Genomic DNA, 54,173 nt, shown 5'->3' with positions numbered 1-54,173 from the left:
CTCCAGGAATGGACCGAACAGGCCACCCGTGCCGGGCACACCGCCCGCACCGCGGCCGGATTCTGCTGGAAATGGACCCGCACCCGCCCCACGGGTGCCACCACCCTGCCCCTCGACGTCACCATCGACGCCCCCTCCCCCACACCAGGCGGCCCCACCCGCACCTGGAAAGCCGCCTGGAACGCCGCGACCGCCCTCACCGACCCCGACGGAAACCCCCTCGCCCCCCACAGCCAGCTCTGGGCCACCCACACCGGCGGCCACCAGCAGATCGGCTGCATCTACACCGCCCAAGGCCTCGAATACCACCACGCTGGCACCATCATCGGCCCCGACCTCACCTGGGAAAACGGCCACTGGACCGCCCACCCCGAAAAAAGCCACGACGACGCACTCCGCAACCTGCCCCCGCAGGAATACCTCCGCTACGCCCTCAACACCTACCGCGTCCTGCTCACCCGCGGCACCCACCACACCCGCATCCACTCCACCGACCCCACTACCCACCAGTTCCTCACCCACCTCATCCCCACACCGCCAGAAAACGAGCCAGCTGCACGAGCACACCTCCTGCGTTGATCCTGCGCAACTGTTCCCACCACTCCCGGAAAAGACCTGCGGACTCACCCCACATCACCTGCCCTGCCGCCAAAGTGCGGAGCTTCACCCCAAACGACAAGCACCACCTGACAATCGAAGGAGCCCCGTGAAACTCCGCAAGACCAGCCCCGCCCTTGTTCTGCTCACCACACTCATACTGAGCACCGCCGCGTGCAGTGCCGAAGAGACCACGGCAAACGCTCCCCTCCCCACCATCACCGTCACCACAACGGCCACCGCAACCACCACAGCCCCGGCCCCGGATCCCACCCGATCTCCCCGGACGGACGACAACGCTGAAAACTCCGCCAGAGACCCCAGCGCAAGCGCAGCGGGCAACACCCCTGCCCGTCCGCAAGCCACGAGACCAGCGGGCAACGCCCCCAGGAAAGAGGCGACTGCCGCCTCCACTCCCGTGGATTCACCGGGCCGTCATGACGGCAGCAACTACGACAACCTGTCACCCGAAGGCAAAGAGGCACACGACACGTTGAACTGCGCGGACGTGCCAGGCCACAAAAAGGGAAGCTGCAACGAACCCGGACGCAAGTGCAACCTCAAAGGAGCAAAAGTGACTTCGTCAGCAGGAATACGCCTCACCTGCCAGAACACCCCCAGCAAAGGCCTGCGATGGCTGGCCTAATGAGCTCGTGCACGGTAAGCGGTGAGAGGTCGAGGTTGTTCATGTCGCACCATGGAGGGGTGGTGGGGAACATGGCTGGTGCAGCGATCGTCAACAACCGTGGGATCACCGGTCTGAGGTCTGGCGGCCGATGTGATCGGTGAACTCGTCGTCAAAATCGGCACGTTGTGACATGCCAGCCATCAGGCCAGGCTTGTCTCACGACCGTGGAAGCAAGCCGTGGGGGCCGAGGTGAAGCACCGGTTGATGTTCGTCGACCGGCTGCTGGCCACCCTGGTCCAACCGAGGGCTTCTGGACGAGTGTCGGGAGCTCGTTATCGCGATGGCCGCCGCGTGGCGTTGGGAGCTTGGCGACCAGTTTCCGAATGGGAGGCGATTCGGGAGGAATTCCTGCGCTTGCTGCGAGAGGGTCCTCTTTGGCCGACATTTCGACACAGTTACTAGGCGACTGGATGGTCTTCGGCAGGGACAGCTATCGGGCTTCGGCTCATCCGCCGAGTTCTACTCGGCGGGCCAAAGGGCTGCCAGGTGAGATGTGCGTGTGGACACCGACACCCTCCCCAAAACTGGGCCTGGCATGAGTTCAACAGGGCATCTGCGGACGTGGGGAAAGGTGATGGGGTCGATGTCTGCTTCGGCGATCAGTCTGACCAAGGTGGAGGCTGCTGCTCCGGGGCTGGTGAGTCTGTACAAGAGTGCGGCCGTGAGCCTGCAGAAGCGTGGTCTGGAGGGTGTACGGGCGGCGGTGTATCTGGTCTTGGACCGGTCGGGTTCGATGCGCCCGTACTACCGGGACGGAACGGTGCAACACCTCGCTGAACAGGTTCTCGGGCTGTCCGCGCACCTAGACGACGACGGGGTCGTCCCGGTGGTGTTCTTCTCGACCGATGTCGATGGCATCAGTGAGGTGAGCCTGGAGCGGTACGAGGGCCGGATCGAGAAGCTCCATCAGAACCTGGGGCACATGGGGCGCACGAACTACCACTGGGCGATGGACGAGGTCATCGACCACTACCAGGCATCGGGCAGCCGCGTCCCGGCACTGGTCATCTTCCAGACTGACGGCGGCCCCACCAGCAAGCTCGCGGCCGAACGTTACCTCTGCAAGGCAGCAAAGCTCCCGCTGTTTTGGCAGTTCGTCGCGTTCGGCGACCCGGACGACAACGAGTTCGCCTTCCTGCACAAACTGGATGACCTCGCAGTCCCTACCAAGCGCGTGGTCGACAACGCAGGATTCTTCCATGCAGGACGCGACCCGCGCGCGCACTCCGACATGGCCCTCTACGACCAGCTACTGGGTGAATTCCCCCAATGGCTGGCTGCCGCCCGCACCGCAGCCGTTCTGCAGAACTCCGAAGGGACGTGAGCCATAAGTAACTTCGAGTTCGCCACGACGGGCAAAGAGGTCCAGTTCTGGCTGGAGATGGGGATGGGCGACAGGGGCGGTGACCACGATGCCCGGCGGTGCGGCCAGTCTCCCGGTTCGTACGCGAGCGCCGCGGGCGGACCTCGAGGCGCCGGGCACGGCGACGGTGTGTGGGCGGGTGCGGGAGCCCAGACGCTCTGAGAGGCGCACCGCGTGAACCCGGACGGAGAAGGCTCCGGCGGCGAGCCGGGCTCGCACGTAAGGGGGAAGCATCCGGTTGCGGGTCAGCGGGCGCAGCACGGCCTGGTCGTCGGTGTCGTGCGGGTACAAGGCGTGGTGGTCTGCGGTCATGGTGAGGCCCCGGCCGACGGGGTGGGTGTAGTCGTCGACGGCCACCTGCACGATCTGTTCGTCTAGACCCGGTTCACGGGGGCGGCCGCGTCGTACGTAGGCGAGGTGGCGGCGTGCTTCGGCGAGCAGGTGGTGGCGCTTGAACGCGCCGCGCATCACGTACACCACGGCAACGGTGTCGACGGCCGCCAGCACGGTGTCGACGACCGGCCGCACCCGCGCCCATACCGCCGCGGCCGCCGCCCGCGCCCGCTGTGCGAGCCGGTAGACGGTGCAGGCGTCGAATGCCCGGATCACCGAGGCCCGCCATCGCATCCGCAGCTCAGTCAGCGACAACAGCTCCGTGCGCTTCGGCGAGCGGGTCTGGCCGGCGGCCTGACAGGCCAGCGCGTAGGAGGCCCGCTCCCCCGGTGCGTGCCCCTGCTTCTCCTCGTACCGGGCGGTCAGGACGGGCAGCGCGTCCTCGATCTGCCGGCGGCAGGTCGACTGCCAGCCGATCAGCCGCCGGTCGATCCCGGCGATGTCCATTACGGGCCGACGGCCGGGCGTCACCTCGCGCGGCTCCCACGCCCACCCGAGCCGGGCGGACACCTCCTCCATGAAGTGGAGGGTGTAAAGGGTGCCGGCCGCGACGATGCGAGGCATCAGCGAGTCCGCCGACAGGTTGCACCTGCAGGTCCTCATTTGGAATGTCCCATTCCGTAGCAGGGACCTGGGCCGTTCCCGGTCGTCTCGTTCAGGGGCCGCGCCATTCCGGCTCACGATCTTGTCCTCAGGCGGTGCGATGTCCGAGAGACCTGCGACGCACACCGGGTAACTGAGCCCGGTGCGTGGCAACCGCTGGCAGTCAGGTGCTGATGGTGGCAGCGGGGTCGACGTGGTAGTTGCGGGCATAGCCGTTCTCGGTACCGACGAGGATGTCGACCACCTCGAAGTAGCGGTCCCAGAAAGGGGTTTCGCGGAGGGCGTCGATAAGGAGCTGGTAGGCGTGGTGGTCGTCCGCTTCCCAGACCCAGACGTCGGTGACGCGCGCGGAGTAGAACTCGGTGTCGTAGAAGCGTGACCGGACGCCGGTGGCCCTGGCCTCGATCGTGGGAAGGACCTGGGTGGTGAAGGCGTCGATCCGCTCCGGGACGGTCAGTGCGAGCCACTCGGGCGTGGTCTTGACGAGCATGAACGCGGTGACCGGCGGTTCGGTTTCCTCAACGGGCATGGTGGTGTCTCCCAGGTGGTGGGTCGGCTGACGCCATGGGCGCCAATTGCGATGGCGTAGAGACTGGTGGCTTTCAGGAGAGGACGGCGGGCTTGAGGGTTTGGGCGCACCAGTGCTCGAAGGCGCTGGGACCGGCGGTGTCCGGGGTGCGGGGGACGCCGGCATCGAGGCCCTCGTCCTTGGCCCGCTTCATGTCGATCACGCCCTGTGCGAATGCCTCGTTGAGGCCGTAGCCGACGAGGGTGGCGTATAGCTCGTCGAGCGGCTGGCGTTCATAGCGGACGGGGCGGCCGAGCTGCTCGGTCATGATGCGGGCCAGGTCATTGGGTGACAGGTCCTGCGGCCCGAGGACCGGGACGCTGCCGGTGCCAGTCCATGAGCGGTCCAGCAGCAGGCTGGCGGCGACGGCCGCGATGTCGGCGACGGCGACCAGAGGCGCCTTGCGGTCGGCATCGACGGTGTCGGTGAAGACGCCCTGCTCGCGGATCGAGGCGGCCTCCTCCAGGAGGTTCTCGAAGAAGGACGGGTTGGCCAGGGCCCGGTAGGCGACGCCGCTGCCGGCCAGAAGGTCGTCCATGGCCAATTAGGCGGTGACGAGTCCGGCGCGGCCAGCGAGCGGAGTGCCGCGGCCGAGCGCGGAAACGCCGACGACGTGGCCGACCCCGTGGGCGGCGAGCGCCTTCGCGGCGGGGCGGGTGAAGCCGGACCAGGCGTCCTCCGGGGCCAGGGAGGCGTCCGGGGGGACGAGCCAGAAGACGGCGTCCGCGCCCTGGAAAGCCCTGTCGACCACCTCGGCGTCGCCGTGCGAGCCGGTGATCACCTCGACGCGTCCGCGTGCCGCGTCCGGCAGCCGTGCCGGGTCACGCACGATCACGCGCAGTTCCTCACCGGCGGCGGGAGCGGACTCAAGAAGCCGGGTGAGCAGGTGGCGGCCGATGTTCCCGGTGGGGGCAGTGATGACGATCATGAAAACTCCAAGAGTCCGTGTCGGATCGGTACGCCCATCCTGGGGACCGCCACGGTGATGCCACAATGGGAACTTCAGCAAAGAGGTATTGCCTGAAATGGAATTACGCTGGTGAACAGCCCACATTCGGCCCTTGACGCCAACCTCGCCGTCGCACTGGACGCCCTGCTGACCGAGCAGAGTGTCACCCGCGCCGCCGCTCGCCTGCATACCTCCCCCGCCGCCATGAGCCGCACCCTCGGCCGCCTGCGCCGCACCCTCCAGGACCCGCTCCTCGTACGGGCCGGACAGAGCATGGTTCCCACCCCTCGAGCCCTGGCTCTGCGCGACGAAACCGCCGCAGTGGTGCGCCGTCTGGAATCGCTGCTCAGCCCCGGCGAAGGCGCCGACCCCACCACCCTGAGCAGCACCTTCACCCTCCAGACCGCTGACCTGGTCGGTGCGGCGCTGGCCCCTGGACTGCTGCACCTGGCCCGGCAGGAGGCGCCGGGCGTCTCGTTCCGACTCCGGGCCGAGGAGTTGGAGGCCGGTCCGGCCCTCCGCGACGGCCGGATCGATCTGGAGATCGGATCCATCGACCACGTGGACCCGGAGACCCAGGTCGAAGAACTGGCCACGCTTCGGATGGTGGCGGCCGTCCGCCCGGGGCACCCCCTCGCCGAAGAAGCCCTGGACCCGGCGCGGCTCGCTGCCGCCGAACATGTCGTGGTCAGCCGACGAGGCCGGTTCAGCGGCCCTCTCGACAGCGCCCTGGCCGAACGCAACCTCCACCGGCGCGTCACTGCCGTCCTTCCCAGCCACCTGGCGGCGATGGTCCTCGCGGCCCGCAGCGACGTCGTATGCCTCGTCCCCGCCGCACTCCCCGGCAACCCCGAATCACCACTCACCCACACCGCCACCGCCCTCGGCCTGCGCCTCCTCGACGTACCCCTGCCGCTGCCGCCCCTGGCCATCGGCATGGCCTGGCACCCCCGCCACACAGCCGACGGAGCCCACCGCTGGCTCCGCAACGCTGTTCGCCGCATACTGCGGGCACCCGGGACGGCCTGACGTGATCTCAGAGGTGCGGCATCGGCTGACAACGGCCGGTAGCGGGGCGACGGGCGCCGCATAGACCGAGACCAGGATCAGCACTGCGACGGGTGAACGATCAGACGCGAGTGCGTCTCACCACACTGTCCCTTGGGTCGGACAAAGGCCACGGTCAATGAGAAAGGGACACGCGAAATGCGGGCCTGCAGCCCCACTTCCCGTCGTGCGGCCGCCGGGCCCGGAACGACACGACCGCGTGGTCGTGCAACAGCGGCCGCGAATCGACGGCGCGGGACTCGTAGTGCCGGAACACCGCGACGATCAACCCGTCCTTCACCGGCCGGCGGTGTCTGCCGCCGCTCCCCCACCGGATCTGTGCGACCGACTCCTCCAGCCACGCCAGCGTCCTGTCCCGGGCGATGTCCTGGCACGACTCCAGTACGAGACGGGCCTCGTCATCGGTGAGCGCCCACGCGATGTGGGCCGTCGACGGGGCCCGGAAGACCAAGTCCATCGCCAGCCACGGCGTGCGCTCCTTCGCCTTCTCCGTCTTCGGCGAGGCGTTGCACTCGATAGGCCTGCCCAGCACGGTCGCCCGGCGTGCCGGTGCCGGGCTCTTGCCCTGCGCCAGGAGTTCGTACTCGATCCGGTCGGCGTCCGGGTGCCGGCCCTCCCCCAGGAGGAGTTCGGCCTGCCGCTCGGTCACCACGTCTCCGGCCGTCAGGCCGAGCACGGCAAGTCCCCGGCCCTTCCACACGCCGGGCGGGACACCGGCTTCGTCCTGGGCAGTGCGCAGCGGCGTACCCGCCCGGCGGTGGCCGTCGCCGACTATCACGCCACGGAAGAGGTAGCGCACTCCGGCCCCCGGGCGAACTGGCGGCATGCTGATCATCGGCCCATGGAACCCCGGTACTGACCTGCACAGAGGCGCGATCCGGGGTCGGTCCCGCCGGGCGGGAAGCCATCACCGGCATCTTTGCCGCAGCGCCCGCCAGGCGAGCCACTGGGCCAGCCCGAGACGGTAAGCCACCGACCTGTGCACTCTCCCGCGCATGGAAATCACTCGAGCCGCAATCCCCTGTCCCCTCTGCTCCGCGATCACCGAGGAGCGGGTGTACCTGGTCCTGAGTGCCCAGTCGCCCTTTCCCCAGCGAGAGGTCGTCAAGGCCTGCTGGTGCCCCGCCGGCTGCCACCTGCTCCACCCCGGCCGCTGGAGGAAGGAGATGCCGCCGCTCCCCGGCCATGAGGGCGCCTGACAACTCCGTGCGAATACTGCGCCGCAACCACACGAGCCCCACCAGCCCCGGAATCGTCATGCAACCGACTCCACCGTCATCGAGCGCGCACCAGCACACCACTGCCTCGACAACCCGCCACGACTGAGCACCACGTCACCGACGCCCTTCCACACGACCAGCCACCACCGCCCCCGGCCCACCGGCCGGGGGCTTCGTGCGTCCTGGAGGAGTTCGCCGTGCCCACGTACGAGACCACCCCCCGCTTCACCACCGACCTGGACCGTCTCACCCCCGAACAGCGTCGCCGATTCCTCCAGACCGTGACGGCCTTCGTCGAGGACCTGCGCACCGGAGGACGATTCCGTCCCGGCCTGCGCGTCAAGCGCGTCCAGCGCGCACCCGGCGTCTACGAGCTGACCTGGTCCATGGGCACCGGGCCCGCCGGACGTGCCACATGGAGTTACGGTGCGGCGCTCCGTCCCGGCACACCGCACGTGATCTGGCGCCGCATCGGCACCCACGGCATCCTCACCCGTCCGTGATATGCGGGCATGAGGTGGTCACGTTCCTGATCCGCTCTGACTTGGTTTCTGTCTGACCTTAAAGGTGACCGCACTTCATGGCGGGGTACAACGGATTCCGGTAGAGCAGGACCCCGGAGCTCCCAATCATCTGACTTGGTTCGTGACCGACTTTAAAGCTAGCGGCGTGTCCGACCCCCTCCAGCCTGGCCGACCCGGGATGATCAACGCATGAACGTGGAGTTGCCCGGGGGGCAGTGGGACGAGTTGTGGCTGCCATTGCGGCCGTACGCGACGAACCGGCTGCATGAGGGGATCCGTCGGGAGCGGCGGCCGGTGGCGATGACGCGTCGTTACGTGGAGGCGAACCCGTCGGCGGTGAGCAATCTTCTCGTTGTGGACGTGGATCACGCCGATGCGGTGCTGCGGGCGGTGTCGTCGGTGGGATCGCATCCGCTACCCAATGCGGTGGTGGAGAACCCGGTGAACGGGCATGCGCATGCGGTGTGGGCTCTGGCGGAGGCGGTGACGCGGACCGAGTACGCCCGGCGCAAGCCGTTGGCCTACGCTGCCGCTGTCACCGAGGGGCTGCGTCGGGCGATGGATGGGGATGCGGCCTACTCGGGGCTGATGACGAAAAATCCGCTGCACGCGGACTGGAGCACGGAGTGGCTCCATGGCGGTCTCCACACGCTCGGAGGACTGGAGGAGGCACTGGGCGGCCATATGCCGCCGACGCGCTGGCGGGAGACCAAAAGGTTCCGTACCAACATCACGGGGCTGGGGCGTAACTGCTCGATCTTCGAGACGGCCCGGACCTGGGCGTACCGCGAAGTCCGCCACCACTTCGGCAGCTCCGAGACTCTCCGCAGCGCCATCCACGCGGAAGTGCACACCCGCAACGCCGAGTTCGCCGAGCCGCTGCCGGCTGTGGAGGCCCGCGGGATCGCCAACAGCATCCACCGGTGGATCACGACACGATCGCGGATGTGGAAGGACGGCCCGGCCGTGTACGAGGCCACCTTCGTCGCCATCCAGTCCGCCCGCGGCAAGAAGAGCGGCACCGCACGCGCTGCGCGCCGGGACGAGCGCGCCGCAGCCATGCTGGAGTACATGAAGGGGACGTCATGACACGGGAGCCCACGCGTGAGCGCCGCACCGTGACGGCCCGCGAGCTCGCGGACCGGTTCGGGGTGTCCCCCCGGACGGTGGTGCGCATGGTCGCCGAGGAACGCGCGGCGTACGAGGACCGGTCCCGGCAACGACGGGACCAGATCGTCGAACTCCACCGCCAGGGACTCAAGGGATACGAGATCGCGCGCGAGCTGTCTGTCTCCGCCGGCCTGGTGTCCATCCGGCTCAAGGAAGCCCGCGCAGCCGGCGTCGACCTCACCCGCCGCGCCGCTGCCAGTAAAGGAGAGTAGCGCTCAACTTCGGCTGCTCAGTACAGCGCGACGGCGTCGATGACGAGCTGCGCGAGTCGGCCGAGGAGGTGGCCGGCACAAATCTGCTCGATGAGTACGCGGAGGAGGCCGAACCGGGGCACAGCCCTCACCTCGTTTTCCGCGGCGTTCTGTCAGCGCGGTGGACCAGGTCCGCGCCCTTCAGCTGCTGGGCCGAAGCGCAGTGCGCAGCGGTGGGTGCGTTGCTGCGCCGGGGCCCGCTTCCCGCACCAACTCACGCACGCGTGCCAGGGCTTCGTGGTAATCGGTGAGTTGCTTGCGCGTCACGATCATCTTCCTACCGGATCCGCCCCCAGGCGGATCCGGATCGACAAGCTGTCAGGACAGTACGGCGGGGCAGTTGGTGCCCCGGGGCGGGACTACAAGGTCGATGAGGTAGCTGTCCACCGCATCCTCCATACACGGGCCGCTGGTGACGCTGCCGTGGCCGTGACCCTCGTAGGTGAGGAGCACTCCGCTGCGGCCGAGCTGCCGGGCCACCGAGACCGCCCACGGGTAGCCGGTGGCGGGGTCGTGCAGCGCATTGGAGACCAGGATCGGCGGGGCGCCGTGTGCGTCCAAGCGGTGCTGCGGGTTGGCGGTCGGGGCGCCCAGGCACGCCGCTGCCATGTGGATCGGCAGCAGGTAAGGCAGGTCAGGCGCGGTCGTGTTCATCATGGCGACGAGCGAGGCGTACTCCTGGTAGTCGCGCACCGGCAGGTGCCAGTCCGAGCAGAAGACCGGGGTGGCCGAAGGTAGCGGTGCTATCGAGGTGGGCGACGCGGGCAGCGGCTTGCTCGCTTCCATCCCCGCGATCGCCGTGGCCAGGCCCGCGTAGTCGGCCTGGTAGAACTTCCGAAACGCGATCTTGTTGACCAGATCCGAAGTCGACAGCGAGGTGCCTGGCCTCGCGGGGTCCTCCAGCTCGCCGCGCCCGGCCCGGGCCAACAGGCCCTGCCAGACGGCGCGGACATCGCGGGCGTGCAGCGCGCAATCCGCGGCACCGTCGCACCACTGCACGAACTCCTGGAATGAATCCTCTGCGCTGGCCGCCTCGGACCGCAGGAAGTCACGGGTGGTCGGGACGCTGTGGTCCATGACGCTCTCCAGCACCATCGCGCGCACACGGCGCGGGTAGGTCTCGGCGTACTGTGCCCCGAGCAGCGTGCCGTACGAGCTGCCGTGGAAGGTCAGTTTCCGCTCGCCGAGGGCGGCCCGGAGGGCGTCCAAGTCCCGAACCGTCTGGGCGGTGTCAAGGTGGTCGAACACTGGGCCAGTATGGGTCCGGCAGTCGGCACGCAGCTGCCTGTTATACGCCGTGGCGGCGTCGAAGTCCGCCTGACTCTTCAGCTCTGGCGACGGCCGCTTGGCAAGCAGGCCGCCGGAGCAGGTCACCGGGTTGCTGCCGCCCACACCGCGCGGGTCGAAGCTAACGATGTCAAAGCTGCGGCGGACCTCGGAGCTGAACCGGCTGATACGGCGCACCACCATCTCCACACCCGAGTCGCCCGGCCCGCCGGGGCCGAACACCATCGAGCCGACGCGTGTGCCAGAGTCGGTGGCCTTGCGGCGGGCCACGGCCAGGTCAAGCCTCGGCCCGTCCGGGTAGGCCCAGTCAACCGGCACTGAAAGAGTGGCACACTCGGCTCCCGGCTTCGCCGGGTCGTCACACGGTGCCCACCGCAGGGCCCCGATGGCAGATGGCGACGCATGGACCGAGGGAGCGGCGGCGAGACTGGTGATGATGGCCATGATGGCTCCCACCACCATGGCCGTGCCCCGCGCGGCGATACGCCGCAGGGCGGATTTACCCCTTAACGGCATAGATCCTCCTCATGAAGAGAGTGGTTGCGTCAGACGTGCGGCCAGCCGTGTCACCGTCGTCACGTTAGGTGCGCTCCCGCCCATGTGGTGCCCGTGTTAGGGGTTCTTCCGGGTCAGGTCGGGGACTACTCAGGGGCGATCGGGGTGCAGGGAGAAAGGCCAGGCAGCATCGGTCAGCGTCGCTACACGACAGGCCGGCGGTGGTGCGGACGAAGTCACTGTCACGCCCTCTCTCGCGAGTTGTCCACTCCGAGGGATCCGCCTCGTCTACGCCTGGTACCGCCAAAAATCGCGGGACCTCCCAATTGGCGAAGACCCGCTCTGCGCCGGGATTTCAGCTCTCGACTGGGACCTGACCGGCGGATCATGTGATTGCCGGGGCGGTAGTTGGAGTTGACCTCAAGTTGAGTTGAGCTTCTAGGTTCGGGGACGCAGATGTCGACGTACCTGAGAGGAACGGCCATGAAGACGCTGGTGCTGGGAAGGACTTCCGCCAGGGTGGCGGAGGTGCTGGCCACACTTCGCGAGGACGGCTTTGACGCGGAGGGAGTGAGCACCGATGAGGAGGCTCGGAGGTTGTTGGAGGCCGATGAGTTTGGGGTGCTGATCATTGGCGGGGGTGTGGAGCCGGCCTCTCACGCAGCGATCAAGGAGTTCGCGGCGGAGCATCGGGTGCGGCAGGTGATCGACGGTGCACTGACGGCGCCGTTCGACGCCTATGTGCGGCGGGAATTCGAGCCGCGGATCCGAGAGGCTGCCTCCAAGGGATGACCGGTACGGCTGCCTGGGTGTTGTTCCAGGCGGCCCCCTTCACTCGCGCAGCACCAGCGCAGCTCCGACCGAACGGCGCACGGCCGAGTTCCGCCTGGTGGCTCATGGGCGGAGCAAGAGCCGGATCGCTGCGATGGTGACCGTGCCGTGGAAGATGTAGGCCCTTTTGTCGAACCTCGTGGCTACGGCCCCGTATCTCCCAATCGTCCCGTTGCCTGACGACCGGATACGCACATCACCGGCCCCGTCGTCGCGGGCAACTCTGCCAGGGGGTGTTCGAGGTGCCGTACGGGTCAACGCAGACTGGTGCGGCGCGTTCCCTCACCCTCACCCCTTGGATCCTGGGTGGCCTGGATGGCCTGGGTGCCGCCCAACGGCCCAGCGGTCGACAAGTTGTGCAGGGGGCCGTCGATGCCTGTCCGCTGCGGTTTCGTTGGACAGCCTGTGACTACTTCTGCTCTGCTCAAGGCCCTTGCCCGCGACGTCGCCCTGCTGCGCAAAGACTTCAGCAACGGCAGTTGGCAGCCCAGTCCAGCCGAACGCGACCTCGCGGAGGCTCTCGCGCGCAGCGGGCTTAGCAACGGCCGTGTGCGGACCGAGCTGCGCGCGGTCGAGGACCGGGTGCACGACGGGAGGCTGGTCGACATCCTCTCCCCTCTCACGCCCCTTGCCGAACTCACCGCGCCCAGCCCGGAGGCTGCCGCTGCCTTCTCCGAGATGAGGCGGCTCCTGGACGCGGTGGCTGGCGCGTGATGTGGGAGAGCTGTCGTTTCTGCGTCGGGCCTTACTGACCTCGGCTCGTCAGGGTGACGTGAGGGTGGCGAAGGTGAGGCCGGATCCGGTGATGAAGCCGTCGAGGATGCCGGGCCGGTACTGGAGGCGTTTGAGCCGGTTGCGGACGAGCGTCTCGAGACGGTCGAGGGCGACGACGGCGAGGTTGGCGAGGCTGCGTTTGACGTGCGACCACACCCACTCCACCGGGTTCAGCTGGGGTGAGTACGCGGGCAGCAGGAACACCGTCAGCCACTCCCGCTCGTCGATCAACTTCCGCATCTTCTTGGAGACGTGGGTGTTGAGCCGGTCCCACACCAGCACGATCGGCGCCTTGACCAGCTGATGAACACCGTCCAGGAGGGCGGCATAGTCACGCTCGCTCAGGCTGCGGCGCTTGCCCTTGCCCGCAGGGTGGGAGATCAACCGGTGGCACAGCCGGGTGCGTGAGCCGGGCCGCATCGCGATCAGCCCGGCCACCGACAGTCGTCCCGAGCGCCGTCCGCTCACCGTCACAACCGGGGTCACGCCGCGCCGGCCCCAGGTGCGTCCTTGGGGCGGCTTGCGGGTGAAGCCTGCTTCGTCCTCGAAGCAGATGTAGCCCCCGCAGGCCGCCCGGGCTCTTTTACCTCCGCCCAGGTCGCCTCCTTCCACACCTTCACGGCCTGCTCGTCGCGCTCGGCCACCCGCCGCGCGGGCATCTGCGGGGAGAAGCCGAGCCGGTGCATCAACCTCGTCGCACCCGAGACGCTGTAGGAGACGTGGAACTTCCTGCCGATCAGCGTGGCCACCCGGGCCGCGGTCCACACCTGGTCCTCCACCCAGCCATGCGCGGCCGGCCCCTGCTCCAGGTACACGGCGAGCTTCTCCAGACAGCGCGACGACAGCCGGCACCGCGATCCGCCCGGGCCACGGGACGTCAGCGCCCCGCGTCCGCCGTCCCGCCACAGCTGGTGCCACTGATAGGCCGTCTTCCGGCTCACCCGCAGGCGCTGTGCGACCTCCGGCGGCTTGATCTTCTGCTCGAACAACTCGGCCGCCTGTGCTCGTACGGCCTCGCGGCGCTGACGCCCCGCAGCGGTCAGCCCGCCCCCATCCGCATACCTCACACACAACGGATTACGGGCAACGCCCAGGCAACACCAGAGGTTTCATGAAAGATCACCCTGCCGAGCCGAAGTCAGTAACCACGCCCACACGCTGCGGTGCTCGCTCTTGCGGCGGGGGCGGCCTGGTACTCACCGCCCGTTACGAGCCGTACCTCGTACGCCGCCGAGAGCTTCCCCGCCAGTCCCGCCCGCTGAGCAGCACGGTCCGGCTCATGAATCGAGGCCCGCACCCACTCATCGGTGCGGGCCTCGCTCAACTGCAGTATCAACCGATACGGGTCACCCCACGCTGACCGGTTCGGCTTGGTCGACGAACGCGGCCAGGATGTCGCTGACGCCCACAATCAGCATGGAGAAGTCCGTGTCGCCCAGGCCAGCGCGCACGCACTCAAGCCGAAGCCTGTAGGCGGGGTGCGGGGGTACGCGACGGCCGGGCCCGGTCCGTGGTGGATCGGGCCCGGCCGGTTGCTCGGCGGTGTGGTGGTCAGCCCTGTCCGCTGGCGTACAGGGCGAGGAAGGGGGTCAGGCGGGGTTGGTTGTTCTGAGGGTTCCCGAGTTCGGTCACGGTGCGGTAGATGCGGTTGTTGATCGTCACGCCCGGGTCGGCGCGGTGGGCGGCGGTGTTGTGCGCCATGCGGGACAGGTGGCTCCAGTGGAGTTCGAGGTCGGTGCCGAAGGGGCCGAGGTTGGCCGGGGCGCCTTCCTCCTGGTAGTCGCCGCCCTGGAAGATGGTGGAGGCGATGCGGTTCTGGATCCAGCCGAAGCGGGCGGCCTCGGAGGTGGCCTGGATCATGTAGGCCATGGCCTGGTTCACCTGGGTGGTGTTCTGGCCCCCCGGCTGGAGGTTGGTCAGGGTCTCCGCCCGGCTGTAGATCATGGACGGCGTGTAGATCTGGTCCCCCCGCCACGCAGGCGAGGCCGACATCTGCGCGTAGCTGCCGTCGCCGGTGATCTGGTTGAACAGGGGAGGGGTCGGCGAATTGAAGCGGACGCGGAGCCGCTCCGGCAGGTGGTTGGTGTACGCGCGGTCGGCCTGGTTGGGGCGGGGGACGATGCGGTAATGGTTGCCGTTGGAGGAGAAGCCCAGGAAGTAGAGGTTGTCGACGTTGAAGTACAGCGCGAGGTCGGCACGCCGGCCTGCCGCCGTGTGGCGCCAGACCAGGACCCGGATGACACGGTTGGTGTTGGTGCGGGTCGGGGTGTCCATGTAGCCCGGGCTGTTGCTGACGCCTGGCATCTGGTGGCCGGAGGCGTTGCGCAGCGCATTCACCATGGCGCTGTAGCCGTCCGCGTTGTCTCGCGCCCGGTGGCTACTGAGTGGCGCGCCGTAGTCGTCGATGTACCAGTCGATGTCGGTGAACATCTGGTTTTGGGGGACCTCTGCGTGGGCTTTGGGGGCGGCGGCCCCGTACAGGAGGCTGACGGCGGAGGCCATGGCGAGCAGCAGGACGGCGAGCTGCCTTCTGGTTCGGCGCATGGTGGATGTCGGATGCAGGTGCATCGAGTGGCTCTCCTGAAGGCAGTTGCGGCGCGGGTGTGGGCCGCGTGGCGAAGACTCCGCGTGGGCGCCTGCCGCTGCGTCGGGGCAGGGGCGCTCTCGCGGGACGGACGGTTGAGGAAGCGGCCAGCGTCCCGCCCACCCGGTCCCTTCGGGTCCCGGTGGGGGGGGTGAAGGGTCGGTGGAGGGGCTTCCGGGTGGCTCCGGGGCCTTCTTCCTCAGGTCTCGATCCAACCCGGCCAGGGACGGGTGGACCAGGCAATTTCGCCCGCAAAAGTAGGTGACGCATACTTTTGCAGGTTGGGTTCGGCGTTCGGCCAGGGCCACGTCGAACACGGGAAGATCATCAGCATGGCCTCGACCATCAGGACCGACCGCTCCTTCGGCACGCTGCTGCACGCGCTGCGCCAGCACGCGGGGTTCAGCCAGGAGGACCTGGCGAACGCAGCGGGGGTGAGCGTGCGTACCCTGTCCTACCTGGAGCAGGGCCGCTCCCGAGGTCCACAGCGCCGAACTGTCCAGGCGCTGGCAAAGGCGCTGGGCCTGGACGCGGCCGGCGCCCGGGGCTTGGAGGAGGCCGCGAGCGCGGGCCGTCCCCGCCCCGCCCGCACCGCGAAGGACGTGGTGGTGGCGACCGCGGTACCGCAGACCACCGCCGCCGCACCCGAGGCCACCCTGACCATGAGCGCACCTGATCTGCTGCCGCGAACGCCGCGCGCCTTCCACGGCCGGGCCGCCGAGCTCGCCGCCCTGACCCGCGCCAGCGCGGGCGAGGCACCGGTGTGCCTGGTCGTCGGGCCCGCCGGCGTCGGCAAGACCGCCCTCGTCCTGCACTGGGCCCACCACGACCCCGCCGGACTCGCGGACGGGCGCCTCTACGCCGACCTGCGCGGCTTCAGCGACACCAGCGAGCCGGCCGCCGTCGAAGTCCTGCGCGACTTCCTGCTCGCGCTCGGCGTGCCGGCCGAGCGGATCCCGCAGTCGCAGAACGCCGCCGCCGCGATGTTCCGCGCCCTCGCCGCCGACCGGCAGCTCCTCGTCGTCCTGGACAACGCGCGTGACTCCGAGCAGGTCCGCCCGCTCCTGCCGGGCGGTGACCGCTGCGTCACCGTCGTCACCAGCCGGAACAAGCTCCCCGGGCTGATCGTCACCGACAACGCCCGCCCCGTCCCCGTCGACACCCTCACCCCCCAAGACGCCACCGCCCTCCTCGCCCAGGCCCTCGGCAACGAGCGCGTGCACGCCGAACCGGCCGCCGCGCTCCGCCTGGCGGAGCTGTGCGACGGACTTCCCCTGGCCCTGCGCGTGGTGGCCGCCCGCCTCGCCGGCCGGCCCGGCTGGACACTGGCCGCGATGGCCGGCGAACTCTCCGACGAGACACGGCGCCTGGGCCTGCTGGACCTGGAGGACACCGGCGTGCGCGCCGCACTCCACCTGACGCTGCGCCAACTCCCCGCCCACGTAGCGGACGTGTTCGCGACCCTCGGCCGCCACCCCGGCAGCCACCTCGACCGGTACGCGGCAGCGGCCCTGGTCGGCACCGACCCGGCCACCGCCGACAGTGCCTTGGAGCACCTGACGGCCGCACACCTGCTGAACGAGAGCGCGCCCGGCCGGTGGACCATGCACGACCTCGTGCGGCTCTACGCCCGCGGCTTGGACGCCCACCCCGACACCGTCAAGCGCCTCCTCGACCACTACCTCACCACCGCCAACGCCGCCGTCGCCGCGGCCGAACCCGGCTCCGAGGACTGCTTCCCCCTCCCCGCCGATTTCCACCCGCCCGCCTCGGTGCGGGAGTTCGCGGACCGGGCCGCCGCCGTCACCTGGTTCACCACCGAGCAGACCAACCTCGCGTCGGCGATCGCCGACGCCGACGCCACCCTCCTGCACGAGCGCACCTGGCGCATCGTCATGACCATGTGGCCGCTGATCGTGTGGCGGGTGCGCGACGGCTGGACCCCGCTCCTGGAGACCGCCCTCACCGCCGCTCGGGCCGACGCCGACCAGCACGGCGAAGCCCGGGTTCTCAACATGCTCGGCTGGGTCCTCACCGAAGAAGGACGCACCACCGAGGCACTCGTGCACCTCGAAGCGGCATGCGCGCTCGCCGCCGGAGCCAGCGACGCGTTCGCCGAGGCCAACGCCCTCATCGTGCTGGCCCAGGCCCAAGGCTCCCTCGGCCACCTGGACGTCGCCGCGGACACCTGCGAACGTGCCGTCCACCTCGCGCGCGGCGACGGCGACCGCAGGATCGAACGCCTCGCCACCCAGCACCTCGCCCGCCACCAGGCCGACGCCGGCCACTGGCAGCAAGCCCTCACCACCGCCACCCGCGCCCTGGACTTCGACGACCGCCCCGGCTCCACCGACATCCCCCACCTCCTCCTGCTCACGATCAAGGGCGAGGCACTGCTCGGCCTCGGACACCACACCGAGGGCACCGCACAGCTCGACCTCGCGGCCCAGGAAGCGGAAGCCGCCGGCTACGACGACGGCACGGTACGAGCACTCGCCGCCCTCCTGCGCGCAGCCCCGAGTCCAGAGGTCCAAACACGCTACGACGTGGCACTCGCGCGACTCACCACCCGGGCCTGAACAGCAGCTGCACCCTCAGGGCGCTGGTGAATCCCGCCGACCCTGGGCGCTACTGGCCTCCCCACAGTTCACCCTGACACGCCGAAGTCAGTAGCTGTCAGGCCACCGACATGGCCGTCCCCGTGGTGAGGGGGCAGTACACATGCGAGCCAGTCAGATGGGTCCCCGGTCTGGGTGAGCCGCTCGTGTTCGCACGTGATGTCTCTCCTGGCCTACATGACCTGGAAGGTCAGCGTCACTTCGCAGTGACGCGCATCGTCCACGCGCAAGGTGTAGGAGTACTGTCGCTCTTCTCCTCCGTCGCAGGCGCAGCTCTTGCGCTGACAGTGTTCGCGGATGGTCGGGAGAGAGTCTCCAGCGCGGACGGGTCAAGTGCGTCAGAAGTACTTCGTGGTCGACGGGAACGCCGTGTTCCTAGGGCAGCTCGAGCTTCTATCCCAGGCCGTGCTGCCAGTACTTGATGGAGTGGGGCTTGGTGGTCATGTGGAAGAGGGCAACGCGGCGGAGCCCGCTGGCGACCCAGGCCATGCCCGCGCGTTCTTCCCGCCAGGTGGCGTCCCAGGCCAGGTAGCTCTCCTCGAACGCCGTCAGCGCGGGTGCACTCCGCAAACGGATCAGGTCGTGGGTCAGGCCGTCATTGCACTGGTCGGTGAGCAGGGTCTGCCACTGTTGGGCGGCGAGCCCGCTGAGGGTGACGTGTGCATCGGTAGCGGTGAGTCCAGGGTGGTGGCCGCGCTTGTCGATGCTGCGAATCCTCACGCCGGTGATGCCCTCCTGGATCGGAGTGCTCGTCCTCTTTAGGGCCGGTGCACTGGGCGGGCAAAGGGCCCGGAGGCCGTGCGACAGGTCGCTTGCCGGAAGCGGCTCCCCTGCTTGGTGTGCACGATCTGGGACCTGAGGCGGTTCGGACCCATAACCGGGTTATGGGTAGGCGTCCGGCAATGGGTCGATGACGGCTCGGCGGCCCCCAACTCATAACCGGGTTATGAGCTGGCTCGGCCGTGCACGTTGATGTTGTTTCAGGAGGCGGCCGAGACCAGGCGAGTGAAAACGCATCAGAAGTAGCAGATCGGGTGTCAACCACAGCAGGGGAGTCAGTATGGTGACGTCATGACCTCTCCAAATCCGACCAGCGACCGGGTAAAGGTGGCGTCGAAGCTGCCGGCCGGCCTCCGTCAAGAGCTGAAAGTCCGTGCAGCGGAGTTGAGCCTGGATATCCAGGACGCGGTTTCCGCTGCCATCACCGAATGGCAGGAGCTGCCCGCTGCGCTCCCCGCCGTCGACACGACGGGCGCCGACTCGTACAGCACCTACCTACCCGACGGCATGTACGAGACGTTCAAGGCCACCTGCACCGAGCGCAGGGTGTCCTACGTACAGGGGCTCGCCCAGTCCGTCAGCCGGTGGCTGGATACCCACCCCTCCCCCAACGGCCGCCCCGCCCCCCGCGCCCCCCGACGGCTCATCGTGTGCAACCAGAAGGGCGGTGTCGGGAAGACTGCAGTCGCCTCCGGAATCGCCCAGGCGCTCGCCGAGGCCGGCGAACGGGTCCTCCTGGTCGACTTCGACCCGCAGGGGCATCTCACCCACCAGCTCGGTGTCAGCGTGATCCCGCCTGGTGAAGACAGCCTTGTCACCCACATGTGCGGAGAAGCCAAGGGCGACCTGCGGGAGACGGTAGTAGAGATTGAAGGCGCCATCTTCCAGAAGCGCCTGCATCTGCTGCCCTCCTGCTTCGACGGTTTCGTCCTGGCCGAGCGGCTCGCCATCCTGTCCTTGGACCGGAAGAACCGCATCAGCAAGGAAGCCGCACTCGAGCGTGCACTCGCTCCCCTGGAATCCGACTACGACGCCATCGTGGTGGACTGCCTGCCCAGCCTCGGCACCGTAATGGATGCGGCTCTCTACTACGGGCGCCGACGCGAAGGCGAACCCGCCGGCCGCTCAGGCACCTTCGTGCCCGTCCTCGCAGAGGACACCTCCGCTACGGCGTACGCCATGCTGGTCGACCAGATCTCGGACCTCTGCAACGACCTTGCCGTGGTCGTCGACTACCTCGGCCTCATCGTGAACATGTACGACTCACGACGCGGAGTCGTCGCCACCTCATCCCTCGCGGGCTGGAAGGCCATAGGAGACCCCCGCGTCGTCGCGGTCATCGGCGACCTGAAAGAACAGCGCGAAGCGGTCCGCCTGATGCAGCCACTCATGGTGTACGCCCCCCGCTCCCCCCAGGCCGACGCCATGCGTCAGATCGCAGGAGTACTGCAGTGAGCAAGAGCAAGTCCGCCGCGATGGGTGCCTCCGCTGCGTTCACCAGGGCCACGGGTGCGCGTAGCGAACGCAGTCAGGCATACGCACGTGCCACGGGCCAGAACACGGAACCCCAGGGAAACATCACCCTGGAACTCGACCTCGATAAGATCGCTGACAACCCGGAGAACCCCCGCGGTGTCATCGACACCGCAGACGAGGAGTTCCTCCAGCTCGTCAGCAGCATCCGCGAGATCGGTGTCACCAGCCCCATCTCGGTCTGCCACGCAGCTGCGTTCCTTGCGCACCATGAGCAGCACCGCGATGCCATCGGCTCCGCCGAGTACGTCCTGCTCGCCGGGCACCGCCGTGTCACCGCTGCCCCTTTGGCCGGCCGGACTTCGGTACCCGCGCAGATCGATGACAAGGGTGCCGAGAATCCACTGGTGTGGGCGCTGGCGGAGAACGGGCTGCGTGTGGGCCTCAATCCGATCCAGCAGGCGCAGACCCTCAAAAAACTGACCGACAAGCCCCCACAGGGGCGGGGCCTGTCACAGGGCCAGGTCGCCAAGTCCATCGGCCGCAGCCAGCCCTACATCTCGCAGCTCAAGCTCCTTCTCGACCTGGTTCCCGAACTGCAGACATTGGTGGCCAGGGGAGAGCTGATCCAGCGTGATGCCCGCGACATCGCGCGCAAGCCCCAAGCCGAGCAGATGGCAGCTTACGAGGCACTCCTGCAACCGGCCTCAGTCAGCGAGCCTGCCGCTGTGACCCATAACCCGGTTATGGGTCACGATGCTCCACCAGCCCCCGATATCGCCCCGAGTGCTCCGCTCGGACAGCCGCCTGCACCAGAACAGCAGGCCGCCCCCCAAGGTGATACCCATAACCCGGTTATGGCTGCAGAGTCCGCCACGTCGGTAGCGACGGCTGAGCCGGACCTTGCCGTCGACGCTGCCTCGGGCGGGGAGACGGTGCCGGTCCCCTCCCAATCCACGGGCCGCTCCGCGCAGCACGAGGACACCAGCGGTATCCCCTGGCACGATGCCGAGCTTTTCCTTCCGCACCTCAAGCTGCACATGCCGCCCAAGCAGCGCAAGCGGCTGGCAAGTCTCCTCCTCAAAGACAACAGCACGTCGCCTGAGTAGCACGCTGCAGCCGGGTAGTCCTTGAAAACACCGAAGGCCCGGTCCCCCGTAGTGAACACGGGGGACCGGGCCTCTGCTGTGTGTCAGATGTCCGAGCGTTCGGTGAGGTAACGCACGGGCTGCCCGAGCGCGGGTGTGGACGGTGCGGCGGTGCGCGACGAGGCCGGCGCTTCCGCCCTGGATCGGGAGGTGGCAGTCCAGGCAGCCGTCTGCCCGCTGGTCCCCGGCCGGGATGTCGGCCGGGGTGAGCGGGTGCGGGCCGTCTGCGGCGCGGCTCACTCGCGGACCGCGGCCGCGAACTGGACTTCCAGGCCGGCACGGCCCTCGGGGGCGTCGTCCCGGTCGTAGTCGTCGGTGACTGGGGAAGAGGCGGCGTTCCAACCTTGCGCTATGTGGGTCGGCACAAGCTCGCTGAGCCTCTTCCGTTCTCTACTGGAGGGTGAAACAGGATGGCCAACGGGTGTGGTGAGGAGGCAGGGGACCTCGTCGTCGGCGTGATGGTTTCACTCATAGCGCCAGTGTCTGGAGGAACCCACCGCAGCCAATTTTGTGCGCGCAAAGAACACATAGACGGCACTACCAGACAAGCACCGCTTGTCCGGATCCGTAACTTCTACGTGCAAGGGGCCTGCCTGCAACTACGGCCCCGCGTGTTGCATCAAGGGAGTGAGTGATGAGTTCTCAGATGAAGGCATTCGGGTTCGGCATGCCGTGGGAGTCGTTGTACGGATACAGCCAGGCCACTCAGGTCGGTGACACGGTTTATGTGTCGGGGCAGCTGTCTCATGACCGTCACGGCAACTTCGTGGGTGACGGCGACTTCGAACTGCAGGTCCGCACCACGCTGGAGAATCTGGACCTGGTGCTGAGACAGTTCGAGGCCGAGCGTAGCCAGATAGTGGAGACCACAGTTCTGGTGAGGAACCTGCGGGACAACTTCGACACGACAGCACGCCTCCACGCCGAGTACTTCGGGGAGCACCGGCCCGCCAGCACGGTCATGGGCGTTTCCGATCTGGCACTGCCGGACCAACTTGTGGAGATTGGCGCGCTTGTGCGTCTCGATATGAAGCCATAGGTGAGGAGGCCAGTCTGATTCCTTCGGCGGGGTGTACGGCTCCGCCATCACCTTCGCGGGTCGCGATCTCGTACAGAGCCGTTGTCACGCACTCGTCCCCGCGATGGCGTCGTCCAGGAACTCGCGAACATCACCCGTATACGGGGCGATGTAACTCTTGTGGGCGTTGGCGTCGAACTCTGTCGTCCAGGCGCTGACCCAGGCACCGGGTACCAGCGTGGTCTCCCGTCCTTCCAGTGCGGTGATGATCCGGGCGGCGTGCTGGGTCTGCGTGTAGGGGCCGGGCCGCAGGAGGGTGTGGCCGCTGCCGTCTTGCTTGCAGGCTTCGACGGTGACGGCGTAGTGCGCCGGGTCCATGCCGATGCCGTCGCGGAGGGGCAGGTTGGCGGCGGCGTGGGTGAGCGGTGCGTAGGCCGGCTGCCAGGTGCCGAGGATCGCGGTCGTCTCGCAGCGCAGCCAGCCCCTGCCGGTGTAGCCGAGCTGGTGGCCGTGGAGGTACGCCGCGGCAGTCGCGGAAAAGCTTCGGCGCGCGGGGAAAGGCTGGCCGTAAAACGTCCACCCTGGGTGGGCTAGAGAGAGCACGCTGCGTTTGCCCCCGCCGGAACCTTGCAGCGCAATGGAACAGCAGACGTGATGGTTCGAAGAGGAGGGGCATTCGCCCCCGGCCGGGCGTCGCTGAAGGAGAGAGCGTTTATGGACGGTATGCGCAGGCCCGAGGACTTTCAGGGGCTCACAGCACATGACCCGGAAGGCAACAAGATCGGGAGCGTCGAGCAGGTCTACGTGAACGACGCGGACGGTACCCCGGAGTGGGTCACCGTCAGAACCGGCCTTTTCGGCACCAAGGAGTCCTTCGTCCCGCTCGCAGGCGCCCGCCGCGATGGGCAGGAACTGCACGTGGCGCACCCCAAGGACACCGTCAAGGACGCCCCCCGCGTCGATGCCGACCAGCACCTTGACGCCGCCGAGGAGAACGAGCTCTACCGTCATTACGGCATCCCCCAGGCCGCCGACCGGGCTGCCGCAGCCGGCGACGGGACGCAGCCGACGGCCAAGGGGGACGGGGCGGCCACCTCCCGCACGAAGGACGCGGGGAATGAGGGCATCGTGCGTTCCGAGGAACGGCTGCGTGTCGGAAGCCAGGAGCGGGAGGTCGGCACGGCGCGGCTGCGCAAGTACGTGGTGACGGAGAACGTCACCACGACGGTGCCCGTCAGTCACGAGGAGGTCCGCGTCGTCCGGGAGCCTCTGAGTGGTGATGCGCGGGGCCGGGCGGACATCGGCGAGGCGGAGACCGAGGTCACCCTGCACGCGCAGGAGCCCGTGGTCCGCAAGGAGACCGTCCCCGTCGAACGGGTCCGGCTGGAAACCGACGAGGTCACCGAGGAGCGCGAGGTGTCCGACACCGTCCGCAAGGAGCAGATCGCCTTCGAGGACGGCACGGGCGAACGCGGACGCGGCCGGGGCGGTGAGCGCCGCGACGGCGGCAAGCCCGGCCCCCGCCCCTGACACAGAGGCTGTCCCCCGCAGCTGGGGCGTTCCCAGTACGTCCCGGACCGCTTTGGCGGTCCGGGACCAAGGCGTAACTCACAGGTCACCATGGGCGGTGCAACCAGCGAAGCAGCACGGTGTGGATGGTGTCGTCCAGTGTGCTCAGCACCTCAAGGGCCTCCATGTCTCCGGGGGCCGGCGCGATACCGGCGCGCGTCAGGGCGGCATGCAGGTCCAGGCGTTTGCGGTTCGAGGGCTCGCCCCGCGCAGGCAGACGCCGCCCGGTATCCAGTGCGGACCGGATGGGATTTCGTGACTCGATCGTGTCGCATGCGGGCCCCGGCGGCAGGTCGTCCTCGGCAGTGGCGGCGCCGGGGTACCGGTAGGGGTCTGCGTCCAGCCATCCGGCCACCGACGGAACCGCAGACATCTTCCAGACGGTCATGCGTATCTCCCCACACGTAGGACGAGTGTTGGGAGCGGGGACGACGTAGGGCGCGCCCTCAGTTTCGTCGGCGTCCGCAGTCCACCCGGATGCCCCCTTCGCCATCTCGTCACATGAGCAGGCGGGCTGGGGGATCCGGGCGCAGCGGTGGTCAACTGCTCGCTCGCCCTCACAGTCCGGTCTGTCGGCGTACGGACTTTTCTCCCCGGCTCCGGCCGTAGGCAGCGGCAGTGGGGCAGAGGATGTCGGTTGAGATCGATGACCCGAGCAGGGACACTCACGCGATGAGCTCCAGCACATCGTCTGAACCGATCGAACAAGGGTGGGACGAGCCCTGATATCGGCCCGCATGGAGGACTTCCAAGCGTCGTTCCTGCCCAGGACGGCGACGACTTGGACGAGGTCTGCAACGTCGATGTCTTCGTGACGCTGAAGGATGGATCTCGTTGGACCGCGACCGTGTTCACCGTCGCGGAAGTCGAACGTCTGATGAAGCTCTGGGCAGGGACCGACGAGGCCCTCGGGGGGCCAGTATTTCTGGGTCTCGGACGGCCTGATCGTCAGAGACCCCGGCATCTACAGCATGGCCGGCGTGAGTGCCGGGCTGATCGAGAACGGCGCGTTCTCCGAGATCTTTCGACGGGTTATCAACGACTGATCACGTGCTCGGCCGCCGGAAGCGTCGGGGTGGTCAGGCCACGTCGTTCTCGCGCTCGATGGCCTTGTGGCGGTTCTTCAGCCGGTAGCTGAGGTCATTGATGGAAATCCCTTCGCAGGGGTGTCGGTGTGCGGACTTGCCTCCTCTGCCCGGTACGAGCGAACGTCCTTGGCTGCTTGGCCGCTACATGGCCGGGGCCGGTCGACAGCCAGCCGGCCTCAGGACAGGCGGTCGGGCCAGGAGGGAGCGTAGCTCCGTCCTGCGGCGACTACCGTCCGTCGGCACATGCGCTGAACCGCGGGCGCGAAGGAACCGGCTTGCGAGACGGCCGGGAGCCGCGGTCGAATCGGGCGGCCTGTGCATCTGCGGCCCGGGCAGGGGAGGGATCGGTTCATGGACGGGACGACAGCGCTGGACAACGTGCTGCAGCAGGCATTTGAGGTTCGGGTCAGTTCGGTGAACGGGGTCGCGGCGGTCGGAGAGATCCGGGTGGACCTCTCCGATCCGGCGGAGTCGGCGAGGTTAAGGACGGCCACTCTCCCGTCCAAAGAGACTGCCGGCAGTGCCGAGGCACACGCCTCTGCAAGAAGCCACCGTCACCCGAATCCCGAGGGAGCATGTGACTGACATCAAGGCAGGTGGGGTTCGCGGGCAGCGCAGATGCGGTGGAAGGTGCCGGTTAGGGAAACTGCTGCCTCGTAAGCGGTGTCCCGTACTGTTACTCCGCCCCGCACCTTCTCACGGGGGCTACCTGATCACCCTGCTCGCTGTCGGTGCTTACTGCCGACTTCCTGTCGGGGCATCTGCCGGGGTGGCAGGTTCGCGTCGGCTTTGGGCAGTCTGCCTCTCTATGTACGCTGCCTGCTTTTCCAGGTCTTCGTTCATGAGGAGGGGGTCGCTGGGGAGGTAGATCCGGTGTCGCTCTTGAAGATGAGTGCGATGTTGTGTCCTCCGAACCCGAAGGAAGTGCTCAGGGCGTTGATCGGGCCTGGCGCAAGGGAACGGGGAGTCTGTTTGACGATATCCAGCGCGATGTCCGCATCGAGAGCGTTCAGGTTTATGGTCGGCGGGGCGAGTCTGTCCACGAGGGCCAGGACGGCGAAGACTGCTTCGAGCGCGCCGGCTGCGCCGAGGAGATGCCCGGTCATCGATTTGGTTGCGGAGATGGCGATCTTCTGGGAGTGGTCGCCGAATGCCTTTGTGTAGGCCCGCGCTTCAGCCAGGTCGCCGGCTGGCGTTGAGGTTGCGTGGGTGTTGGCATGGGTGATGTCGTGAGGGGCCAGGGCGGCACGGGCCAGGGCGAGTTCGATGGATCGCGCCGACTGAATGGCATGGGGGGCAGGCAGTGCGACGTGGTAGCTGTCGGTGGTGAGCGCTCCGGCGGCAAAGGTGCAGTAGGCCGGGGCGCCTCGGGCTCGGGCGGACTGCTCTGACTCGAGGATGAGAGCCGCAGCGCCCTCACCCAGGATGAATCCGTCACGGTTTGCGTCGAAGGGGCGGGACGCCAGGGTGGGATGTTCGTTGTTTGTGGACAAGGCGCGCATGGCTGCGAAGCCTGCGATGGTAAGCGGCACGATGGGTGCTTCCGAGGCCACGGCGACCACGATGTCTGCCTCGCCGGCTCGGATGAGCTGGCTTGCGCGGAGTATGGCTTCGGCACCTGAAGCACAGGCACTTGCCACGCTGAGGGCTCCGGCTTGTGCGCCGATCTCGATGCTGATGTGCGCGGCGGGTCCGCTGGGAATGAGCATGGTCACTGCGTGGGGGCTGATCCCGCGTGGCCCGTTGGTGCGTAGCGTTTCCTGTTGGTCCAGTGTGGTGCTCAGGCCCCCGATCCCGATTCCGGCGACTACCGCCACGCGCTGTGGGTCGTGCGTTCGGCGGTTGGCGGCCTCTTTCAGTCCTGCGTTTCGCCAGGCTTCGCGGGTGGCGACTATGGCGAGTTGGCTGCATCTGTCCATGCGTCGCGCTTCCACTCGGGACAGCGGCAGTTCAGTGGTTACCGGTGCAGCGATACGTACCTGTAGATCTTCCGCCCAGGGTTGGTCAAGTGCGCGTACGCCGGAGTGGCCAGCGAGGGCGGCTCGCCAAGTGGTTTCGACGTCGGACCCGAGCGGTGTGATGGCGCCTAGGCCGGTGATCAGGATCCGGGTACTGGATAGGGGGGTCGTCATGCGGGGCTCGCCGGTGTCGTCCTTTGGGCGAGGGAAGCGAAGGGGTCTTTTTCGCGGCCGGCTTGTTCTTGTAGCTTCGCGAGGGTGGCGGCGGGCCTTTCACGGATGTATTCGGCCTGGCCGTTCAGGTCGGTCAGGTCGACGAAAGCCCAGTGTTGGAGCAGAGGCTGCCTTACGTCGTCGAGGTACACGGTTCCGTCCTTCTGCTGCGCGCTTCGGGCGGTTATGGCAATTGCACGACCTGTGCCGCGAATGTCATCCCCGCTCCGTAGCCGAGGAGGAGAGCAAGTTTCCCGGACAGGTCGGGCCGGATGTGCAGGAGCGTGTCCATGGCCATCGGGATGGAGGCTGCTGCAGTGTTGCCGCTGTGGGTGATGTCGCGAGCCACGGCTACGTGCGGCGGCAGGTCCAAGGCCACACTCAGCGCGGTGATGATGCGGTCGTTGGACTGGTGCGGGATGAAGGCCGCGAGGTCGCAGACGTCGACCCCGGCTCTCTGCAGTGCTGTCGCGGCGACGTCAGGGAGATGGTCGATGACCCACCGGTACACCTGTGGCCCTTGCATCTGGAGCATGGATGGTTCGCCGTCAGCCCGGTTTAGGTCGGGGCGGGTGATCAGGTGTCGGCGTGCTGGGTCGCTGCCCCAGGCAGGAGCCCCTATGCCAGTCTGTGGCGCGCCGTGGAGAAGTACCGCTCCCGCGCCGTCGGCGAAGACGGGTGCGGTGGCACGGTCGTCGTCGGCGACGATGTCTCTCATCCGCTCGGAGCCGACCACGAGGACCGTGTTGAAGGTGCGCCCCTGGATGAGGCAGCGGGCGAGTTCCAGAGCTACGCAGAAGCCTGCACAGGCAGCGTTCACATCCAGGGCGGCACGAGGTGGCTTCGGCAGAAGATCGGCGATCGACCGGGCCAGGGAAGCACCGGGGTCTTGGTGCGTCATTGACGCGGCTATCAGGCAGTCCACGGTATCGGTGCCTGGACCTGCCCGTCGCATTGCTGCGTTGGCGGCCTGCGCCCCCATGTACGCGAGTGTTTCTTCGTCGCTGGCGACTCGTCGTGTGCAAATTCCGGTGCGCCGATGAAGCCAGATGTCGTTCACTTCCAGGTTGGCTGCCACGGCTTCGTTCGTCAGGACGCGAGAGGGCCGGTAGGAACCTACCGATAGGAGCCGTGCATAGGTGGAGGCGCTGGTCATGGGCTTGTCTGTGTGATCACGGGGAGGGAGGTGATTGTGCGGTCAATCAGAAGCCCTCGCCAGGTGGTGTGTTCATGGGGGTGGATGAGCTGTAGATCTGGCAGCCGCGCGAACAGGGTCTGGAGCCCGATTCTGATCTCCAGACGAGCGAGGTGGACGCCGATGCAGTAATGCGGGCCGCGTCCGAAGGCCAGGTGCGCGGGTGTGGTTTGTCGGTCCGGAACGAGTTCGTCAGCGGCGGGGAAGGCTGCGGGGTCGCGGTTGGCCGATGCGAGCAGGATCAGGACCGGTGAACCTGCTGGGATCGTCGTCGATCCGACAGGGACGTCAAGGGGGGCGAAGCGCCAGGAGGCGAACGGGATAGGGGGGTGGTGCCGAAGTATTTCGTCGACGAGGCACGCGGCGCCCTTGGCCGAGCCGAGCAGGGGACGCAGCGCAGCGTGGGTGTACATGAGTGTTGCGGCCGCGTGTCCTAGTCCGGTTGCGGTGGTGGAGATCCCGGCGGCAAAAAGGAGCATGAGAGAGGAAGCCGCCTCGCGTCGGCTCAGGTCACCGCGGGCGACCGCCTTTCGGAGGCCGCTGATCACGGTTTGGGGATCGTCGGTTGGGGGGTGGGTGGTCAGGTCGCGCACCAGGTCGACGAGGTCGCTGTAGGCGCGGCGCATGGGCGCGGTGGCGGGGTTGTCCCGGCCGGACAGTTGCCGGCTGAGGCGGCCGATCACGGGCATGGTGTGGTCGGGGACACCGAGGATGCGACCGATGACCAGTTCGGGAAGGGGCTGGGCGTAGGTACTCATCAGATCGACCCGCTCCTGCGACGCCACCTTTTCGATGAGCGTGGCTGCGATCTGCCTGATCTGCGCCTCGTGTCCGACGATGGCTTGTGTCGTGAAGTAGGACGCCACGGCGGAGCGCAGACGGCTGTGTTCGGCTCCGTCGCTGTTGAGCATGTGACGGCCTTCAGTGGCCAGGATGTCTTCGGCGTACCTCTGGCCGGCGAAGCCGTGCTCAGGATCCTGCAGGCGGCGCATGTCTTTGACGAAGCGCGGGTCCGTCAGGGCCTTGCGGCTCTCCTGGTAGCGGGTGATGACCCAGACCCGCAGGCCTTCGGGCAGGTCGACCGGCACCACGGTGTCGTGCTCTCTCAGTGCGCGGAGGGCAGCTTCGGCTTGGGTGTCGAGGGCTGCGGGCTCAAGGTGTATGGGCTCGGCTGCGCTCATGAGGTGCCCTCCTGCGCGGTGGCGGTGCGCAGGATGAGGGTGCACAAATCGTCGCCAGTGCGGACATCGAAGAGTTCCTCTTCGTCCAATTGGATGTTCCACTGCTTCTCGCAGGTGACAACGGTCTGAACCAGGTGCAGTGAATCCATTCCCGGCAGGACGGTCAGCCGCTGGGTCATATCCACCTCGGTGGGCGGGCGCTGGAGGACTTCTGCGAGGAGAGTGCGCACGCCTTGGCTGATCTGTTCCGCGGATGGTGGCGGGTCGGATATGGGGGGAGTGGGCATGGCTACTGGGCCTCCTTGCTCGGGCGGTTGCCGGCCCGGTCCGCTCTTGAGGCGACCGCGTCAGCGCTTGGGAGAGTCTTTGGCTTGGGTAGGGAGGGCGAGCAGTTCGCGTACGCGGGAGCGCTGCCATTTGCCGCTGGTGGTTCTCGGAAGTGTGCGTGGAGCGACCAGATGCACGCGGACGGCGGACAGGCCCAGCTCCGTTGTTACCGCGCCCTCGACGGTGCGCAAGAGTCGCTCATGTTGCGCAGTGCCCGGCGGGGCGGTGGATTCGGCGACCACGACTATGTGTTCTGTATCCGGGTCTGCAATGGCTACGACGCGCTGGCGGTATATCCCCGCCAGATCCCTTACGAGCTCTTCGACGTCGTCGGGGAAGTAGTTGCGCCCTTGGACCACAATCATGTCCTTGAGCCGGCCTGCCACGAAGAGTTCTCCGTGATGGAAGAAGCCCAGGTCACCGGTGTGCAGCCAGCCGTGCTTCAGGACTCTCCCTGTGGCGTCTGGTTGGTGCAGGTAGCCGGTGGTCACGGGGAGGCCCCGGATGCAGATCTCTCCCAGACAGCCCTGGCCGAGGCCGGTGTTGGCATCCATTGCGGTGATTCTGACCTCGATGCCGGTGACGGGAGTGCCGGCACCGACCAGGGTCACGCCGCTGTCCTGGTGGTCTACGAAGGACACCTGCTGCCCCGGAATGAGCGTGTCCCGGGCCACGTGCACACGCCGGGGCGTCGTGCCTGGTTGCGGCAGGCAGACCGCCAGTACCGCCTCCGCCAGGCCGTATACGGGGTACAACGTCCCGGGGGAAGCTCCCAGCGGGCCGAATGCCGTCAGGAAGTCGTCCAGGGTGCGTGCCGGCACCATTTCCCCGCCGTTGAGGGCCAGTCGCCACTGCGAGAGTCCATCGGGTGTCGTGAGGGCGGGTGACATCCCATCTGAGAGGGACGCCATTTTGTCGTAGGCGAAGTTGGGGCTGGCGGTCACCGTTCCGCGGTGACGAGCTATGTGCTTGACGAGCTCGGCAGGTTTACGGATGAAGGCCATCGGGCTGAACAGATGGGCGTCGGCGTGCGCGTGCAGGGAACAGAGCAGGGAAACGAGTCCCATGTCGTGGAACAGCGGTACCCATTGGACGAGCACATCATCGGAGTTCGCCCTGATCCGCTCATTGATCGCGCTCACCCCGGCGAGAAGACCCCGGTGGGTATGCATCACGCCCCGGGGCCGGCTGGTACTTCCCGAGGTGAACTGCACCAGCGCCAGGTCCTGGGGCCCGGGCGCTTCGCCCGCACTCGGTTGCACGGCCGTCGTGCCCGTCCCCGCCACGTCAGCCAGCGTGGCGGAAGCGTCCACGAGGCACAGTTCCGGATGGGCTTGGGCGAGGTGTTCTGCGATCGCCCGCCCGGTGCCGTGCACCACCAGATGCCGCATGCGCGCCGTTTCTACCATGGGCGCCAGATGACGTGCGGCGGCGGCCGGGTCCAGGACTACCGGGGGCAGGGGCAGGATGCTCGCTGCGGCGCCCGCGCCGGCCACTGCGAAGAAGGCGGGCAGGAACTCCGGCGTCGTGGGCATGAGCAGGCCCACGACGTCCCCGCGCCGTACCCCCTTCTCGAGCAGCTCGTGGGCGAACCTCTCGGCCTGCAGCGGAAGGACTCTGTGCGGCAGCACCGTGTCCTGCTCCGGGAACACCACCTTGGCGGCACTGGTGTGAAGGGAGTCGAGCAGCATGCTGAGGGTTACTGGAGTGCCACGCCTGTTCATGACGTCGCCACGCCCTTCTGGGGTAGTTTTGCGTCCGTGAGCGGGGACACCGCCTGGACCACCAGGCAAGTGGCTGTGAAGCCGCTTCCCACGCTCACCAAAAGCGCGTACTGGCCCACCTCCAGGGCATCCTCCCGCAGCAGGTGATCGAGATTGGCCGTCATGTCGCCAGCGAAGAGGTGGCCGGTCCGCGCGGTGAGCCGTAGCTGCTCCGCCTTGAGCGACTCGGGCAGCAAGCCGGTCATCAGAACATCCAAGAGCCACGGCGCCAGGCGCGGCAGCATCACTATCCGCAGCCGCGGATCGTCGGCATTCAACCCGGCATCAGCGAGTGCTCCCTGCACGGCGTCGCGGACACAGCGGCGTAAGAGAAACGAGCCACTGCCGTCCTTGGCCTGTGCAACCGACGCTGGGGGCGGGGGGCCGAGCAGGGGATTGGCCGTGGGAAGTTCGGCCTCGTGCTCGCAGTGACCACTCGATGCGATGGACCTCACCGCGAGGCGCCCCTGGGTTCGCGACAGCAGCAACGCCGTAGCTGCGTCACCCATGAACGCGCCCTCCGCTCCGGCCCATCGTCCTGGCGCATCGGGTCCGAGCGCATCGCCCGTCAGAACGAGCGCTGCCCGGAGCGATGCTTCCGCCATCATCTGTGCAGCTGCTATCTGCACACCCATGGCACCGCCGTTCGACAGCTGACGTACGCCAACGGCCACGGCACGCCTCGCTCCAGCTTTGCGTGCGAGACGTGGAGCAAGTTTCCAGTCCGTGTCGGTATCCAGTACCCACGCGCAGATCACGAGCCCGACGTCTTGTGCCGCACGGGGACTCGCGAGGACATCGTGGGCGGCAGTCACCGCCATCAACTCCCTGCAGTGCGCATGGTCAGCGACAGGAACCTCTGTCACACCTGACAGTTCCAAGGACAAGCAACCCGGTTGGACGGCCTGGCGAATCGTCTGACGGCGAATAGGCAAAACGACGCTTGTAGCCTTGACGAACACCTCGTCGCGGATTCGCAAGGCGCGCTCCCTTCGCAGCTACTCGATACCTTCTGTGTGCCCGCTGCTGGGTCTCTGCAAGGGAGCGTGCGGAGTCGCCGACGGCAGTGCGAGGCACACCGGCGCTCGACAACGTGCGGGTCAGCGCCAAGCGAGCCCAAGGGCGCGCGATCATGCCGCTGTGTCCGCTGTGAGTGAGGGGTGGGGTGACAGTGGCTGGGCAGCGGGCAGTGGGCAGCAGTGAAGTCATCTTGTCGGGCGATGGACACCGGAAAATTCCGGCCGTGCAGGCGCCGTAGATGCCGTAGGCGTGTGGATGGCTGTCGCCTCAGTGCTCTGCCGGCTGCTTTCGGGCATCGGATTGCGTTCGGGCAGTACAGGGACCCTCCGGTGCTCGAGCAGCGGCATAATGGCCTTCATGGGATGTCCAGCGAGATAGACCGCTTGCAGGCCAACGCTTCCTTCCGGACGCCAGGAAGGCCGTGACTCGCGCATATACGCCCAAGGACAACGGGCACGCACAGACCCCCAGGATCGGGCCGCACTCGTGCCTATGCTCCGGAGCGCACGGCCTGTCCAACACCACCCGCGCACCTCCGTGCTTCCAATTCCCAGCTACCTCCTTCTGACTCTAAAGTCCGGGCCTCAACAGTTCTCCTCCGCACCCACCGCCTCCGTGACCTGGGTTTTCGTGCTCCCAGCCGGTAGCTCGGCCTGCCATGCCGGGGCAGCCCAAGCCGCGCAGGCCAGGTTGACGCCTCCGGATCCCAGCGTTCCTATAAAGGAGTCGCGCGCCGCTCGGCTCAGCTCCCGCAGCACGGCGCGGGCATACCGAGCGCTCGCGCAGACGCTGCACCCTGCTTCTGCGAGCGTGCCTCTGAGAGCACCGATCCCGGCAAGGAGAAGTACGTGGGCAAACGCCGCGACAACCCAGTCGACCGGCTCGCCGATATGGTCGAGGGCTTCGACAAAACCCTGGTCCGAGGACTACGCAACAAGAAGAAGAGCGGGGGCTCTCCTAAGCGCCAACGTCGAAACGAACGGCACATCGCCGAACTGAGCACCCAGGTCACAGCACTGACCCAGGCGGTGGCCGCGCTCACCGCCCACGCCGGCCAAAAGAAACCTCTGCAAACGGGCAGCGAGTAGGTGGCCTGCCTCTTGGCTCGACGCGCTGCGTCTGATGGCTGACAGACGCGGGCGCCGAGCGACCGGCATCGTCGTGCGAGCCGTATCGCAGGAGGCGCTGCACACCCTGCGGCTCGCACGGCATCCTCCCAGCGCCGACTCCTTGGGACGCGCTCGCCGGATGAGGCGGACGCTGGAAGAACTCGGCCCCTTCTACATCAAAGTCGGCCAGATCCTGGCCACGCGCCCGGACTTCGTTCCCGAACACGTTCGCAGCGAGCTCAGCGTGCTCAACGACGAGGCGACCGCCCAACCCTTCAGCTCTTTCTCTCCCGTTCTGGAGCAGGATCTGGGGTCGGCCTGGCGCGAGCGGTTCGCCGCGGTACGCACCGAACGGCCTCTTGGATCCGCTTCGCTGGCCCAGGTCTACCGCGCCACCCTCGCCGACGGCACACCCTGCGTCATCAAGGTGCAGCGGCCCGGCGCCGACCAGGCTGTACTGGGCGACATGCGCGCTCTGCGCAAAGCAGTAAGCGTCATCACGCACTTCACACCGCACTTCAACGAAGTCATCGGCATCGACGCCATGATGGAGGTCCTGTTCGACGCCATGCGCGACGAACTCGACTTCACCCGAGAAGCCTCCAACATGAAGGCTGCCCGCAAACTTGCCAGGGACTACCGGCGCATCAGCGTCCCCAAAGTGCTCCATGCCTCTCCCCGGGTGCTCGTGCAGAGCCTTGCCGACGGGGTCGCCATCAACCATGTCAAGGACGATGCGCTCACCGTCAAGCAGTGTAAGCAGATCGCCCGTCAGCTCATGGCGTTCATGTTCCGTTCCTACTTCGTCACCGGCCGCTTTCACGCTGACCCGCACCCCGGCAACATCCTCATCAGCCAGGGCGGCACCGCCCATGTCATCGACTGGGGCATGGTGGGCCGCCTTGACCGCAGCACGCGGATGGCAATGCTAGGCGTTCTGATCGGCATGATGTGCAACGACGCAGGAGCCGTCGCCCGCCAGTGGATCCACATGGGAGCAGCCACCCCGTGGAGCAACCCCACCGGCTTCGTCCAAGATCTCTCCCGCAAGGTGCCTCTATGGTCCAACGCCTCCCTCGAAGAGCTCAACTACGGCGTGGCCCTGATGTCTGTGCTGCAGTACTCCAGCAAACGGGGCATCCAGGTTTCCCCCAGCGTCTCCGTCATCGGCAAATCCCTGGCCAACATCGAAGGCTCCGTGCGCTGTCTGTACCCCCAGCTGAAACTCGTCAAGAGCCTCAGCAGCACTCTCAACGGCATCATGCACGACCTGCTGAGGGAGGAAGCCGCACCCGAGCGGCTTGCCCAGCATCTCTTGGACGTTCTCGTTTTCACCAACAAAAGCGCCGGCCATCTGGAAGCACTCCTCAGAGACCTTGCGTCCCGCCAATTCACCGTGCAGGCACGCACCAACCTCGGGGACCCGATCACCGCAGGGCGCTCACACCGCTGACAGCGCCCTACGACTGCTCTCCCCTGTCCCACCACCGCCCGGGAGCACGAGATGTTTCTCCGCGGCAGAAGCCTGTCCTTCTGGGCTGTACTCGTCATCCTCGTCTACCTGGTCGCTACCAGGCCCATAGCCTTCGCCGACTCCCTCGCCAGCACGCTTCACGGGACCGTTGGTGTACTGCGCGCGATCGGCGACTTCTTCGACGCACTCAGAGGCTGAACCGTCGCACCGTGCACAAACTCGCCCGCCGACGAAAAGGCACACCATGGGACCCGGCCGAATCTTCGCCGCACTGGTCACCGCCACCACCGGCTTACTTGCCGCCCTCACCTTCCGACTCCAGCACCCCGCCCCCACAACCACCATCTCCATCACCGCACCCACCGCCCTGACCACGATCACCGCGACCACCACGCAGCCCCCCACGACCCCCTCAATCGGGGCGACCCACCCCTCGCCGACAAGACCAAGAGAATCCACAGGGCCCACGAAGCCCACTACGCCGCCCGCTACCCTCAACCCACCTTCCTCTTCACCCCCGGTATGCCCCACCCCGGTGACGCCCAGCCCTCCCCACGTCCCGTCTACCCCATCACCTCACCACCCCAGCCCTACACCGCCTGCCCCGCCCCTCAGCACCGTCCCTGCCCCGCCCCTCAGCACCGTCCCTGCGCCCTCACCATCCCAGCCGACCAACACCACTGGGCCACCACGCACAGCCGCCCTGCCTCCAGCCACCCCGGCGGGGCCAGCACCGACCTCCGATTCCGCCAATACCCGGCCCTCCACACCAACAGCGCCCACAGCGGCCGCCGCTGTAACGCCCTGCGAAAGCCATCCACAGAACACGTCAGACGGCAGATAGGCCATGTCTGACAAATGATCACGGACTGGTTTCGCGGAGCCAGAGAATCAGCGAGGCCAGGAGGACTCCGGCGCGGCAACGGTTGGCTAGCTTGTCGAATCTGGTCGCAATCGCGCGGAACTGCTCGAGGCGTGCGAAGCATCGTTCGACCACGTTGCGCTCGCGGTAGACCTCCTCGCCGAAGGCAGGCGGTCGTCCGCCGAGGCGCCCTCGGCGTCGGCGGTTGGCCACCTGGCCGCGGCGCTCGGGGATCGTGACGGCGATGCCGCGGCTCCGCAGCAGGTGCCGGATCGCCGGCTGGAGCAGGCCTTGTCGCCCAGGACTCGGGTCGGTGTCCTGCGCGGGCGCCCAGTGCCGACTCTCGGAACGCGGATCCCGTCGAGGATCTGGTTGAAGGCGGCGTCGTCGTTGACATTGCCGGGCGTGAGCATGGTGGACAGGGGCAGGCCCCGACCGTCGATGGCGAGGTGAACCTTTGTGGTCAGCCCGCCTCGGGACCGGGCGAGGGCCTGACGTGTCTGCGAGCGGCCCGGATCTTCCAGTTCGTCCCCGTCTGCATCCCCCTTTTTGCGGGCACCGGCGGCGTGCTGGTAGAACCGGTTGATCGTGGAGTCAACGGCGACGGTCCACTCCACCCGGCCCACCGCGTCGTCGCGGACCTGAACGGGCAGTGGTGCCCGAGCAAGCCTCATCCCCTAACGACGACGCGGTTCAAAACCCGGTTTTGAACTCTGCAGCCTTCCCTCCCTCGCAGACACAGGTCGTTCAGTCTGACTCGGGGCCGACCTCGTCCCGGCACGGTTACGCAAAGGACCTTCAAAACCCGGTTTTGAAGCCGTCCGGCATTGTGGTCGCGGCAGCCCCGCCCACCCTCGGCGGCCTGCCAGTGAACTGGGCAGATGCAGATGAGGTCTTGGCATTCCTCATGGAGCGCATACCGCTCGTCAGCCGGAAGCGACTAGCGAGCCGACTGCTGCGAGAAAACACGGAACTCTGATCCTCACGCGCCAGGGAGGCACGTAACTCACAGGCCACCAGGCCACTTAATTTCCCCCGGTCCCTTCACACCGCAGGAGGGACGTCGGTCCCTGAAACAGAAGAAGGCCCGTCCGGACGCGACCTCGCGTCCGGACGGGCCTTCTGATTCCTACAGAGCCGTTGTCACGCACTCGTCCCCGCGATGGTGTCGTCCAGGAGGTCGGGAACATCGCCCGCGTACGGGTCGACGTAGTCCTCGTGGGTGTTGGCGTCGAACGGGGTCGTCCAGGCGCTGACCCAGGCACCGGGTACCAGTGTGGTCTCGCGTCCCTCCAGTGCGGTGATGATCCGGGCGGCGTCCTGGGAGGCGTGCTGGGTCTGCGTGTAGGGGCCGAGCCGCAGGAGGGTGTGGCCGCTGCCGTCTTGCTTGCAGGCTTCGACGGTGACGGCGTAGTGCGCGGGGTCCATGCCGACGTCGTCGGGGAGGGGCAGGTTGGCGGCGGCGTGGGTGAGCGGTGCGTAGGCCGGCTGCCAGGCGCCGAGGATCGCGGTCGTCTCGCAGCGCAGCCAGCCCCTGCTGGTGTAGCCGAGCTGGTGGCCGTGGAGGTAGGCGGCGGCGGTACCGGTGTCGGGGTGGGCCAGGGAGACGGCGATCGTCTCGGGGCCGTGGTCGTCGCCGGGGCGGGGGTGCGCGCGCTCGATGAACGGACCGACTCGCACGGCAATGTCCTGGCAGGTGCCGGGTGTCCAGGGCTTCGGCGAGCGGAGGGCGGCCATGGCGGCCTGATGTACGCGGAACGTGTCAGCGGCGATCTGCTCCTCGGGCGTGACGTCGGCGGGTGTATGGCTACCCCGGCGGAACAGGTGGCGGGTCATCAGGCGGTCTCCTTCTTGGAGGTGACGGGCGGGGGGTGTCTTGAGCACGCGAGGAAGATGTGCAGGGAGGTGCTCGACTTCGACCTGGCGGCTGCGGGCGCAGAGTTGGCGGGCAAGGATTTCCGTGAGGCCGTATGCCCTTTTCCGGGCTAAGCGGAGGCGCTCAGAATCGAGGGGACGCAGCCGTGGAACCGCACGTATCCTCCGAGTCGTGACACCGACATACGTGCTGGACGGCAGGCAGATCAGAACGCTGGAGGACTTCTGGCGAGTCATCGGCGAAGCGATCAACGGTCCGAGGGGTTACTTCGGTCGAAACCTCGACGCCTTCGCTGACTGCCTCAGCGGTGGCTTCGGAGCGCCCGACGACGATGACTACGTGGTTGAGTGGCGCGACCACCAGGTGTCTCGCCAGCATCTCGGTTATCCAGAGACAGCTCGCCAGCTTGAGATCCGGCTGTCACGCTGTCACCCCACGAACCGCCCCTCTGTGGGCGTCGACCTTGCCGCCGCAAGAGATGGACGCGGATCCACGGTCTTTGATTGGCTGGTCGAGATCTTCGACGAACGCGCCCCTGGCGTTCTGCGGCTCCAGTGACGGGTCACGAGGACGCCTTGTTCAGCACCTGGGGGAGGTGGGCGTGGAGGCGCTCGGCTTCGGCCTGGCGGTCGCGTAGTTCGCGGGTCAGGCGGATCGGGTGAACAAGGCGCCCTTCAGACCGTGGGTGAGGGTGGAGTGCTGGGGGAGTGCGGTGGCCGGCGGGAGCCACCGGTGGGCGCAGTGCCGGCAGCGGTGGTAGGACGCCCATCCGGTGGCGTGGTCGGGTCCGGGGCCGAATCGGACCGAGCGGCTGATGCGGGTGCAGGCCGGGCACGCGGAGGCGGCCCTGATCTCTTCCCGCTCCAGCCATCCGCAGTGGATGACGGTGGCGGCCTGCGCGGCGGGGTGGCTGGGGGCGGCGTCGTCGACGTACCAGGGGCAGTCGTCGTCCAGCTGCGCTCGCACGGCGCGGACGTGGACGCGGTGGGTGCCGAAGGAGATCAGGTCGGTGAGTTCCCGGTCGGGGACGATGCGTTCTCCGAGTGCCCGCCGGTGGTAGGCGCTGGTAACGGCGAGTACGGCGCGGTCGGTCAGGTGACCCGGGGCCAGGAGGCGGTCGCATTCCTCGCCGAGGGCGGCGACCGGGATGCCGTGCAGGCGGTCGAAGTCCGGCTCGGTACCGGACAGGGTGAACTCCTCGCCGGAGGCGGCGTCGTTGAAGACGGTCACAGGGTGCTCCTCGGGTTGAGGGGTGGCATCCGGGGCGGCCGGGCTCATGGCCGGCGGCCGCCCCGGGCCGGTCAGGGGTGAAGCGGCCCGCCCCGCTGGGGGCCGCTTCGAGGGTGTGCTGTTCGCAGCGGTGGTCAGTTGCTGGCGGGGGTGTCCATGCGCAGTTCGGCCAGGGCGATCCCGACGGTGGCGCAGGGCCCGGAGCAGAAGTCGCGGATGGGCATGGTGGAGCCCTGGACGTGGATGCGGACCCAGCCGCGGTGCTGCACGCTGCGGCCCGTGGCCTCCTTGCCGCATCCGTCGACGGGGCAGGCGCCCGGCGGCGGGATCCGGCGGCCGGGCTGGGAGCCGGACGCGGCGGTGACGTACTGCCCGCCGTACCACTCGCGCTGCTTCTGTGAGCGGTCCTTGACGGGCTTGCTGGTGCGCTGGTTCTCGCGGACGGCGGCCAGGCATCCGCATGCTTCGGTCGCGGGGACCTTGCGGTAGGTGTGCTGGCGGTAGCCGCGCATGCTGCCGTGGTCTATCCCCTGTTCCTGGCCGATGACGCTCACTTCGCCGTCTCCTTCGGGTTTGAGGCGGTGAGGGCCACGGCGGCGTTGAGGATGTCGGCGTGGTCGAACGCGAGACATTCCGGCAGGGCGTCCAGGGGCCACCAGTGGGCGGTGCGGGCGTCGTCCCCGGCGACGATCGGGGTGTTGGCGGGGACGACGGCGAGGAAGGCGTCGGTACTGTACCTGCCTCGCGGGTCGCGGCCGGGCTGGTCCCAGGTGCCGATCAGGTGCAGGGCGTCGGCAGCCACAAGGAGACCGGTCTCCTCCCCGAGCTCGCGAACAGCGGCCTCGCGGCTGGACTCCCCCAGGTCTCGGTGGCCCCCGGGCAGGGCCCAAAAGCCCTCGAACGGATCCCAGTCGCGCTCGATCAGCAGGACGGTCCCGTCGGGTGTCAGGGCGACCACGTCGGCGGTGTAGCAGGTGGTCTCGGTGTCGGTCATGTGCACCTCTCGGTGAAGTGGATCAGTAGGTGGTGGTGTGGGTGACTACGAGGAACTGGTCGGTGTCCAGGTCCATCACGACGTGGGCGTCGCGGCCCTGGTCGCGCTGGGTGGCGGCGTAGGCGTCGGCGGGCCAGGAGCCGCGGGGGTGGCCGGCGGGGAAGCGTTCCAGGACGGTGCGCTGGGCGGGGGGTGTGGTCGTCATCGCGGGCCGTCCTCGTCCTCGAAGCTGGGGTCGTCCACGTCGCCGAACATGGCGTCCATGGCCTGGCAGATCGCCGGACGGGCCTGCGGCGGGGCAGTCTTCAGGACCTCGTGGGTCAGATCGAGCAGATCGAGCGCACTGAACAGGGAGTTCAGGTCTGCCACGGTCACCTCGTCCAGGTCCTCCGGCGGGGCACTGGCGTGGAGGGCGTTCATGGCGTCGACGGCGTCGGCGAGCTGGTGGGCGCGGGCGGGGGTGAGGTGCAGGCTGCGGCTGAGGTCCGCACCCGCCGGTGGGGTGCCTGTGGGGCTGAGGTGGATCCGGATGCGCTGGTCCGGCCCGGGGGTCTGGTCTCCGGCGAGGGCCTGGGCGAGGGTCTCGATCGCTGCGGCGATCTCGGCGCTGGCCTCGGGGGTTTCCTCGTCGTCGGGGAGGTCGGGGGCGGCCCAGAGGATCTCCACGCTGTCGGCATGCAGGCAGAAGCCGCCCTGGGCGGTGTCCGGGAGGGTGAGGTGCCCGGTGACGCGGAGCAGGTCGCCGGGGCGGCAGTCGGTGAGCAGGGTGTCGGCGACGTGCGCGTTGCTGGTGGTGCACGGCATCAGCGCGTCGTGGATGAGGTGGTCGGTGGGGGAGGAGTTCAGGCGCCAGGACGCGGTGTCGACGCTGTCGCCGGTTTCGGCAGGGGCGTCGAGGTGTCCGTCCAGGACGAGGGGTATCTGTTCCATCAGGAGGCCACCGCCTGCCGGTTCGAAGAGTGGGCGGCGTCGTAGGCGTCGAAGACCTCCCGGGAGGGGTTGCCGCGGTTGGCGACCGTGTAGCCGTTCGCGCGGGCCCATGCCCGGATCGCCGCCAGTTCCTCCTTGCTGCGGCCGTGTCCCTTCCTCTGCGACAGCGCCGGGGAGCCGGTGGTCACGGTGGCGGGGGTGCGGCCGGCCTTCACCTCGCGCAGCTGCTCCTGCGCGGCGTCGAGTGCGGCTTTGAGCTGGGCGACGCGGTCCTCGGCCGCCCGCTGCGCGTCGGCGGCGGCCCGGCGCTCCGTGAGTTCGGCCAGGTCGTGGCGGACTCGGGCGGCCTTGTTGCGGATCGCGGTGGCCGCGTGGGATTCCGCCCATGCGAGCAGCTGCTCAAGCCCGCCGTCAGCAGCGACCGCCACGGGTTCTGCCGCGTCCGTCGCGGCGGAGGCGGATTCCCCGGAGGGCAACTGTGCCTCCTGCTTGTTGACGAGGGCCGTGATCTCGGTCGTGGTCAGTCCGGTCACCGTGGTGATCTCACTCATCGGGTGGTCGGCGTAGTGCATGGACAGGGCCATCGCCTCGAACGCGTCGGTCTTGTTCGGGTTGGTGAACTGCATGTCGGTGGTTCCTTCGTGGTGGGTGGGGGCGGTGGTCATCGGGCGGGGCGGGGGATCGTCCAGCCGCGCAGTGCCTCCAGGAGGAGGGCCCGGTGTTGCTCGCGGTCCTCGCGGGTGAGCGGCAGGACCCTGCTGCGGCGGGACCACGCGGGGGAGGCCGGCGGTTCCGGGTGGGCGAGCGCCCGCTCCACCTCGGTCGCGGCGTCGGCGGGAGTACGGGAAACGGGGAGAGGGATGGGGAGGGGTTCGCTGGAGTGCGTCACGGCAATCTCCTGAACATGCGAAGGTTGAAGCAGCCCCGGGGGGCGGTTCGGCTGGCCACACGGCTGGTGACGGAACGAACTGCCCCCGGGGGCTTTCCTGTTAGGCGTGGCCGGTGTCGCGGCGCTTGGCCTGGACGTCGTTGGCGAACCGTCCGAGACGGGCTTCGATCGGGTTCGCCTCGATCCACGCTTCGGCGCAGGCCTTGTGGACGGCCTCCCCTGCGTGGGAGCGCATGGGGGCGGGCCGCAGGCACAATGTGCAGGGGGCCTGCCGGCCGTCGAAGTGGCGGGAGTCGCGCCAGTCGAGCAGCCCGCCCGGGGCCGGGACGGTGCCCGGCTCGAACGACTGCTCTTTGCTCTTCCTGCGGCCGGTCACGGCCGTAGGTCGGGCAGCTGCTGAAGCACCTGCGTGAGCAGGTCTTCAGACGGCTTCCACAGACCGAGGCGCCCGGGAGCGGGGACGGGCAGGGCGAGCTCCTGGACGTCACGCAAGACCAGGTGCACGGCTCCGGGCTCCGACCAGGCGGTGCAGGGCGGGGCCCCGTCGGCGTCCTGGTGGCAGTCGACCAGTTGGGCCACGCCGAGCACGGCGCCGGTCACCAGGTCGCGGCCGCGCACCGTGCGGGCCACCAGCGGGTGGCGCAGGGCGGGCCGGTCGAGGCTCTGGCTCGCGTGCAGCAGCACGGGCCCGCGCCACGGCCACTGGTCACGGGACCGGTTCTCGACCATCTTCTGGCCGGCCAGGATGGCAGTGATCCAGGGCTGCTTGATGCTGATCGCCCGGATCCAGTCCCCCTTGGGGAGTGGGGTGTTCATGCTGCTCGCCCCCATGCATCTGCGCCCGGCCGTCCCGCCCGGCGGCCGTTCACCGTCGGGGCCGTGGTGTGCGCGGTGGTCGCCAGGACGGCCCGCCCCGAGCGCTTGCCGTCGTACATCGCGGCGTCGGCGGCCCGCTGCAGTTCGGACAGGTCGTGGCTGCCGATGGCCGGCGGAGATGCGGCGCCGATGGAGGCGCCGACGAAGGCCCGGCGTCCGTCGTCCAGGACGACCGGCGTGTAGAGCATGCGGACCAGCTGCTCCAGGCGCTGCCAGCGGACATCGGCGGGAAGTTCCAGCGCGAGGGCGAATTCGTCGCCTCCGAGCCGGCCGACCGCCGCACCGGGGCCCGCCCATGAGGTGAGCCGGGCGCCGTACGCGGCGAGGACGGCGTCGCCTGCCGCGTGCCCGAGGGTGTCGTTGATCTGCTTGAAGCGATCGACGTCGACCAAGAGCACCGCGGTGTCGTCGCCGTGGCGGCGCAGGACCTTGCGGGCGCGGGCGGTGTAGGCGTCGCGGCGCAGCAGGCCGGTCAGCGGGTCACGGGCGCGGGCAGCCAACTGCAGGTGTAGGACTGTGGCGTGCACCGCCCAGCCGGTCAACGGAATGGCGGCGGTGGTCAGTAGAAGGGCGCGTTGCCCGATCCGGGTGTACGCGCGCAGGACGGAGTCCATACTGGGGTTTCTCCCTCTCGTCTTGTACGGGATGGGTGGGCCCGGGACAGGCGGCTTGGTTTGGACGCCGTTGTGCGTCTGTCCCGGGGCAGAGCTACCTGGGGTTGAGCAGGTTGGTCGGGTTTTCCCAGCGGCAGGTCGTGGCTGCGGGCCACTCCAGCTCCCAGCCGGGCCGCAGTCCCCGTGCTCCCCAGTGACCGGCCTGCCTGCTGGGGATCGCGTCTCCGGCCTGCTGCGCGGCGAGCGCGGCGTCGTATGCCTCATGGGCGCAGCGCAGGGCCGTGGTGGGGGAGTCGGCGAGACCGATGAAGACGTGCACGCCGGTCAGGTCTGGGACGTTGGAGTGGTGTATCGGGACGTCGACCTCGAAGTGGGGCAGGGGCATGTCGTCCATCTCCCTTCGGTGTGCTTGTGCTTGGTCCTCGTGAGGTGAGGGACCACCGCGACCGCCCCGGCCCCGGCCGTGTAGGCGGGGGCGGGACGGCACGGAGCGTCCGTCAGCGAAGAGGCGATTCAGCCCTGGACGTATCCGGGGTGGTCTGGGATCAGGTCAAGCGGCTGCGACCGCGGTAGAGGAGTCGAGGCCGATGCCGCGCAGTGCATCGAGGACGTACGCCTCGAAGCGGTTCTGGTGCTGGGCGGCGACCAGCGTGGCCGGTGGCGCGGCTGTAGGCGTAGCAGCGGGCCATCATGCTGGCGTCGGTGTCGGTGAGGGCCTGGTCGACGGTGTTGCGTGCGAGGTGTTTGTTCCAGGTTTGGGCGACCGACTCACGGCGGTTGTGCGAGATCGACACGGTGAGGGATTCCGCCCACCGGCCGCTGGCGCAACCGGAGCCGCCACACTGCTTCCAGTCCCACACGTGTTTCGCAAGGTTGTGGCCAACGGAGAGCACGGCTCACACCGAGCCGAACGTCGCCAGCTTGGTGAGATTTTCGAGGGTCATTGCCGGGTGCCCCCAACAACCGTGGCCTGAGTCGCCGCACACGCCAGCCTTGGCCACCTGAGCAGCCACGATTCCCTCTGCAGCCGAGGCGCTAGAGTGCCCTTCACATTGGGGAAGGGCATGACATGGCAGAGAAGCGCTGGCAGCTCAGGCAGGAAGATCGCCTCGTTGGGACATTGACCCTCGTAGAGATCGACATGTTCTGGTCGGATTGCCACTTCGAGCCTGCTGGTGCTTGGAACGACCTCCGCCCGCTCTTCGCTGCTTCGCGGGATGCATGGGTTCGCCATGACGAAGAAGCTGCCCTTGCAGCCGATGAGGCGATCCATGCTGAGGCGCTCATCCTCGTACCCGACGGAGGTGGCGACCCCATCACAGATTTTCTGATCCGGATCAACGGAGAGACGGCCCGCTTCCGGCACTGACCGCTCCTGGCCGCCATAACCAGCCGGACGAGTCATGGTGCAGAGAAGGTCAGTCAGGTACGTGCCGTTCATCCCGGCTTTCTTCAGCTCCGCGAAGCCCTTGGAGCCGATGCGCTCCAGGAGTGTCAGCAGGTTCGGATATTCAGGCGTACGGAATAGGGGAGCCCCTTCAGCTCAGCTCGATCGCGCTATCGCAGGATGCATAGGAGGCCCGCACCCGCTGTCCTGCGGGCCGCTGGGTAGCGTCGCCCTGGTGAATCTCAACCTCTTCAACGATGTGCCTGACGACCTGACTCGACGGGCCCGATCGTTCGTCAGCGCGCACGGCATCAAGGTCAACGTCCGGCCCGTGGAAGGGCACCGGCAGTGGTGGCTTGAGCGAGACGTCCCAGCAGCAGTGATCGACCGCATGGCGGCCTACCAGGAGAAATGGGGTGGCCTGCTCCTGCCACCCGCATCGCAGTACGACGGAGGCCCCAGGTACCTCGATCCGGACTCGCCCGAATCAGACTCGGCAGGGTGGTGGTTCGAAGCCGGGATGCAACGAACCGCGATCCCCTACTCATTCATGATCGGTCCGTCTGGTGAGTTCGGAATTCAGGCAGATGCGTGGGCGCCTCTCCATGAATCCATCGAGGGCTGGGTGGAATCGCTCGCCCTGGCCCACCACGCAACGGTGTGGGCGAAGCAGATCACCAAACTTGTAGGCGATGACGTCGATGGCATCGAGCTGGATGGCTACGAACCGGTGCGTGAGGTGATGGGCCTTGTAGACACCTGGTGGAGAAGCTCTGACTCTCTGGTGGCGCTCTACTGCGGGGAGGCCAAGTCTCTCGGATTCCCAGGCGGCCGTGTCGCGTTGATCTATTCAGGGCTTGATGAGTGGGGGCTGCGAGGCGGCGTCGAGGCAGACGCTAGCTGAGATCGCTTGGGAATGAGCAAGCACCGCCCCGAAGGTCACCAGGGCCGCGATTTGCTCGTTGGAGGTCATCGGGCACCTCCTGCTGCGGCCATGAGATCGTGGTCCAGAATCAGGGCATGGACGTCCTCAAACTGCTGGAAGCCGCTTCCCTGCTGGTTCCTGAGAAGATCGCCACTGAGAACGACATCACGGTAAGTGACGTCTGGGAGTACCTCGCTCACGACGAGTGGGAAGTAGCCCTCGATTTGCTGGAAGAACTCGGTGACGTCCGCCCGCTTCCGCTCAGCTTCTGGGAAGCCCTGGCCACCGCTGCCGAGCAGATGAGGCTGGAGGAGAGCGCGGCCTGGTGCCACTGGCGCGGCTTCGAGACCTGCCACGGAATTCTCCGGGCCGACCTCACCCTTCTCCCGGCCACCGAAGCGCGACGAAAGACGCCCATCTCCGGAGCTGGTGTCCTGCGGCCGATGTGGGACATCGGCCACCGGACCGCGGCTGGCGAACCGGCTCTCAGCATTGCCCGGCTCTGGGTGGAGTTCACACCCTTCCTGGAGCCTGGGGGGCATGCTTCGGTACGGCTCGCGCCCCTGGACCCTTCGCAGTGGCAGCACCTTCAGCCCGGCCAGGTGATCACGATGCACGAGGACCAATCCGTGGCAGGCACGGCAGTTGTCCTGGAGGTCCAGCGACCCCCGGCCACGTTCACCACGTAAGAACGAGCGCAGTCGACTCGTGCCGTTGGTGCAAAGAAAGTTCAGCTCCATCAGCGCGGTCCCAGAACCGGAAACGTCCTGGACGGCCTTGGGGTGCTTGGTGCCCTCGCCGCGAGCCTTGCGGACCACTATGGCGTGCTTGATGTAGCCGGACTTGCCGGCCTTCTCCGCAAGCCAGAGCAACGGTTCGCTCCTGCCCAGGATTCCGTGGGTGATCGCGTTGATCGCGGCGCCGGTGAGCAGGGCACCGGCAGGGACGCGGTACCCGACGGAGAGGGTGGAAGCGAGCTGCACGGCCGAGTAGGAGGCGACGTGTCGGCCCGCCAAGCGGCGGCCGTAGGCGCTGGCGATGCAGGTGCGGCCTCCCTTGCCGTGCCACCAGGGGTTCTCTTCTACCGGGGAATCGTCGTTCTTGTAGACCAGGTGGGAGCCGTGCATGCCCTTGGTCATCGCGTCGTGTGAGTTCTGCACGAGCTGCCCCCCGTGCGTGGACTCCGTCGAAGCCGGCGGTCAGGGCCAGACCCTCGATGGCGCGGAGGCGATCGGTCATGCTGAGTGTGCTCCTCATCTCGGATTCGACGGTGGGGTGCGGGGCAGTCGGCCTCTTACCGATGCTGCGGTCACCCTGTGGTGCCTTCGCCCCCGGCCGGTCTCCGGCCGGGGGCAGTAGTGCTCAGAACGGCGGCTCGTTCCAGGCCGGGATGGGCAAGAGCCGGATGCACAGCTCCCGCCAGTCGGACCAGCAGTCGTACGCCTCCATCTTTAAGAAGGCTCCGCCGACCCATCAACCGTCCTCACCCCGGCAGTCGGGGCAGGAGCGACGGGCCTCGGATCGCAGCTCGATGCGGTGTCGGTCGGCGTAGAACTTGAGGGACCGGCCTTGAGCGCGGCGGCGTCGGTCAGCACGCAGTGCGCCGCGCAGGTGGCGGGTACTCACCGCAGCGGGATGGCGTGGCAGGTGGCGGCGTGGTTGTTGGCGTCCGGCCGGATGTAGAACAGGTAGTCCTCCTCAAACCTGTCGGAGGCGTCGCCGCAGCCATGGCAGGTCCAGCGTTTGTTCTTCGCGTGCTCGCCGGGACCGATGACGTCCACGTACGAGCCGCCGACCGTGATGAACCGGATCAGCAGGTTGTTGGGGCGGTCCGGCTCGGTGAAGGCGGCGAGGGTGGCGGTGCTCATCGGCTGGTGTCCTCTCGGATCAGGCGGCCAGCAGGTGCTTGGTCGGGGGTGCCCCTATGGGTTTCGTCAAGGGAATCGGGCTGCGTTTCGGCGCGTGGCAAGGCAGCATGGCGTGATGCCTGACCTGCTGTGGGATGACGTTAAGAGTTTCTTTGCTCCCGATCTGATGGGATCGCTGCCGGACGTCCGTGTCCCGGATACCTCGGTGGAGGACTGGCAGGCGGTGCTTGACCTCATTCGGTCACGGGGGTGGTCGTGTGAGTACTCCGAGGACGGTGTTGTGGTCCGGCTGCCGAGAGCTGCGGAGATGCTGGTCCGCGGTGAGGATGCCGACGTGTTGCTGAGGGTCTGGCCGGTCTCTGGGTTCCTCGTGATCTTTCGGGCGTATGAGGCTGGCTCGATCGACTTCGACGTTGATCTGCGGGAGTTGCAGGGTCAGGACGGCGTGGACGTGCTGTGCCGTCTACTGCGGGCTATCGGGCGTCGGCTCGGCAAGCAGGTATTGCTGAGCCCGGAGTCTGATCCGCTCCACCCGGTTCTCGGCTTCGACGGCGAGGCCAACCGTGTGATGCTGCTGGCCCGTGCAGGAAGTCGCCTTCTTCCCAGGAGGCGTTCCATCCGGCGCGCAGCTGGGTGAAACATGTGGTCCTTGGTCAGGTCGGTGTTTGGCGGCGCGGATGCCTGGTTGAGGGGGTCGAGGAAGCCCGGGTTGTTCGGGTGGTGCTGGCCGTTGACGGGCTTGTCGTCGGATTGCATGGCGGGGCGCTCCCTTGGTCGGGTTCGTATGACGCGGGGAGGGGAGGCCGGAGGGCCTGGCCCGCACCCGACCGCGAGGGGTTCAAGTGCGAGGAAGACACCTCAGGCAGTCAACGTTTCAAGCTGCGGCCCCCAGCCCGCTGTGTAGCCTGTCGATCTGTTCGAACGGGATGGGGGTGGGACGTGAAGACGCTGGTAGAGGGGGCCGTCGAGGAGGCGCTTCGCGACGGGCGCGGCAAAGCGGTCCGCCTGTATGTCGCCGCGTGTGCGGAACGCATGGCGCCGCTGTTCGTCGGCTTGCGGGCGGGCGTACCGGGGCGGGAAGCCGACGTGGACCTCTATGTGGAGTCCGTGAGCGGTCTTTGGCTTGCCGACAGGCCACTTGCCGACGCCGCCGAGCGAGTGCGCTGGCTGGAGCGTTTTCCGGAGCTCCAGCCGGATGAGGAGGGGATCACCGGTGTCGCCGACACCTACGCGTTCTTCGCCGCCCTCTGTCTGCGCTATGCCCTGCTGGCCCACAACTCGGGCAACGCTGATGACGCGGTGTCCTGCGGCCATGCGGCACTCACCGCGATGGGCATGCTGGACCAGAATGTGGCGGGCGCCAGCCTTCTGGCCGACGAACAACGGCTCCAGTCCCTCTCATTGAGCAGTGATGCAGCAGGTCTGTGGGACGCGAGCGTCACAACAGGGCGGGAGAGGTTCCGGGTCGTGATGGGGCGCCTGCCCCGATAAGCGTCTCCATCGCTGCCTGTGCGATGTGGCCTCTCCTTTTACTACGAATTCGACAAGTACCGTCGCCTCCTGCGGAAGCGCGGCATCAAGCCATTGATCGCACGACGCGGCGTCGCCCACGGTTCCGGACTGGGCGAGGTGCGCTGGGTCGTTGAGCGCGCCTTTGCCTGGCTGCACCAGTTCAAACGGTTGCGCATCCGCTACGAACGACGCGCCGATCTCCACCAGGGTCTGCTCGAATTGGCCTGCAGCCTCATATGCCTGCGCCGCCTGCGAACCGCACCCTGAAGTGATCAGATCGCCACGCTGAACCATCCCGGCCGAACCTCGTTCACGAACGGTTGCAGCAACCGAACTGCGGCCTGCAGGTCCTCATCCGTGACGTCTAGAGGCTCCGGCAGGCTCAGCCCGTACCGGCGCAGTCGCCAAAGGTCGAAGACTTCGCTTCCGTCGGCTGCGAAGTCCACATCGACCTCAGTGCCGTTGTCGCTGACGAAGAGGCAGCCTGCCCCATGAACCTGGTAGGCGTAGGTTCCGACGTGCCCGCTCCGGCTGATGGCCCGGGACGAACGGACCAGGCTGAGAACATCCGCCAGCTGCTCAAGAGAGGGGATCGCCACCCTCATGGCCTCGTCGACCGCGTCCAGGGCGTGGACGTAACCGAGCACGAGTTCTCGTGCAGCCCTAACCTGTTCCATGCGGCGTCATCCCCCCTGAACTCGTGGCTGAAGGGATTGTTCCATGGGGCCGCCAGCGTCCCCGCAGGACGGCATTCTGAAACGATCAGTCAGTCGAGAAGACGTACAACCTGCCCCGAGCCAGCAGCCCGTCCGCGATGCCGAAAAGCAAAGGGCTGTCCTTCCTCCAGGGCAACAGGCCGTTCGAGCGTAACCGTCACGTCGCCCCGGTGGAGCGGATGCAAGACATCCAGCCCCCGGTCCGGAAGGCGGCGCGCGGCGGGGCTGTCCTACTCAGCCGGCAGACGGAGCATCGGTTCGAAGGGCGCGTCCTTCTCGCCCTCGACCGAAGGGAGGAAGCCGTCCGGGACGGTGCGGGCGGCCGTGGTGAGGAGGCGGGCCAGGACCTCGGGCTCGGTGGCTGGGGGGAGGCGGAGGGCGGCGAGGAGGCGGTCGCGGACCTCGGGGTGGTCCGGGTGGTCCTCAAGGTAGTCGGCGTTGAGCGCGGGGGGACGGAAGCCGGCCAGGGCGTCGTGCCAGGAGGGGAGGACGATGGCCAGGGTCAGGGCCTCGGCGAGGGACTCCGCGATGAGGGAAGCCCGGCCCTCGGAATCGGTGTAGAGGACGGGGCGGACGCGGTCGGAGCCGGCCGGGCCGCAGAGGTAGTGGGTGCCTCCCGCGTTGCAGCCGGCCACGGGCTTCACCGGGAGACCGGCCGGCAGGGCGATCGACTCGATGGGGTCGGTCCGCGTGAGGTCGAATTCGCCGTCGCAGGCGAGGTACGCCTCGACCTCGGGGTCGGCGGCGATCCGGCGGAGCAGGGCCTCGTCGGAGAGGGCGGCCGGGTTGAGGCTGTGGGCGGCTTCGGGGGTCAGGGGGTGGCCCGCGAGGACGTGGCGGACGGTGTCGAGGGGGACGGGCCGCCCGTAGTCCTCCTCGAAGTGCGCCTGGACGGCCTCGGGGGAACGGTCGGTGAGGAGGTGGAAGAGGTGCCCGGAGCCGTCCGGGTCCGGGCTGCCCGAGGGGAACTCGATGCCCGAGCCGGTGCGCCAGGCGCTGCCGCCGGTCTCCCACCACAGGCAGGCGGTGACCCGCGGGGCGCCGAGGCCTTCGTCGACGAAGGCCGGGTCGTCCAGGAGCGGGCGTAGCGCGGCAGGCACCTCGTCGATGACGCCGGGCCAGACCTGTTCGTCGTCCGTGCCGTACGGGCTCATCTCTGATTCGTGATCGAAGCCGCGGACGAGCGCACCGGCCGGGGTGAAGAGGACGCAGAAGTCGTCACCCGAGCCGTTGTCCATCAGGGCCGCCTCCGTCCCAGGCCCCCAGGTGGTGGAGAAGGAGTAGCGGGAGAACTGCGGGTCGCGGCAGATCGCCTGGTCCAGCACGGCCAGCGCGCGCAGGTGCGCGCGGAGCTCGGCGGGGTCCGGGAGGAGGGCGGCGGTCGTGTGCACGGTGTCCATGAGCTCATGCAAGCAGCCGGCACTGACATCCAGAGCGGCGGTCCGCTCACACCTTCTCTCACTCAGGGAACGGAAAGCCCAGCTCACGCAGGCGGGGCAAGCACATTGCGAGGCATTGCTCCACAGACGCGGCATCGGTTCGCACAAGGATGTCCTCGCGCAACGGCGCTCCACTGGCGACGAAGGTCCAAGGCCTGCCCCTCTCTGCCATCCGCTCAGCGTCGGCCTTGAGCAGCACCGTTACGCCCTGTTCAGCCAGTGCTTCCATAACCGCGACGACGTCCACCGGCACTCTCTCCTCCCGAAGCGCTTCGAACGCGCCATCGGACGACCATATTCACTCCGGGCCGGACCCTGGACACCGCCCGCATGATCCAAAGCGACCGATCGGGGCGCTCTGAACTGGAATACGCGGCACCTCACCATCGAGCTCACCAGTTGCGAGGCCGTGCAGGGCGGCTACTTCACCTCAACACGCTGAACTTGACAGAGAAGTCGTCGCTCACGATTTCGCGCAGTGCGTCCAGGGAGAGGACCTGGGAGGCGGGCCAGGCGCGGGCGATCGTGGACTTCCCGGTGCCGGACGGGCCGATGAGGACCACCAGGGTGTTCGGGGGCATCTCCGGGTAGATCATCTCGGTCATTCGGATTCTCCTTTGGCACTGAAAAGCCGGGCAGTGGCGTAGTCGATGAGGAGTGGCGGGTGGGCACATGGCCTCCAGCGGTCGGCCGTCCGGTCTCGGTGTGGCCGGGTGGGCACCGCACGTCCCCGCCACCCGCCCCCGGGAGTTGGGGGTGGGTGGCGGGGACGGCGGTGTCCGTCCGGTCAGCGGTCGACGACGGGCCGGTGGAGATCGCGGTGGAGGACCGTGGCCGTGACGCCGCGCTCGTGCAGAGTGTCAGCGAGGTCCAGGGCGACGCTGCCTGCACGATGTTTGCCGCCGGCGCAGCCCAGGGCGACGTTGATGGTGTGCTGGTGGGCGCTGGGTCCGGCCTGGTAGGCGTGGACAGTGTCGGCGAGCGCCTGGACCAGCTCGGGGATGCCCGGGGTGGCGTCGACGGCGGTGCGGACCGCGTCGTCGAGAGCGGTCTGGTGGCGCAGCGCGGGATCGATGTGCGGGTCCTTGAAGTGACGGCGCAGGTCACACAGGACGTCGACACCGTCGGTGGGCAGCGGGCCGTGGAGGTAGCCGAAGGACACGATCACCAACTGGGGGTCGGTGGTCGTCGGTGTGGTGGCGGGCGGGCACGTCATGGGAAGCACCTCATTTCTGGTCAGCATGGAAGAAGTGCGGGGGATGTCACCGGGGCGGCTGGACTCGCGGCCGACAGCCGCCCCGGGGGCCAGGGGTGTTACGCGCCCAAGCGGTGGGTGACGAACGAAGGACGGGCGGTCACCGCAGCGGAATAGCGCGGCAGGTGGCGGCGTGGTTGTTGGCGTCCGGCCGGATGTGGAACAGGTAGTCCTCCTCGGGCCGGTCGGAGGAGTCGCCGCAGCCGTGGCAGGTCCAGCGGTTGTTCTTTGCATGCTCGCCGGAGCCGGTGACGTCCACGTACGAGCCGCCGACCGTGATGAACCGGATCAGCAGGTTGTTGGGGCGGTCCGGCTCGATGAAGGCGGCGAGGGTGGCGGTGCTCATGGTGTGGTGTCCTCTCGGATCAGGCGGGTGCGGGAAGGACCGGTCACCGGGTGGCGGCGGTCATGTCCTTACCCTGGGGCTCCACCGGGGCGCGGTCGCTGCTCTCGGTGACCGGGGTGGCCGGGAGTCCGGCGGCGCGGGCGGCGAGCTGATGGCGGATCTCTTCCACGTGCCGGATGGGTACCGGCTGTTCGCCGTCCCCGGTCAGCAGGGTGTACTCGCTGTTGCGGCCGTACTGGGTCGGCGTGGCCTGGTAGTACAGGCAGACGCCGGGCGCGAGGAAGAAGGACGCGCTGCCGTCCTCATAGCCCCGCCAGCGGTCTTCGTTGCGCAGGAAGCCCTCGCTGCGGTCGACGTTCCACATGTCGGTCGCGGCCCGGACGGCAGCGTCGGTCTCCGTGGCGGCTACGGTCTGCGCCAGGGCTCCAGTCAGAGTGTCGGGCACCGGCACGGCCACCGGCACCGGCACCGCGGGGCACCGGCCGATCGCGGGACGGAGGCTGCTTCGCGCCGCGGTTACCCGGCGCCGCAGCGGAGCCAGGAACACGTCGGCCAGGGAGTTCGCGGCAACGGCGGACACGACCGCGACGCCGCCGGCCAGGGCCAGGCGCCCGTCGGTCGGCCAGTGGGCAGGCGTGTGGGTATAGACAGCCCAGGCACCGGCGGCACCGCCGAGCACGGCGGTGACGGTGTCCAGGCCCTCGGTCACGGCATCGGCCACAGCCAGGGCGGCGCGGTGAACAGTTCGCTGCATGGTGGGGTGCTCCTTCGTCGGTCGGATGTGAGGCAGGTGGAAGTAGTGCCGAGTGTCGGCCCGTTGGCCGTACCTCGCCTGTGTCACCGGGGCGGCCGGGCTTGTCGCCTGCGGCCGCCCCGGGAACTGGGGGGTTACGCGGCCAGCCGGTGTCCCGGGGCGGCCGCAGGGTGGATGTAGGTGTCGGGGCTGGGCTCGTAGCCCCGGGCGCAGGGGTCACAGCGGCCCTGATTTTTCAGGGGTATTAGCGGAGAGCACTTGTTGCGCGCGTGTCGTATTCCGGGACGCCACGGCCCCTGAGGCTTTAGACGGTGTCCTATGTGGGGGTGCTGGGTATCCCTGTTCAACATGGGCCAGGGAACGTGGAGTTGGATTGTTCCGGATGGGTTGTGGGAGATCGC

General features: G+C 67.9%; 58 protein-coding genes and 5 pseudogenes (1 of these 63 running past the window's edge). 24 read left to right on the top strand and 39 right to left on the bottom strand.

Going from position 1 to position 54,173, the window contains the following annotated elements:
* Together ACZ56L_RS34920 and ACZ56L_RS34915 are read left to right on the top strand one after the other, a co-directional pair.
* Window positions 1-579, top strand: the end of a protein-coding gene (locus ACZ56L_RS34920; RefSeq protein WP_471069140.1) for a DNA/RNA helicase domain-containing protein. The gene continues 1,446 nt to the left of window position 1, outside the view; the window shows 579 of its 2,025 coding nt (coding positions 1,447-2,025); the start codon falls outside the window, past its left edge; it ends in the stop codon at window positions 577-579.
* Between the two features lie 1,280 nt (window positions 580-1,859).
* On the top strand, window positions 1,860-2,609 hold the full coding sequence (locus tag ACZ56L_RS34915) for a vWA domain-containing protein (protein WP_471069170.1): 750 nt from the start codon (window positions 1,860-1,862) through the stop codon (window positions 2,607-2,609).
* Here ACZ56L_RS34915 and ACZ56L_RS34910 read toward each other — a convergent pair.
* The 3 genes and pseudogenes from ACZ56L_RS34910 to ACZ56L_RS34900 form a co-directional block, all read right to left on the bottom strand.
* Window positions 2,535-3,644, bottom strand: coding sequence for a relaxase domain-containing protein (locus ACZ56L_RS34910; RefSeq protein ID WP_471069138.1), 1,110 nt, complete (start codon window positions 3,642-3,644; stop codon window positions 2,535-2,537). The genes ACZ56L_RS34915 and ACZ56L_RS34910 overlap by 75 nt on opposite strands.
* Before the next feature lie 163 nt (window positions 3,645-3,807).
* Complete coding sequence (locus tag ACZ56L_RS34905) at window positions 3,808-4,173, bottom strand: darcynin family protein (RefSeq protein WP_471069136.1); 366 nt, start codon at window positions 4,171-4,173, stop codon at window positions 3,808-3,810.
* Between the two features lie 73 nt (window positions 4,174-4,246).
* A pseudogene (locus ACZ56L_RS34900) lies at window positions 4,247-5,140 on the bottom strand (NAD(P)H-binding protein).
* 102 nt (window positions 5,141-5,242) lie between these two features.
* On the opposite strand from ACZ56L_RS34900, the gene ACZ56L_RS34895 reads away from it, so the two are divergent.
* Window positions 5,243-6,190, top strand: a complete 948-nt coding sequence (locus tag ACZ56L_RS34895; protein ID WP_471069168.1) for a LysR family transcriptional regulator — start codon at window positions 5,243-5,245, stop codon at window positions 6,188-6,190.
* Between the two features lie 190 nt (window positions 6,191-6,380).
* Here the strand turns inward: ACZ56L_RS34895 and mobF are convergent.
* Window positions 6,381-7,064 (bottom strand): annotated as a pseudogene (gene mobF, locus ACZ56L_RS34890) (MobF family relaxase); the annotation flags it as partial.
* A gap of 160 nt (window positions 7,065-7,224) precedes the next feature.
* Between mobF and ACZ56L_RS34885 the strand changes: the two are divergent.
* The 4 genes from ACZ56L_RS34885 to ACZ56L_RS34870 all read left to right on the top strand — a co-directional run bounded on the left by ACZ56L_RS34885 (window position 7,225) and on the right by ACZ56L_RS34870 (window position 9,355).
* Window positions 7,225-7,428 (top strand): hypothetical protein, encoded by a 204-nt coding sequence (locus ACZ56L_RS34885; RefSeq protein ID WP_471069134.1) that lies wholly within the window; start codon window positions 7,225-7,227, stop codon window positions 7,426-7,428.
* Window positions 7,429-7,646: 218 nt separating this feature from the next.
* Window positions 7,647-7,952, top strand: a complete 306-nt coding sequence (locus ACZ56L_RS34880; RefSeq protein WP_471068735.1) for a hypothetical protein — start codon at window positions 7,647-7,649, stop codon at window positions 7,950-7,952.
* A 210-nt stretch (window positions 7,953-8,162) separates the two neighbouring features.
* Window positions 8,163-9,062, top strand: coding sequence for a replication initiation protein (locus tag ACZ56L_RS34875; RefSeq protein WP_471069132.1), 900 nt, complete (start codon window positions 8,163-8,165; stop codon window positions 9,060-9,062).
* A complete protein-coding gene (locus ACZ56L_RS34870) occupies window positions 9,059-9,355 on the top strand; it encodes a hypothetical protein (protein WP_471069130.1) in 297 nt (98 codons plus the stop codon). The genes ACZ56L_RS34875 and ACZ56L_RS34870 overlap by 4 nt, the downstream gene beginning before the upstream one ends.
* 357 nt (window positions 9,356-9,712) lie before the next feature.
* Here ACZ56L_RS34870 and ACZ56L_RS34865 read toward each other — a convergent pair whose 3' ends face one another.
* A complete protein-coding gene (locus tag ACZ56L_RS34865) occupies window positions 9,713-11,197 on the bottom strand; it encodes an alpha/beta hydrolase (protein WP_471069128.1) in 1,485 nt (494 codons plus the stop codon).
* A gap of 462 nt (window positions 11,198-11,659) precedes the next feature.
* Between ACZ56L_RS34865 and ACZ56L_RS34860 the strand changes: the two genes are divergently transcribed.
* Entirely contained in the window at window positions 11,660-11,968 is a 309-nt protein-coding gene (locus ACZ56L_RS34860; protein ID WP_471069126.1) for a hypothetical protein, read from the top strand.
* A gap of 444 nt (window positions 11,969-12,412) precedes the next feature.
* Window positions 12,413-12,721: a hypothetical protein gene (locus ACZ56L_RS34855; protein WP_471069124.1), complete on the top strand. Its 309-nt coding sequence runs from the start codon at window positions 12,413-12,415 to the stop codon at window positions 12,719-12,721.
* Window positions 12,722-12,769: 48 nt separating this feature from the next.
* Here the strand turns inward: ACZ56L_RS34855 and ACZ56L_RS34850 are convergent.
* Window positions 12,770-13,848 (bottom strand): IS630 family transposase gene (locus tag ACZ56L_RS34850; protein WP_471069122.1). Its coding sequence is split into 2 segments (ribosomal slippage): window positions 12,770-13,347 and window positions 13,347-13,848, totalling 1,080 coding nucleotides; the frame shifts between segments, so codons are not numbered across the junction.
* Between the two features lie 484 nt (window positions 13,849-14,332).
* Window positions 14,333-15,325 (bottom strand): ribosome-inactivating family protein, encoded by a 993-nt coding sequence (locus ACZ56L_RS34845; protein WP_471069120.1) that lies wholly within the window; start codon window positions 15,323-15,325, stop codon window positions 14,333-14,335.
* 372 nt (window positions 15,326-15,697) lie between these two features.
* On the opposite strand from ACZ56L_RS34845, the gene ACZ56L_RS34840 reads away from it, so the two are divergent.
* Window positions 15,698-17,944, top strand: coding sequence for a helix-turn-helix domain-containing protein (locus ACZ56L_RS34840; protein WP_471069118.1), 2,247 nt, complete (start codon window positions 15,698-15,700; stop codon window positions 17,942-17,944).
* 432 nt (window positions 17,945-18,376) lie between these two features.
* Here ACZ56L_RS34840 and ACZ56L_RS34835 read toward each other — a convergent pair whose 3' ends face one another.
* Window positions 18,377-18,703 carry a hypothetical protein gene (locus ACZ56L_RS34835; RefSeq protein WP_471069116.1) on the bottom strand — a complete coding sequence of 109 codons (327 nt, stop codon included), beginning with the start codon at window positions 18,701-18,703 and terminating at the stop codon, window positions 18,377-18,379.
* 351 nt (window positions 18,704-19,054) lie between these two features.
* Here ACZ56L_RS34835 and ACZ56L_RS34830 point away from each other — a divergent pair, with 351 nt between their 5' ends.
* Together ACZ56L_RS34830 and ACZ56L_RS34825 are read left to right on the top strand one after the other, a co-directional pair.
* A complete protein-coding gene (locus ACZ56L_RS34830; protein ID WP_471069114.1) occupies window positions 19,055-20,218 on the top strand; it encodes a ParA family protein in 1,164 nt (387 codons plus the stop codon).
* Window positions 20,215-21,345 carry a ParB/RepB/Spo0J family partition protein gene (locus tag ACZ56L_RS34825; RefSeq protein WP_471069112.1) on the top strand — a complete coding sequence of 377 codons (1,131 nt, stop codon included), beginning with the start codon at window positions 20,215-20,217 and terminating at the stop codon, window positions 21,343-21,345. The genes ACZ56L_RS34830 and ACZ56L_RS34825 overlap by 4 nt, the downstream gene beginning before the upstream one ends.
* A 275-nt stretch (window positions 21,346-21,620) precedes the next feature.
* On the opposite strand, the gene ACZ56L_RS34820 is transcribed toward ACZ56L_RS34825, so the two are convergent.
* Window positions 21,621-21,749 (bottom strand): hypothetical protein, encoded by a 129-nt coding sequence (locus tag ACZ56L_RS34820; protein ID WP_471069110.1) that lies wholly within the window; start codon window positions 21,747-21,749, stop codon window positions 21,621-21,623.
* A 269-nt stretch (window positions 21,750-22,018) separates the two neighbouring features.
* On the opposite strand from ACZ56L_RS34820, the gene ACZ56L_RS34815 reads away from it, so the two are divergent.
* Window positions 22,019-22,423 (top strand): RidA family protein, encoded by a 405-nt coding sequence (locus tag ACZ56L_RS34815; RefSeq protein ID WP_471069108.1) that lies wholly within the window; start codon window positions 22,019-22,021, stop codon window positions 22,421-22,423.
* A gap of 84 nt (window positions 22,424-22,507) precedes the next feature.
* Here the strand turns inward: ACZ56L_RS34815 and ACZ56L_RS34810 are convergent, their stop codons facing one another.
* Entirely contained in the window at window positions 22,508-23,005 is a 498-nt protein-coding gene (locus ACZ56L_RS34810; protein WP_471069106.1) for a cupin domain-containing protein, read from the bottom strand.
* Window positions 23,006-23,116: 111 nt separating this feature from the next.
* Between ACZ56L_RS34810 and ACZ56L_RS34805 the strand changes: the two genes are divergently transcribed.
* Window positions 23,117-23,932 carry a DUF2382 domain-containing protein gene (locus tag ACZ56L_RS34805; RefSeq protein ID WP_471069104.1) on the top strand — a complete coding sequence of 272 codons (816 nt, stop codon included), beginning with the start codon at window positions 23,117-23,119 and terminating at the stop codon, window positions 23,930-23,932.
* Window positions 23,933-24,017: 85 nt separating this feature from the next.
* Here ACZ56L_RS34805 and ACZ56L_RS34800 read toward each other — a convergent pair whose 3' ends face one another.
* Window positions 24,018-24,359, bottom strand: a complete 342-nt coding sequence (locus ACZ56L_RS34800; protein ID WP_471069102.1) for a hypothetical protein — start codon at window positions 24,357-24,359, stop codon at window positions 24,018-24,020.
* Between the two features lie 284 nt (window positions 24,360-24,643).
* Here ACZ56L_RS34800 and ACZ56L_RS34795 point away from each other — a divergent pair.
* Window positions 24,644-25,017, top strand: a pseudogene (locus tag ACZ56L_RS34795) (hypothetical protein).
* A gap of 881 nt (window positions 25,018-25,898) precedes the next feature.
* On the opposite strand, the gene ACZ56L_RS34790 reads toward ACZ56L_RS34795, so the two are convergent.
* Genes ACZ56L_RS34790 through ACZ56L_RS34760 form a run of 7 tightly spaced genes read right to left on the bottom strand, consistent with a single transcriptional unit; the run spans window position 25,899 to window position 32,676 of the window.
* Window positions 25,899-27,191, bottom strand: coding sequence for a beta-ketoacyl-[acyl-carrier-protein] synthase family protein (locus ACZ56L_RS34790; RefSeq protein ID WP_471069100.1), 1,293 nt, complete (start codon window positions 27,189-27,191; stop codon window positions 25,899-25,901).
* Window positions 27,188-27,382 carry a hypothetical protein gene (locus ACZ56L_RS34785; RefSeq protein ID WP_471069098.1) on the bottom strand — a complete coding sequence of 65 codons (195 nt, stop codon included), beginning with the start codon at window positions 27,380-27,382 and terminating at the stop codon, window positions 27,188-27,190. Before ACZ56L_RS34785 ends, ACZ56L_RS34790 begins: the two co-directional genes overlap by 4 nt.
* Window positions 27,383-27,414: 32 nt before the next feature.
* Window positions 27,415-28,386 (bottom strand): beta-ketoacyl-ACP synthase 3, encoded by a 972-nt coding sequence (locus tag ACZ56L_RS34780; protein WP_471069096.1) that lies wholly within the window; start codon window positions 28,384-28,386, stop codon window positions 27,415-27,417.
* Window positions 28,383-29,606 (bottom strand): cytochrome P450, encoded by a 1,224-nt coding sequence (locus ACZ56L_RS34775; RefSeq protein ID WP_471069094.1) that lies wholly within the window; start codon window positions 29,604-29,606, stop codon window positions 28,383-28,385. The genes ACZ56L_RS34780 and ACZ56L_RS34775 overlap by 4 nt, the downstream gene beginning before the upstream one ends.
* Complete coding sequence (locus tag ACZ56L_RS34770; protein WP_471069092.1) at window positions 29,603-29,893, bottom strand: acyl carrier protein; 291 nt, start codon at window positions 29,891-29,893, stop codon at window positions 29,603-29,605. The genes ACZ56L_RS34775 and ACZ56L_RS34770 overlap by 4 nt, the downstream gene beginning before the upstream one ends.
* Window positions 29,894-29,953: 60 nt before the next feature.
* The gene (locus tag ACZ56L_RS34765; protein WP_471069090.1) at window positions 29,954-31,624 is read right to left on the bottom strand and encodes an AMP-binding protein; all 1,671 of its coding nucleotides are present in this window, start codon (window positions 31,622-31,624) and stop codon (window positions 29,954-29,956) included.
* A gap of 29 nt (window positions 31,625-31,653) precedes the next feature.
* On the bottom strand, window positions 31,654-32,676 hold the full coding sequence (locus ACZ56L_RS34760; RefSeq protein ID WP_471069088.1) for a 3-oxoacyl-[acyl-carrier-protein] synthase III C-terminal domain-containing protein: 1,023 nt from the start codon (window positions 32,674-32,676) through the stop codon (window positions 31,654-31,656).
* 888 nt (window positions 32,677-33,564) lie between these two features.
* Here ACZ56L_RS34760 and ACZ56L_RS34755 point away from each other — a divergent pair.
* On the top strand, window positions 33,565-33,804 hold the full coding sequence (locus ACZ56L_RS34755; protein ID WP_471069086.1) for a hypothetical protein: 240 nt from the start codon (window positions 33,565-33,567) through the stop codon (window positions 33,802-33,804).
* A gap of 34 nt (window positions 33,805-33,838) precedes the next feature.
* Window positions 33,839-35,278 carry an ABC1 kinase family protein gene (locus tag ACZ56L_RS34750; RefSeq protein WP_471069084.1) on the top strand — a complete coding sequence of 480 codons (1,440 nt, stop codon included), beginning with the start codon at window positions 33,839-33,841 and terminating at the stop codon, window positions 35,276-35,278.
* An 870-nt stretch (window positions 35,279-36,148) separates the two neighbouring features.
* Here ACZ56L_RS34750 and ACZ56L_RS34745 read toward each other — a convergent pair.
* Together ACZ56L_RS34745 and ACZ56L_RS34740 are read right to left on the bottom strand one after the other, a co-directional pair.
* Window positions 36,149-36,826, bottom strand: a pseudogene (locus ACZ56L_RS34745) (IS5 family transposase); the annotation flags it as partial.
* Window positions 36,827-37,304: 478 nt separating this feature from the next.
* Complete coding sequence (locus ACZ56L_RS34740; RefSeq protein ID WP_471069082.1) at window positions 37,305-37,997, bottom strand: hypothetical protein; 693 nt, start codon at window positions 37,995-37,997, stop codon at window positions 37,305-37,307.
* Between the two features lie 211 nt (window positions 37,998-38,208).
* On the opposite strand from ACZ56L_RS34740, the gene ACZ56L_RS34735 reads away from it, so the two are divergent.
* Window positions 38,209-38,595 carry a barstar family protein gene (locus ACZ56L_RS34735; RefSeq protein WP_471069080.1) on the top strand — a complete coding sequence of 129 codons (387 nt, stop codon included), beginning with the start codon at window positions 38,209-38,211 and terminating at the stop codon, window positions 38,593-38,595.
* Between the two features lie 87 nt (window positions 38,596-38,682).
* Here ACZ56L_RS34735 and ACZ56L_RS34730 read toward each other — a convergent pair whose 3' ends face one another.
* The 11 genes from ACZ56L_RS34730 to ACZ56L_RS34680 all read right to left on the bottom strand — a co-directional run bounded on the left by ACZ56L_RS34730 (window position 38,683) and on the right by ACZ56L_RS34680 (window position 43,955).
* Complete coding sequence (locus tag ACZ56L_RS34730) at window positions 38,683-39,267, bottom strand: hypothetical protein (RefSeq protein ID WP_471069078.1); 585 nt, start codon at window positions 39,265-39,267, stop codon at window positions 38,683-38,685.
* Window positions 39,268-39,401: 134 nt separating this feature from the next.
* Window positions 39,402-39,821, bottom strand: coding sequence for a hypothetical protein (locus tag ACZ56L_RS34725; RefSeq protein ID WP_471069076.1), 420 nt, complete (start codon window positions 39,819-39,821; stop codon window positions 39,402-39,404).
* Entirely contained in the window at window positions 39,818-40,261 is a 444-nt protein-coding gene (locus ACZ56L_RS34720) for an NUDIX domain-containing protein (protein WP_471069074.1), read from the bottom strand. Before ACZ56L_RS34720 ends, ACZ56L_RS34725 begins: the two co-directional genes overlap by 4 nt.
* A 22-nt stretch (window positions 40,262-40,283) precedes the next feature.
* Window positions 40,284-40,466 carry a hypothetical protein gene (locus ACZ56L_RS34715; protein ID WP_471069072.1) on the bottom strand — a complete coding sequence of 61 codons (183 nt, stop codon included), beginning with the start codon at window positions 40,464-40,466 and terminating at the stop codon, window positions 40,284-40,286.
* Complete coding sequence (locus ACZ56L_RS34710; RefSeq protein WP_471069070.1) at window positions 40,463-41,191, bottom strand: hypothetical protein; 729 nt, start codon at window positions 41,189-41,191, stop codon at window positions 40,463-40,465. The genes ACZ56L_RS34715 and ACZ56L_RS34710 overlap by 4 nt, the downstream gene beginning before the upstream one ends.
* Window positions 41,191-41,817: an Lsr2 family DNA-binding protein gene (locus tag ACZ56L_RS34705; protein ID WP_471069068.1), complete on the bottom strand. Its 627-nt coding sequence runs from the start codon at window positions 41,815-41,817 to the stop codon at window positions 41,191-41,193. The genes ACZ56L_RS34710 and ACZ56L_RS34705 overlap by 1 nt, the downstream gene beginning before the upstream one ends.
* Window positions 41,818-41,852: 35 nt before the next feature.
* Complete coding sequence (locus ACZ56L_RS34700) at window positions 41,853-42,080, bottom strand: hypothetical protein (RefSeq protein WP_471069066.1); 228 nt, start codon at window positions 42,078-42,080, stop codon at window positions 41,853-41,855.
* Between the two features lie 100 nt (window positions 42,081-42,180).
* Window positions 42,181-42,456: a hypothetical protein gene (locus tag ACZ56L_RS34695; RefSeq protein WP_471069064.1), complete on the bottom strand. Its 276-nt coding sequence runs from the start codon at window positions 42,454-42,456 to the stop codon at window positions 42,181-42,183.
* The gene (locus ACZ56L_RS34690) at window positions 42,453-42,896 is read right to left on the bottom strand and encodes an ASCH domain-containing protein (RefSeq protein WP_471069062.1); all 444 of its coding nucleotides are present in this window, start codon (window positions 42,894-42,896) and stop codon (window positions 42,453-42,455) included. Before ACZ56L_RS34690 ends, ACZ56L_RS34695 begins: the two co-directional genes overlap by 4 nt.
* Window positions 42,893-43,570 (bottom strand): GGDEF domain-containing protein, encoded by a 678-nt coding sequence (locus tag ACZ56L_RS34685; protein ID WP_471069060.1) that lies wholly within the window; start codon window positions 43,568-43,570, stop codon window positions 42,893-42,895. Before ACZ56L_RS34685 ends, ACZ56L_RS34690 begins: the two co-directional genes overlap by 4 nt.
* Window positions 43,571-43,664: 94 nt before the next feature.
* The gene (locus ACZ56L_RS34680) at window positions 43,665-43,955 is read right to left on the bottom strand and encodes a hypothetical protein (RefSeq protein WP_471069057.1); all 291 of its coding nucleotides are present in this window, start codon (window positions 43,953-43,955) and stop codon (window positions 43,665-43,667) included.
* A 684-nt stretch (window positions 43,956-44,639) separates the two neighbouring features.
* On the opposite strand from ACZ56L_RS34680, the gene ACZ56L_RS34675 reads away from it, so the two are divergent.
* The 3 genes from ACZ56L_RS34675 (at window position 44,640) to ACZ56L_RS34665 (ending at window position 46,571) form a co-directional block, all read left to right on the top strand.
* Window positions 44,640-44,939, top strand: a complete 300-nt coding sequence (locus tag ACZ56L_RS34675) for a hypothetical protein (protein WP_471069055.1) — start codon at window positions 44,640-44,642, stop codon at window positions 44,937-44,939.
* 253 nt (window positions 44,940-45,192) lie between these two features.
* Window positions 45,193-45,861 carry a hypothetical protein gene (locus tag ACZ56L_RS34670; RefSeq protein ID WP_471069053.1) on the top strand — a complete coding sequence of 223 codons (669 nt, stop codon included), beginning with the start codon at window positions 45,193-45,195 and terminating at the stop codon, window positions 45,859-45,861.
* Between the two features lie 116 nt (window positions 45,862-45,977).
* Window positions 45,978-46,571, top strand: a complete 594-nt coding sequence (locus ACZ56L_RS34665) for a hypothetical protein (RefSeq protein WP_471069051.1) — start codon at window positions 45,978-45,980, stop codon at window positions 46,569-46,571.
* A 933-nt stretch (window positions 46,572-47,504) separates the two neighbouring features.
* Here the strand turns inward: ACZ56L_RS34665 and ACZ56L_RS34660 are convergent.
* Window positions 47,505-47,750 (bottom strand): hypothetical protein, encoded by a 246-nt coding sequence (locus tag ACZ56L_RS34660; protein WP_471069049.1) that lies wholly within the window; start codon window positions 47,748-47,750, stop codon window positions 47,505-47,507.
* A 115-nt stretch (window positions 47,751-47,865) separates the two neighbouring features.
* Here ACZ56L_RS34660 and ACZ56L_RS34655 point away from each other — a divergent pair, with 115 nt between their 5' ends.
* From ACZ56L_RS34655 to ACZ56L_RS34645, 3 genes and pseudogenes are all read left to right on the top strand, one after another.
* Entirely contained in the window at window positions 47,866-48,387 is a 522-nt protein-coding gene (locus tag ACZ56L_RS34655; RefSeq protein WP_471069047.1) for a hypothetical protein, read from the top strand.
* 302 nt (window positions 48,388-48,689) lie between these two features.
* Window positions 48,690-49,241, top strand: a complete 552-nt coding sequence (locus ACZ56L_RS34650) for a hypothetical protein (RefSeq protein ID WP_471069045.1) — start codon at window positions 48,690-48,692, stop codon at window positions 49,239-49,241.
* A 42-nt stretch (window positions 49,242-49,283) separates the two neighbouring features.
* Window positions 49,284-49,529, top strand: a pseudogene (locus tag ACZ56L_RS34645) (transposase); the annotation flags it as partial.
* A 5-nt stretch (window positions 49,530-49,534) separates the two neighbouring features.
* On the opposite strand, the gene ACZ56L_RS34640 reads toward ACZ56L_RS34645, so the two are convergent.
* The 7 genes from ACZ56L_RS34640 to ACZ56L_RS34610 form a co-directional block, all read right to left on the bottom strand.
* A complete protein-coding gene (locus tag ACZ56L_RS34640) occupies window positions 49,535-49,939 on the bottom strand; it encodes a DUF6896 domain-containing protein (protein WP_471069043.1) in 405 nt (134 codons plus the stop codon).
* A 269-nt stretch (window positions 49,940-50,208) separates the two neighbouring features.
* A complete protein-coding gene (locus tag ACZ56L_RS34635; RefSeq protein ID WP_471069041.1) occupies window positions 50,209-51,378 on the bottom strand; it encodes a hypothetical protein in 1,170 nt (389 codons plus the stop codon).
* Between the two features lie 58 nt (window positions 51,379-51,436).
* On the bottom strand, window positions 51,437-51,664 hold the full coding sequence (locus ACZ56L_RS34630) for a hypothetical protein (RefSeq protein ID WP_471069039.1): 228 nt from the start codon (window positions 51,662-51,664) through the stop codon (window positions 51,437-51,439).
* 178 nt (window positions 51,665-51,842) lie between these two features.
* Complete coding sequence (locus ACZ56L_RS34625) at window positions 51,843-52,022, bottom strand: hypothetical protein (RefSeq protein WP_471069037.1); 180 nt, start codon at window positions 52,020-52,022, stop codon at window positions 51,843-51,845.
* Window positions 52,023-52,204: 182 nt separating this feature from the next.
* Window positions 52,205-52,633, bottom strand: coding sequence for a RapZ C-terminal domain-containing protein (locus tag ACZ56L_RS34620; protein WP_471069035.1), 429 nt, complete (start codon window positions 52,631-52,633; stop codon window positions 52,205-52,207).
* Window positions 52,634-52,772: 139 nt separating this feature from the next.
* Complete coding sequence (locus tag ACZ56L_RS34615; RefSeq protein ID WP_471069033.1) at window positions 52,773-53,018, bottom strand: hypothetical protein; 246 nt, start codon at window positions 53,016-53,018, stop codon at window positions 52,773-52,775.
* 43 nt (window positions 53,019-53,061) lie between these two features.
* Window positions 53,062-53,772 carry a hypothetical protein gene (locus ACZ56L_RS34610; RefSeq protein ID WP_471069031.1) on the bottom strand — a complete coding sequence of 237 codons (711 nt, stop codon included), beginning with the start codon at window positions 53,770-53,772 and terminating at the stop codon, window positions 53,062-53,064.
* Window positions 53,773-54,173 lie beyond the last annotated feature (401 nt).

It is taken from the genome of Streptomyces sp. NPDC039736 (genome assembly GCF_055596485.1).
This window is presented reverse-complemented; position numbering and strand designations above follow the sequence as displayed.

Excerpts from the sequence above, each read along its gene's own strand:
- ACZ56L_RS34885 (WP_471069134.1), top strand. The coding sequence starts at position 7,225 with ATGGAAATCACTCGAGCCGCAATCCCCTGTCCCCTCTGCTCCGCGATC.
- ACZ56L_RS34705 (WP_471069068.1), bottom strand. The coding sequence starts at position 41,817 with ATGCAGTTCACCAACCCGAACAAGACCGACGCGTTCGAGGCGATGGCC.
- ACZ56L_RS34680 (WP_471069057.1), bottom strand. The coding sequence starts at position 43,955 with ATGCCCCTGCCCCACTTCGAGGTCGACGTCCCGATACACCACTCCAAC.
- ACZ56L_RS34790 (WP_471069100.1), bottom strand. The coding sequence starts at position 27,191 with ATGACGACCCCCCTATCCAGTACCCGGATCCTGATCACCGGCCTAGGC.
- ACZ56L_RS34905 (WP_471069136.1), bottom strand. The coding sequence starts at position 4,173 with ATGCCCGTTGAGGAAACCGAACCGCCGGTCACCGCGTTCATGCTCGTC.
- ACZ56L_RS34815 (WP_471069108.1), top strand. The coding sequence starts at position 22,019 with ATGAGTTCTCAGATGAAGGCATTCGGGTTCGGCATGCCGTGGGAGTCG.
- ACZ56L_RS34915 (WP_471069170.1), top strand. The coding sequence starts at position 1,860 with ATGGGGTCGATGTCTGCTTCGGCGATCAGTCTGACCAAGGTGGAGGCT.
- ACZ56L_RS34655 (WP_471069047.1), top strand. The coding sequence starts at position 47,866 with ATGCCTGACCTGCTGTGGGATGACGTTAAGAGTTTCTTTGCTCCCGAT.
- ACZ56L_RS34770 (WP_471069092.1), bottom strand. The coding sequence starts at position 29,893 with ATGCCCACTCCCCCCATATCCGACCCGCCACCATCCGCGGAACAGATC.
- ACZ56L_RS34740 (WP_471069082.1), bottom strand. The coding sequence starts at position 37,997 with ATGACCCGCCACCTGTTCCGCCGGGGTAGCCATACACCCGCCGACGTC.
- ACZ56L_RS34775 (WP_471069094.1), bottom strand. The coding sequence starts at position 29,606 with ATGAGCGCAGCCGAGCCCATACACCTTGAGCCCGCAGCCCTCGACACC.
- ACZ56L_RS34635 (WP_471069041.1), bottom strand. The coding sequence starts at position 51,378 with ATGGACACCGTGCACACGACCGCCGCCCTCCTCCCGGACCCCGCCGAG.
- ACZ56L_RS34830 (WP_471069114.1), top strand. The coding sequence starts at position 19,055 with ATGACCTCTCCAAATCCGACCAGCGACCGGGTAAAGGTGGCGTCGAAG.
- ACZ56L_RS34715 (WP_471069072.1), bottom strand. The coding sequence starts at position 40,466 with ATGACGACCACACCCCCCGCCCAGCGCACCGTCCTGGAACGCTTCCCC.
- ACZ56L_RS34860 (WP_471069126.1), top strand. The coding sequence starts at position 11,660 with ATGAAGACGCTGGTGCTGGGAAGGACTTCCGCCAGGGTGGCGGAGGTG.
- ACZ56L_RS34665 (WP_471069051.1), top strand. The coding sequence starts at position 45,978 with ATGGACGTCCTCAAACTGCTGGAAGCCGCTTCCCTGCTGGTTCCTGAG.
- ACZ56L_RS34875 (WP_471069132.1), top strand. The coding sequence starts at position 8,163 with ATGAACGTGGAGTTGCCCGGGGGGCAGTGGGACGAGTTGTGGCTGCCA.
- ACZ56L_RS34800 (WP_471069102.1), bottom strand. The coding sequence starts at position 24,359 with ATGACCGTCTGGAAGATGTCTGCGGTTCCGTCGGTGGCCGGATGGCTG.
- ACZ56L_RS34910 (WP_471069138.1), bottom strand. The coding sequence starts at position 3,644 with ATGAGGACCTGCAGGTGCAACCTGTCGGCGGACTCGCTGATGCCTCGC.
- ACZ56L_RS34805 (WP_471069104.1), top strand. The coding sequence starts at position 23,117 with ATGGACGGTATGCGCAGGCCCGAGGACTTTCAGGGGCTCACAGCACAT.
- ACZ56L_RS34710 (WP_471069070.1), bottom strand. The coding sequence starts at position 41,191 with ATGGAACAGATACCCCTCGTCCTGGACGGACACCTCGACGCCCCTGCC.
- ACZ56L_RS34765 (WP_471069090.1), bottom strand. The coding sequence starts at position 31,624 with ATGCTGCTCGACTCCCTTCACACCAGTGCCGCCAAGGTGGTGTTCCCG.
- ACZ56L_RS34750 (WP_471069084.1), top strand. The coding sequence starts at position 33,839 with ATGGCTGACAGACGCGGGCGCCGAGCGACCGGCATCGTCGTGCGAGCC.
- ACZ56L_RS34625 (WP_471069037.1), bottom strand. The coding sequence starts at position 52,022 with ATGACCGAGATGATCTACCCGGAGATGCCCCCGAACACCCTGGTGGTC.
- ACZ56L_RS34610 (WP_471069031.1), bottom strand. The coding sequence starts at position 53,772 with ATGCAGCGAACTGTTCACCGCGCCGCCCTGGCTGTGGCCGATGCCGTG.
- ACZ56L_RS34870 (WP_471069130.1), top strand. The coding sequence starts at position 9,059 with ATGACACGGGAGCCCACGCGTGAGCGCCGCACCGTGACGGCCCGCGAG.
- ACZ56L_RS34780 (WP_471069096.1), bottom strand. The coding sequence starts at position 28,386 with ATGACCAGCGCCTCCACCTATGCACGGCTCCTATCGGTAGGTTCCTAC.
- ACZ56L_RS34640 (WP_471069043.1), bottom strand. The coding sequence starts at position 49,939 with ATGGAACAGGTTAGGGCTGCACGAGAACTCGTGCTCGGTTACGTCCAC.
- ACZ56L_RS34690 (WP_471069062.1), bottom strand. The coding sequence starts at position 42,896 with ATGAACACCCCACTCCCCAAGGGGGACTGGATCCGGGCGATCAGCATC.
- ACZ56L_RS34660 (WP_471069049.1), bottom strand. The coding sequence starts at position 47,750 with ATGAGCACCGCCACCCTCGCCGCCTTCACCGAGCCGGACCGCCCCAAC.
- ACZ56L_RS34620 (WP_471069035.1), bottom strand. The coding sequence starts at position 52,633 with ATGACGTGCCCGCCCGCCACCACACCGACGACCACCGACCCCCAGTTG.
- ACZ56L_RS34615 (WP_471069033.1), bottom strand. The coding sequence starts at position 53,018 with ATGAGCACCGCCACCCTCGCCGCCTTCATCGAGCCGGACCGCCCCAAC.
- ACZ56L_RS34720 (WP_471069074.1), bottom strand. The coding sequence starts at position 40,261 with ATGACCGACACCGAGACCACCTGCTACACCGCCGACGTGGTCGCCCTG.
- ACZ56L_RS34845 (WP_471069120.1), bottom strand. The coding sequence starts at position 15,325 with ATGCGCCGAACCAGAAGGCAGCTCGCCGTCCTGCTGCTCGCCATGGCC.
- ACZ56L_RS34865 (WP_471069128.1), bottom strand. The coding sequence starts at position 11,197 with ATGCCGTTAAGGGGTAAATCCGCCCTGCGGCGTATCGCCGCGCGGGGC.
- ACZ56L_RS34675 (WP_471069055.1), top strand. The coding sequence starts at position 44,640 with ATGGCAGAGAAGCGCTGGCAGCTCAGGCAGGAAGATCGCCTCGTTGGG.
- ACZ56L_RS34685 (WP_471069060.1), bottom strand. The coding sequence starts at position 43,570 with ATGGACTCCGTCCTGCGCGCGTACACCCGGATCGGGCAACGCGCCCTT.
- ACZ56L_RS34840 (WP_471069118.1), top strand. The coding sequence starts at position 15,698 with ATGGCCTCGACCATCAGGACCGACCGCTCCTTCGGCACGCTGCTGCAC.